The organism is Paraburkholderia silvatlantica, assembly GCF_003096715.1.
Classification (GTDB): domain Bacteria; phylum Pseudomonadota; class Gammaproteobacteria; order Burkholderiales; family Burkholderiaceae; genus Paraburkholderia; species Paraburkholderia silvatlantica.
In genome coordinates this window covers 1-57,671 of sequence record NZ_QEOL01000023.1, presented here as the reverse complement: position 1 = coordinate 57,671, position 57,671 = coordinate 1, and the positions used below count along the sequence as shown (strand labels likewise).

Genomic DNA, 57,671 nt, shown 5'->3' with positions numbered 1-57,671 from the left:
ATCTGTAGTAGTACAAATCGTGTCGCCAAAGGTCGGTCAAACCACGGTGCTTGCGCGAAGCGCAAAAAAAAGCGTCCCGAAGCGCACCCGCCACGCACGCTGTGCCGTGGAGTGCCGCTTCGGGACGCCGTTGCCCCGCACGATCGACTGATCCCGCGCATGGCGGGACGATGATGCAATTCCTCGGAGCCGTCATTGGCCCCGGTAGCGACAAAGCAATAGGTATGCCACCCGACCCGCAGGCGGCCTGCGCGCCCCGCGCAACACCCGGCCAGCGCAGGTTTCACGGTTCACGCAGCGCGCGCGGCGCGAGTGGCCAGGACCGGCTGTGCGCCACCAATCGTGTGCCTCAGGTGACTGCTGCTGGTGCACTGCAGCGAAGCCTCGCACCATCGCCGGGCACTGTCTTGCCGTTCGGCGCGGCCGCGCTACCCTGTAAACATGGATTGGTGGGCCGCGCCAGCGCACATGCGCAGCGCCGGCCTGGGAGGTGCGTCATGAAGCCAACCTCAATCGCCCTCGCGCTCGCATGGACCGCCTTCGGCCCTGGCGGCCTCGTCATCCCGGCTGCGGCGAGCGCCGCGAATGAAGCGACGATCGCCATCGTCTCCGGCACCTACGGCAGCAACTGCGGCGCACCACACGGCAATGTCACGCGCGATCTCGCCGCGCACTGTGACGGTTTGAGAACCTGCAACTATCCGGTTTCGATGATTGCCGCGCAATCTGGCGGCTGTCGCAATGACTATCTCGCCGAGTGGCGCTGCGGCGGCCACGAATTCCACAATGCTGCACTGGCTCCCGTTGCGGGCAACGGTGATCGACTCATTCTCAGCTGCGAGCCTTCGAGTGGTCCGGGGCATTGAGGCCTGCAACAAGAATCAGAATCAAACTCGCTGCCTGCCCACTACGCCATTTTCAATGCATGGTTAACCCGATTCCTCGCGGGCCCAAAACAGATCGCACGTTCGTTGTCCCTTTTCAGCGCGTGTAATAGACTCAATTCGACGGTGCGCTCCGCACAACTCGCAGGCGACTGCAAACATCGCAGAGTCGTGCTCCCTGTCACGGGGTCATGCCGGGAAGGAGCGTAGCGTCGGCGGACAGTTTCTCGTACTACCTGGGGTTCTGGCGGTCCTCGCCGGAACGAGATAGGAGCCGGGGCGCGGCTGAGTTGCACGCCCCGGTCAGCGAGGAGACACAGACGATGCTGCTGCCCACTACATCAACGCCGGCGCAGTCCCGGGATTTGCTGGATGTCCTGATCCGCGCCGCACTCATTGCCGTCCTGGCGATGTTTTGCTTTCGCATCTTCGCCCCGTTCCTCGACCTCATGGTCTGGTCCGTGATTCTCGCAGTCACGCTTTATCCGCTGCAAATGAAACTGCAGCGCCGCTTCCCTCACAAGGATGGGCTCATCGCCACGCTCATCATTCTCGTGGCGTTCGGCGTGATCCTCGCGCCCACCTGGCTGCTCGGTGTAGCCGTAGCCGATTCGATCGAGCGTGCCATGAGCGTTGCGAAGGGCGGCACGTTTCATATCCCGCCTCCCGCCGACTCGATCGCACACTGGCCAGTCGTCGGTCAGCGCGTATACGACTTCTGGATGCAGGCGTCGACCGACATCACCGGCCTCGTGCAGCGCTTCGCGCCGCAACTGAAGGCGGCCGGCCTCGCGCTGCTCGGCACGATCACCGGGCTCGGCGCCGCACTGCTGATCTTCTTCGTAGCCCTGATTATTGCCGGCATTCTCATGGCGCATGGCGAGTCGGGCCATCGCAGCGCGGTGCAGATCGCGTCGCGCGTTTCCGGCCCGGAAAACGGCCCGCAGATCGCCGACCTTTGCACCGCCACGATTCGCGCCGTCGCCCAGGGCGTGGTGGGCATCGCGTTCATCCAGATGGTGTTGATCGGCGTCGGCTTCGTCGTGATGGGCATTCCCGGCGCGGGCCTGCTCGCGCTGGCCGTGCTGCTGATCGGCATCATGCAGTTGCCCGCCACGCTCATCACCGTGCCCGTCATCATCTTCGTGATCATGACGCAGGGCGTGAGCACGGCGACCATCGTCTTCTCCGTCTACGAGTTCGTCGCCGGGCTCGCCGACAACGTGCTCAAGCCGCTGCTGCTTGGCCGCGGCGTGGCGGTGCCCATGCCCGTCGTACTGATCGGCGCGATCGGCGGTATGGTCACGGGCGGCGTGATCGGCCTTTTCATCGGCCCGGTGATGCTCGCCGTCGCCTATCAACTGTTCTGGCGCTGGGTGAAAGACCAGCCGCAACCCGAACGCTCACGAGAAGAACAGCAGGCTTGAGCCGCGAGACCGCCCTGTGATTCTCTGCGAGCGCCCTTACTGGCTCCCGCTCGGCGCCTGCTGCCTGAGCACGCTGCTGGGCGCCTGCATGCGCGTGGGCCCCGACTTTCAGCCGCAACGCGAAAGCTGGAGCGAGCACTGGAGCAGTGCATCGATCGAGCAGGTCACGTCGATCGCGACGCAGGCTGACGAGCAACCCGACGCGCGCCAATGGTGGCGCGTATTCGGAGACGAAAATCTCGAACAGCTGATTGCCGCGGCCGACGAGAATAACGGCGACCTGAAGATCGCCGCGTTGCGCGTGATCGAGGCGCGCGCCCAGCTCGGCATCGCGCTCGCGGGGCGTTACCCGCAGGTGCAGCAGGCCAACGCCGACGTGCTGGCCTCGGCGCGCAAGCGCCACGACGGCTTCGACCCGCGTTCGGGCGCGTACTTTCAGTATGGTCTTGGCCTGAGCATCGGCTGGGAACTGGACTTCTGGGGACGCTTCAGCCGCGCGATCGAATCGGCCGACGCCTCGTTCTTCGCCGCCCAGGACAACCGCGAAGACGCGCTCGTGCTCGTTCACGCGCAGGTCGCCGACACCTATTTCACGCTACGCACGACCGAAGCGCGCCTGCGCATTGCGCGCGAAAACGCGCAGCTGCAAAAGCGCAGCTACGAGATCACGCAAAAGCTCTTCAAAAGCGGCGAAACCGACGAACTCGATCTCCAGCAGGCGAAAACACAGTATCTCGGCACGCTGAGCAGCGTTCCCGTGTTCGAAAGCCAGATTGCGGTGGCGCGTCATGCGCTTGGCGTGCTGCTTGGACGCCCGCCCGGCCCGCTGCCGGAGCTCGACGTGCAGCCGGCCAAGGCAGGCGTCGTCCCGCTCATCGACCGCGCCGTGCTTCAGGATGTGCCCGCGAAGCTGTTGCTGCGCCGGCCGGACGTGCGCGCCGCGGAGCAGCAGATGGCCGCGCAGTCGGCGCTGATCGGCGTGGCGAAGGCCGATCTGTACCCATCCGTTTCGCTGGTCGGCTCGCTCGTCTGGAGCGCCAGCTCGCTCACCGGCGCGCCGAGCACGCTCGCCGTGGTGGGCGGCCCGAGCATCACATGGAACCTGTTCGACCACGGCCGCATCACGAACAACGTGCGCGTGCAGGATGCGCGCCTGCAGCAGTTGATCGTTGCGTATCAGAACACCGTGCGCGACGCGGCGCGCGAGGCCGACGACGCCGCAACGGCGCTGAGCGCGGCACTGCAGCGCGACACGATCCTGCACGACGCGCAAGGCGCAGCGCAGCGCTCGCTCACGCTCGCCAATACGATCTACCGCGAGGGGTACTCGGACTTCCAGCGCGTGCTCGACGCGCAGCGCGCACTTTCCGCGCAGCAGGACGCGTTCGTCGTCAATCGCGGCAATGCCGTGAGCAGCCTGATTGCGCTGTACAAGGCCGTGGACGGAGGCTGGGATCGGGATCAGCCGCTCATTGACCCCGCTACCCGCACCCAGATGCAGCGACGCACCGACTGGGGCGACCTGCTCGACGAACCGGCATCGCCCTCTGCCGCGCAGGGTCCCGGCTATCAACCGCAAGGGCCGACACGATGAGCAGCGTGCCCGAACCTTCGAGCCCGCCCCAGGCGCCGCCGGCTTCCGACCCCTCCGGCAAGGCGCTCAAGTGGATCGTCATCCTGATCGTCATCAGCCTGATCTGGTACCTGCTTGCGGATCGCTTCACGCCTTATACGCAGCAGGCGCGCATTGCGGCCTACGTCGTCCCCGTTGCGGCGGAAGTGCCGGGACGCGTGACGCGCGTGCTCGTGCACAACAACCAGGAGGTCAACGCCGGCGACGTGCTGTTCGAAATCGACAGCGAGCAATACCGCATTGCCGCCGACCGCGCGCGCGCCGACCTCGAATCGACGCGCCGGCAGATCGGCGCGAGCACCGCCGGGATCGATTCGGCGCAAGCCTCATTGCGCGCGGCGCTCGCCAACGAGGTCAAGGCGCGCCAGGACAGCGACCGGCTCGAACGGTTGTACCGTGAAGACGAAGGCACGGTCTCGCTGCGGCGGCTCGAAGTGGCGCGCGCCACGCACGAGCAGGCGCAAAGCCAGGTCGAAGCCGCCCGGGCCGAAGTCGAACGCGCGCGCGAACAGCAAGGCGGCAACGAAGCGGAGAACGCGCAGTTGCGCAGCGCAGCGGGCGCGCTCGAAAAGGCCGAGCTCGATCTCGCCAACACGCATATTCGCGCGCGCTCGGCCGGCGTCATCACCGACCTGCGCACCGAAGTTGGCCAGTTCGCGGCTGCGGGCAACCCGGTCATGACGCTCATCGCCATTCACGACGTCTGGGTCAGCGCGGACATGACGGAGAACAATCTGGGCCGCCTCCATGCCGGCACGCCCGTCGCCATCGCGCTGGACGCGCTGCCGGGCGAAGTGTTCGCCGGACGCATCCGCAGCATCGGCTATGGCGTGAGCGTCGGACAGAGCACGCCGCCCGGCACCCTGCCCACCGTGCAGAATAGCCGCGACTGGCTGCGTCCCGCGCAGCGCTTTCCCGTGATCGTCGAGTTCGACAGCGACGAGCGCGCACGGCTGCGCAACGTGCGCGTGGGCGGGCAGGCCGAAGTGATGGCGTTCCCGAGCGCAGGCAACCCGCTCAATCCGCTCGGCCGCGTGTTCCTGCGCGTGATGAGCTGGCTCTCCTTCCTCTACTGAGGGGCGCCCATGCAATCGAGTCCATCGCTTCCCGGCCGCCGTGCGCTACGCGTGGCCACCGGCACGGCGCTCACCCTTGCCATCAGCTTCGCGCTCGACTTTCCGATTCCCGTGATCGCGCCGGTACTCGCCGTCTTTGTGCTGGCGACGCAAACCCGGCCGCTTTCGCTCAAGGCGGCGCTCGCTCTCGCGCTGGTCGTTGCGCTCACGACGGGCAGCGGCCTGCTGCTTGTCCCCGTGCTGCGCTATTACCCGTTCGCCGGCGTGCTGCTCGTCGGCCTTTGTCTCTTCCTGACGTTTCGCGCCGGCCTGCGCGGCGGCAACAATCTGGTGTCGACGTTCCTCGCGGCGGGCCTCACGATGATTAGCGCGGCAGGCGTGGCCGATCAGCAACTCGCCGCCACCGTGGTCGGTGCGCTCGTAAAGGGACTGCTGCTCGCCGTGCTCGTCTCGGTTTTGAGTCACGCACTGTTTCCCGAGCCCGGTGCGGCGGCGGGCGCCAAACCCTCCGCGCGCGTCATGCCGCAGGGGGCGGCGTCGCGCATCGCCTTGCAGGCCGCGCTCGTGGTCATGCCCGCCTGGCTGCTGGCGATGAACGACCCCGCGAGCTACATGCCGATCATCATGAAATCCGTCAGCCTCGGCAGACAAAGCTGCACCACGTCGGCACGCGGCGCAGCGCATGAACTGCTCGGCTCCACGGCGCTCGGCGGCTTGCTCGCCGTCGCGTTCTGGTTTGCGCTCAGGCTCTTCGTGAACATCTGGATGTTCTATCTCTGGATGCTGCTGTTCGGCCTGCTCGTGGCGCGCAAGCTTTATCGCATCCACCCCACGCGTTATTCGCCCGGCTTCTGGCTGAACAGTCTCGTCACCATGATCATCCTGCTGGGCCAGTCGGTCCAGGACAGCGTGGCGGGCAAGGACGTCTACCGTGCATTCGCCGTGCGCATGGCGCTCTTTCTTGCCGTCACCGCTTACGCGTGCCTGATGCTGCAGATAGTCGAGCGCTTCGCACAGCGCAGCGCAGCCGCGCTCGAGAGGAATACGCCATGAACCATGCGCCGACAAGCGCGGACCTTGCCCCGAAGGCACGCGAAATCCTGCTGGAATCGGGCCGGGCCATCTGGTATATGCGTCTGCTTCTGGGCGGCCTGGTATTGATATTCGTTATCCTGACGATTGGCATGTTCTTTTTCGGCGGCGCCGTGGAGACGCTGAACCGCACCCCATCGACGGTGGGCGAGACCGTGTACTTCTATGCGATCACGGCGCTGACCATCGGTTACGGCGATGTGGTGCCGACCACCGTGTTCGGCCGCATCGACGCGGTGCTGCTCGGACTCGTCGGCGTCGTACTGACCGGATTGATCGTTGCAGCCGCCGTGCGCGGCGTGCAGGAGGCCTCACGCCATGCGCGCAACCGGGCGTGAGCAGGCTTAAGCAAACACAAGCAGGTGTAATCAGACCCAATCGGGCATCGGGACCCGGCAGGATCGAACATGACGAACACCATCACCGTCCGTTGGCTGCAACTTCGCATCGCGCTAGTGAGGACTGGCGCGGCGATGCTCGCAGCCGTGCTGCCGTGGCAAGCGCACGCGCAGAACGTACCGGGCCAGCTGTCGAACCAGACCGTGATAGGCGGCAACATCAAGCAGCATGCGGACGCCGTGCTGTCCATCATGACCTACACCACGGTGCCGGACGTCACCACCAGCTCGCTTTCGATCAACAACGGCACCACCGGCAACCCGGGCTTCGGGCAGACACAGCTAGGTGGCGGCTTCACACTGAGCCGGACGTTTCCGTTGTACATGGAAGGCACGATCGCGTACAGCCGCTACGACCCGACATTCGTCGCGACCGACGGCACACAGACGCGGGCGGTGCCCACGAGGTGGAATACCTTCAGCGGCACTGTGGGACTTGGCTGGGATTTTCGCATCACCAACGAACTCGTGTTTCGCCCAATCATAAACGGCACGATCGGACGTGTTTCCAGCGATCTGCGCATCGGACAAACGTTGTTCAACCATGTCACGGACAGTAATCTCCAGTTCCTCAATAACGGCTACCTGGACGCATATGGCTACGGCGGATCGCTCATGCTCGACTATGAGCACTACCGCGAGAACTACGAAATCGACGCGGAACTGCGCGCGACCGATATCTACCTGCGAAGCTTCGGCGGGAGTTCGGAAGCCGTTCAGGGGTCTGCGATGGCGCAGCAAGTGAGCCTCTGGACGCGCTGGCGCGCGCCAACGGGGTGGCACGCGCTGGACAAGCCGGTGCGCTACGTGCTCGAATTCGCCTACTCGCATTACTTCGGCGACAGCGCCGGGGTGCTCGGCTTCAACGAACTCACCTCGCTGGGCGTGGGTCTGGAACTCGACAGCAGCACGTATCCCATCATCATCACCCGTACGCGGGCCATGGTGCGCTATGTGTTTGGCCACAACGTGCACGGCGTGTCGTTTGGCCTGGCGGTCAGCTTTTAGGATGTCGAACGATGGATGCATGTGAGGAGAATGGCGATGAGTCCACGAGGTGAACGACAATTGCGCTCGACGGTGTATTCAGTCGCGCGGCGTCTCGCGCTCGCGGGCGTTTGGGCCTGCCTGCTGCCACTGGCCGGATGCCCGTACTACGCGGCGCCGCCCGGCACCGTGGTCATGACGCCCGCAAGCTACGACCGGTCATTCGCCGCCGCAGCGGGCGCCATGCGTGACGAGGGACTCGCCATCACCGTGCAGGACCCCGGCACAGGCATGATTGCGGGGACGCTCGACGGCGGCACCGTGACAGCGAACGTCTACCAGCAATCTGACGGCAGCGTAGTCGTGAAGTTCGATACCGCCGACGCGCGCGACCCCACGCTGATTCACCGGGTCGTGAGCCGCTACGACCGGCGCATGGGGCGGTAGGGGATCGTTTTACCGATCACCCGCAGGGCGCGCAAGCGCGACCCCACCAGCTTAGCCCGGGTAATAGAGCACGCCGGTGTCCGCCTCGTAACGGGCGGCGCCTTCGAAGGCATGCGCCTTGCGTCATCGATGCCGAACCGCACGTGCAGGCAACGCAGCTTGCGCTAAGCGCGCAGTGCCGTGGAAGGCGCAGTTGGCGTCATTCGCCAGCGTCGAAGTGCAACGTCTCGCGATGCCGCGTGACTGGCCTGCCGGTCGCTTCGACCTGATCGTAGGGACCGATTGCGCCTCGCATGCCGCGTCCAGGCTGGCTGGCCGCCCGCTAGCCGGGCACGAACATGCCTGCCGCCGCGATCGCCATTAACAGGGTGGCAATCCACCCCCCTGCTTTGAGGAATCCTGATATGGCGAACCTGCCCATGATCCTCTCGCTGCTTCCCATCAGCATCACGACGACCATGACCGGCACTGCAGCCAGCCCATTGATCACGGCGCTCCAGTAAAGCGCCTTGACGGGATCAAGGTGAAAGAAAGTCATGCTGACGCCGCCGATGATTGCCACCGCAATGACGGAGTAGAACTCGCGAGCGAGCGTCAGGTGAAGGGAAAGGCTGCTGCGCCACCTGAATGCGCCCGCTGCGCCATATGCAGCGGAGCCCGCCAATACAGGCAGCGCGAGCAGCCCGGTGCCTACTATGCCGGCGGCGAAGACGATCGACGCAAAGCGGCCCGCGATGGGTGCGAGTGCCCGAGCGGCATCGGCGGACGTGTGAACTTCAATATGATGGGCGTGAAGCGTGACAGCTGCGGTGAGCATGATAAAAAAACCGACGCCATTCGAAATTCCCATTCCGATCCACGTGTCTGCCGTGATCCTGTCGATCTGCCGATAAGCCCGAAATGATGAGACCCAGCGCAGCGGCCGCTCGCCAGGCTTTGAGCGAAGCTCCTCGACTTCCTGGGACGCCTGCCAGAAGAACAGATACGGACTGATCGTCGTGCCGAGGACGGCGACGACGGTAGTGACATAGGCGCTGGAAAGATTGGCGCGTGGCCAGATCACCGAAAGCGCGACTTGCCCCCAGTTCACCGGCACGACAAACGCAACAGCGACGTACGAAAACAGGACCAGGGTCAACCACTTAAGGAAGCGCGCATAGTTATCGTAAGGAATCCATATCTGAAGGATGGCAGACGACAGGCCAAGCGCGACCACATAAAGCTGCTGGGGACCGCGCACGAGCAGATGGAGCACCGCCCCCATTGCGGCCAGGTCTGCCGCGATGTTGATGGTGTTCGCGGCAGCGAGGACGAGCACCAATGCGATCACGAGCCATTTCGGCCCGTACACCCGCATGTTGGAGGCTAGCCCTTTTCCGCTCACGCGTCCGATACGCGCGCTGATCATCTGGATCGCAACCATCAGGGGATAGGACAACAGAAGCGTCCACAACAGCATGAACCCAAACTGCGCTCCCGCCTGGGAATAGGTGCCAATCCCGCTCGGGTCGTCATCTGCCGCTCCCGTGACGAGGCCGGGCCCGAGCCGGGACAGCCACGAGCGCTCTGTCTGGTCAGTCACCGAGACTTCGGGCTCGAGTCTTTCGTCGTCGTCCACGGGTACGCCCCTCGGAGATGCCGCTGGCAAAGCGCGGCACTGTACATGCGCAAGCGGCATGCCGCTGAAAGCGGCTCGCCCGGCAGCAGGTGTAGCATCACGAACGCCGACCCGGAATGCCAATTGTGGTTGAATGCTCGGCATAAGCTGCGACCGACGATGGACGCAGTGACATTGCTCACTCCGGCTCTTTACGCTGCGGCCGCTTTAGACGCAGTGGTCTGCGCTTGAGATGGCGTTACTCGAGCGCGGGCCTTGCGACTCGATTCGGACATCAGTGGGGTAAGCCGCGGGTCGCTCGAGATACTGGAAAAGATCCTGGCCCGGCAGGTCCATGCAGCGCTTCACAATCCGCGCAACGTGCACATCGCTTACGGCGACATCGTGCTCAATGCCACTCTTGCCACGAAACTTCAGGCGCAGGGTACCGGCTGAAATCTTCAGATGTCGCTTGCGAAGCGTCGTCAAACCATACGAGCGGTTTTCGCGCACATATGCCTCGCCGCCCACGCGGATCAGTGTCGTATCGAGCAAGCGCACGACTGTCGCCAACACCTTGTTGCGCGGGATGCCCTCGAGCGCGAGGTCGCGTTTGACCTGCGCGCGCAGCCTCGGCAGCACCGCGCCGAAGGCCATCATCCCGTCGTACTTGTTGGCGTCACGCGTTTCCCGCCGCGCGCTGCCGTCCCGGAGTCATGCGCTTCGGCGCACATAGGCCAGCGCCGAGTTGACTTTCAGGGGCGGGACATCGTCATGCCATGGCGGCTGGGGCACGAAGCGTTCAATGACATTCCGCCGGAACAGCAGGCAGTATGTGCTTCCGCCAAACTGGAAGAATCCCAGCTCGTCGCCTTTCCTGACGTCGTCACCCGGGCGCACGACGACCTGGCAGGACGATACTTCCGCCATCCCCACAAATACGCACGCCACTTCGCCGATCACCGGATCGGCACTGTCGATGACAATGACGGCCCTCGCCGCCACCGCGGTGGTATAGCCCTGGGAATCGTTCAGCCCGCTCGGGTCTTCGCCCTCGGATTCGGCGTCCGAGTAGTAGGTGCCGTCTACGTTATAGGCCTCGACGACCTTTCCGTCGACGGGTGCGTGCCAGCGATGATAGTTGTAAGCGCTCAGGTAGCCCTGATAAACCGTTCCGCCGACGAACCGGCGCGCGAGCGACTCGTCGCTTGATGTCAGGATTTCGCGCAGGGAATATGGCTGGGACTTGATCCAGAAACTGTCGAGGAGTTTCACGTCTTCCCGCACGTCGAAAGGCGACGCTTCGCAGGCGTTCACGATAACCGCGCTGTCGTCGGGCGACGCGACCGGACGCGCGCCCGCCCTGAGATGACGCGTAAAGAAGGCGTTCCAGGAGGCGAATCCCCAATGCTCGAGCGAGCGATCGTGTACGAAGTCCTCCATTCCGAGTTTCGCCAGAGCGGGGGCGCTGAACCAGCCTTGCGGCTCGTCTTCGACAAGCCAGGTACGGGAGCGCGGCCCGCTCAGAAAGCTGGCCCACGTGCTCAGGACGCGCCGCAGCCGGGCATTGAATGCGGGATCGCGGAACACGGCATAGCCGGTGGGCATGCACATGGGCCATTCGAGCATGGCGTTCAGCGGCGTGGCCACCGGAGCGCTCTCGCTGAATGGCGGGCTGAACGTCGTCAGGTAGTCGACCACGTTCAGCAATTCGCCGATGTTTGAATATCCCAGTTGCTTGCCCTGCTCGATCGCGTCATCGATCGCGCGGGACAGGTTCATCCTGAGCACGGGGTCGCCGTCGATGAGCTTGCCGAGGTCCTGGACAACGCTCGAAAGCGCGATGCCGGCGCGTCGCTCCCGCGCGCGGGCGGCAATCTCGATCCGAAAAGCTGCAGTGTGCTCTTCCCTGGCCGGCATCCAGTTTCCCAGGCGTCGCCGGGATGCCGACTCCTTGTTTGCGCCACTCATATTCGTATGCTCCGTCGCTCGGAAAAGAGCGTGCGAGGGTCTTGAGCATCCCGTCGGGGCGTTCTGCGCACCGAGGGAAACCGCGTATCGCATCTCCTGTACGGTAAGTGTTGCCAGGATCAGTCGGGGTCGTCAGGTTCGTCGCGGCGGAGCCTTTGTGTTTCGAATCGGTATTTGGCATGGTGGCTCCGTTGGGACTGAGTTCGCTCCGTGGATGGGTTCAGCGAGAATACGATCGCGTAGTCAAGCATGGCTGGCTCCTCTCAAAGGCCTGACGGTGCATGCGCACTGGATGTGCCCACCGGATATGCCTAAAGGGGCTGGCTTCATCGCACCGCTGCTCCGGTCGCGCAGCGCGCCGCTCTCACAGATGACCCACTCGCGACCGGCGATCGCACTATCTCGACCCAGGCAGGCCTACGGTCGGCTTTACCAGGAAGGACAAACTCGTCGAACGTCAATGGCGGATCGGTAAGGGTCGGGCGACACGTCCGGCATGTGGATTGCGCTTTCGCCGGAAGAACTGCCAGAACCGGGATAGCCTCCTGGCGCGGCGCTCTTATCAAATATTCGAAGCCGCCAGGTCAATGGGCCCGCCCCAATCGGCAGCGCTCGCCGCGGCAAAGTCCCGGTAGGATCGCAGCGGGCGCGTCGACGGCGTGACTGCGGTGCGCAACGCGCTCGCGGTGGACGAGGCGCCGCAATGACAACACGCACTCCACGTCGCCGCGAGGGCGATCTGTTCATCGCGTCGCCGGCGCACGAACGCACACCGGCGAGCGTCAGAGAGCAAGTCGATCCTGAACAGACGCCAGAATCGCTCGAAGCGTACCGGCGTTGCACGCTCTGGCACGATGCCACCCAGGCGGTGCCCGGCGCGGGCAGCACGCACGCCACGCTGATGCTGGTCGGCGAGCAGCCCGGCGATCAGGAGGACCAGGCCGGCCTTTCGTCGGTCCCGCGGGCGCCCTGCTCGACAGCGTGCTGACCGAGGCGGGCATCGAGCGCAAGGCCGTTTATGTGACCAATGCGGTCAAGCACTTCAAATGGGAGCTCCGAGGCAAGCGCCGTCTGCACAAGACGCCGGCGCAGCGCGAAGTCGAAGCCTGCTCGTACTGGCTCGAACGCGAGCTTGCGAAGGTGCGCCCCAAGGTGGTCGTAGCGCTCGGCGCGACCGCGTTGCAAGCCGTGCTACGCGACCCGAAAGCACGCCTGGCTGCGCATAGGGATCGGGTGACGCATATCGGCGATCTCACGGTCGTGGCGACCTGGCACCCATCGTACGTCCTGCGCGCACCGAGCGCGCAAGCGCGAAAAACGGCACTCGCCCAGATGATCGCCGCACTGCGCCGCGCGCATGCGCTCACGGGGCAATCATGAGGCTCCGCACCGCCGCTGGTACAACCGCTGCGCGCAGGTTGCTGGCTGCCTCGTTTACCACGAGGCTCACAGCCCGAACAGGAGGCACATATGCACACACCATGAAGATACTGGGGCCACGGCAGGAAGGTCCGCTCAATCCTGGCGATGAGGGCTCGCCCGATGCGCCTGGCGTGGGCGTTCGGGTCAAAGCGAATCCGCTGCCTCGCGTGGGTTTTCTACATCGTTGGCGGATTTGGGAGTCGAGATTACTGTCAAATTCAACGTTGTCACGCTCATTTCCAGTGGTGCCTTACCGAGCACGGTACTGATTTCCGCCGTTCGGCGCGGATCAATCTCGAGAATGTCGACTGTCATCGAGTCCACGGCCGTGCCGCGATCGGCACAGACGCTCCAGCGGACTACCTTGACACTGCTTTGTGCGAGGCAGCGCCATACCGGGATGATCTTGAGCTTGCCCGAGGCAGCGCGGATTGTGAGCCTTTGGATGACCATCTTGTTTCCCATGGAGTGACTGTCCTGGCGGAAAACGGCTTCGATATGGCTTGTAGGAGCATATTCCAGGCATGCGCGGAAAGTAAGAGTCGGCATCTGTCCGTAAACCTGGCGTTACGGACAACCGCTCCGGGCGACCCATCGGCCGCCCCGAAGGCCAGGTCCAGGCCTGTTCCTGGGGCCGGCGGGTTCGTTCGAGGACGATCGTGACTTCATGCGTGAGCCAGGCTCCACGCTGCCCGCCCATCGCGGCAGTCCTGAAGGGCGGGAACCTGCCCCGGCAACCGAGGCGGAGGCGGAGTGACGATCCTGTCCGGCGCGGTGAGCACTAACACCGGCGACGGCTCGCTAACGCGTCAGGTAAGGACTCTCACGGCCCGGTTCATAGGGCCGCGCCTTGACCTCCATGCGCGCAATGCTCTGGAGATGCACCTCGTCCGGGCCATCGGCGAACTTCAACGCACGCCCCCAGGTCCAGCTGTCCGCCAGCGGCGTGTCGGGGCTCAGCCCCATCGCGCCGAAGGTCTGGATCGCCCGCTCGCATACGGCGGTGTGCACGCCCGGCACGAGCGCCTTGATCATCGCGATCTCCTTGCGCGCTTCCTTCGCGCCCACGTTGTCGATCATCCAGGCGGCCTTCAGCACGAAGAGCCTCGCCTGATCGATCTCGATGCGCGACTTCGCGATCCACTCGCCAACCGTGCCTTGCTGATAGAGCTTCTTGCCGAACGCCGTGCGCGCCTGCGCGCGTTCGATCATCAGTTCGAGCGCCAGTTCGGCGGCGCCGATCGAGCGCATGCAGTGGTGAATGCGGCCCGGTCCGAGGCGCGCCTGGGCGAGCGCAAAGCCGCTGCCTTCCTCGCCGAGCAGATTCGAGCGCGGCACGCGTACGCCCTTGAATTCGATCTCGCAATGGCCTTCCGGCGCCGTGTGATTGACCACCGTGATATTGCGGATGATCTTCACGCCCGGCGTGTCGCGCGGCACGAGAACCATGCTTTGCTGACGGTGCGCGGGCGCTTCCGGGTCCGTCTTGCCCATGACGATGAAGATCTGGCAATTCGGGTGCGCGGCGTTCGTAATGAACCACTTGCGGCCATCGATCACATAGTCGTCGCCGTCGAGGCGAATGGACGTCGTGATGTTGGTCGCGTCCGACGAGGCGACTGCGGGCTCGGTCATCGCAAACGCCGAGCGGATCCTGCCGTCGAGCAGCGGCTCGAGCCACTTTTTGCGCTGCGCAGGCGTGGCGAACATATGGAGCAGTTCCATGTTGCCCGTGTCCGGCGCATTGCAATTGAACACCTCGGAGGCCCACGATACGCGCCCCATGATCTCGGCCAGCGGCGCGTACTCGAGATTGGTCAGCCGCGTGCCCGGCTCGTCATCGCGCAGATGCGGCAGGAACAGGTTCCAGAGGCCCTGGGCTCGCGCCTTCTCCTTCAGGTCCTCCATGAAGGAAACGGGATACTGCCCCGCGCTCACTTCTTCGTGCCATTGGCCGATGCGCGGCACGATATGCGTGTCCATAAACGCGCGCAATTGCGTGCACAGCGCTTCGACTTTCGGGCTATAGGCAAAGTCCATCTTGCTCTTCCTTGAATCCAGGTGAATGTCGGGCGGCGCGAGCATGAATGACGCGCACCGCCTTCATGGTCAGATCGTCAGGCCGCCGTCGACGACGATGCACTCGCCGTTGGTGTAGCTCGCCGCATCGGAGACGAGATAGAGCACGGTGCCGGCCATCTCGCGGGGTTCCGCGTGGCGGCGCAGCGGAACCTTCGTCATCCAGCTTTCGTACAGGGCCCGGTCTTCGAACAGCGCACCGGCGAATTTTGTTTTGGTGAGGCCCGGCAGCAAGGCGTTCACGCGGATGCCGAGCGGGCCACACTCCTTGCGAACGCCCGCGTCATGTTGGCCACCGCGGCCTTCGTGATCGAATAGATGCCCTGCTTGTCGCCGGGCTGCAGCGCATTGACGGAAGCTGTATTGACGATCGCGCCGCCGCCGTGCTCGCGCATGAGCTTGCCCGCCTCGACCGACATAAAGAAGTAGCCGCGCAGATTGACCTCCACGGTCTTCTCGAAGGACGAAAGATCGGTGTCGAGAATGTGGCCGAAATACGGATTCGCGGCCGCGTTGTTCACGAGTATGTCCAGCCGGCCATGTTTCGAGCGGATGTGCTGGAACACGCCCTGGATGTCTTCGAGACGCCCCACGTGGCACGGATACGCCTCGGCGCTGCCGCCCGCTTCCCCGATCCCGCGCGCCACGGTCTCGCAGTCGTCGAGCTTGCGGCTCGACACGATCGCGTGGGCGCCCTGTTGCGCGAGCAGCTTCGCGATCTCTTCGCCAATGCCGCGGCTCGCGCCGGTGACCAAAGCAATCTTTCCGCTCAGATCGAATAAATTAGTAGTCACTATTGTCTCCTCAATAGATCGACATGTAGACGCCGTCAGCGCGCCGTCAGATGACGTCCACACCCATCTTCGCGAGCGCACCGGCCATTTCGCCCACCTGGCGCGCCTTCTCGTTCGATGCGTTGCCGCCCAGCGCACGTTTCTTCACGCCCTGCGCGATCGACGCGAGCCGGAAGAAACTGAACGCGAGGTAAAAATTCCAGTTTCCGATCGATCCGATTCCCCGCGAACTGCAATACCGTTCCACGATCGCGGCCTCGTCCGGCACGCCGAGCGCCGCCCTGTCCAGCCCCGCGAGACCGCCGATATGGCCTTTGGGCGGCAGCCGCAGGCACATGCAGAAGTACGCGAGATCGGCGAGCGGATTGCCGAGCGTGGAGAGTTCCCAGTCGAGCACGGCGCGAACCTTTGGCGTGCCTCGGTGGAAAATCAGGTTATCGATGCGAAAGTCGCCGTGCACGAGCGCCGCCTTACCCGTTTCGGCCGGACAATGCGCGGGCAGCCAGTCGATCAGCGCTTGCATGGCGTCCAGGTCGTCGGTCTGCGCCGCGAGATATTGCCTGGTCCACACGTCGATCTGCCGTGAGAAGTAGTTGCCCGCGCGACCGTAGCCGGCGAGGCCAATGGCCTCGACATCCACATCGTGCAAGGCCGCCATCGTGCCGATCAGCGCATCGTAGACAGCACCGCGTTCTCCGGCGGACAACGCGGGCAAAGACGGGTCCCAGAAAATTTCGCCCTCTTCGAAGCTCATCACGTAGAACAGGCTGCCGATCACGTCGCGGTCCTCGCAAAGATGCAGGGCCCGTGCGACAGGAACCGGCGTGTCGCCGAGCGCGCTCAGCACGCGGAATTCGCGGTCCACGGCATGCGCGGACTTGAGCAGTTCGCCCGGCGGCTGACGCCGCAGCACATAGCGGCCGCTTTGCGCCTCGAGCAGAAACGTGGGGTTCGACTGTCCGCCGGCAAACTTCTCGACGGCCATGGGCCCCCGAAAGCCGGGTACGTGCGCGGCCAGATAACGCGCGAGTGCATCGACATCGAACTGAAGACTTGCATTCATCATGGAGCGGGAATCCGGATTCGAATCAGCCATAGGTAACGTGTTCGCGCCTCCCGGCCTGTTCGAGATGCGGCAAGGTATTGAAGGTGAGCAGCGACATGGCGCTGTCATTGAAGACGTACTGGCTCACGCTGCTGTTGCGGATCTGCAGGTTGAGCGCGATGGCCGCCGCGGCGGGCGCCTGCAGAACCTGTTGCGTGAAGACGGCGATCGGTCCGCCCGAACTCACCACCAGCACACGCTTGCCGCCCGAGCGTTGAATGGCGAGACGCGCGCGTTCCACGCGCGCCTGGAACTGCCCCCAGGTCTCGGGAATGCGCCCTGGAAGCTTGTCTTCGGACCAAAGCTGCAGGACCTGCTTGAGCCCCTTGTAAAAGTCCCTCTTCGAGCCTTGGGCGAGCAGGCCGGGCGCCAGACCGCTCTCGCCGAGCGCGGAAAAGAGCGCGTGAAAATCGTACTCGTTCAGATCCGAGTCCTGCACGATTTCCACGGGCGCGCCGCCCATCGCGGCGAGCAAAGCGTCGGCGGTCTGCGCGTGCCGCCGCATCGTGCCGGTCACGACACAATCGAACGTCAGGCCCGCCAGCGCACAGTATTCGCCCAGCCAGCGCGACTGGGCGACGCCGAGGGATGAAAGCTCGTCATAGTTTCCGGCGCCGAACGACGCCTGCCCGTGCCGTACCAGGTAAAGTTCCGCCATGCCGACCTCGTCTGAGCATGACGGAAACGATACCGGGACACAGGCTATTCAGGAAATTTATTCTGGTGATACCGCACCATAACGATTCGTGACACCTACGGCCTATGGTCTCTGCTTGCGCATGAGACGGCCGATCTGCTCGCGCAGCCAGCGATGGGCCGGATCGGCCGCGACGCTGCGGTGCCAGTAGCCATGCGTCTCGAGATCGGGAAGATCGAACGGCAGCGCCAGGATGCGTGCGTCATAGCGCTTGAGCAACATGAGCGGCGCGGTCAGGACGAGATCGGTACGCATTGCGATCGACGGCGCAACGAGATAATGCTGAACGCGGGTCTGGATGGTGCGCCTGAGCCCCAGCTTGTTGAGTTCGGTGTCGACGAGGCCGGGCCCCTGCCGGCGGCTCGACACATGAATATGGCCGAAGCGCAGGTAGTCGTCGATTGTGAGCTTCCTCTTCGCGAACGGATGGCCCTGGCGCAGCATGCACGCGTAACGGTCGCGGCCCATCGGCTCCTGCTCCAGGTACGGATCGTCGATGAGTGGCGCGTCGATCGCCAGATGGACCGCGCCGCTCGCCAGCGCTTCGGGAACGTCGCGGCGCGTCGTGAAGTAGCTCTCGATGCGGATGCCTGGCGCGAGACGTTGCAACACCTCCCCCAGCGCGGGAAGCAGCATGGTCTCGGTCAGGTCGTTCATGCTGAGCCGGAAGGTTCGCTGCGACGAGGCCGGATCGAAGCGTTCGCCGGCATGGGTGCTCGAATCGAGCAACTGCAGCGCCTCGCGCACGCGCCCAATGATGTTCTCGGAAACGGGCGTAGGCATCATGCCGGCCGGCGTGCTCACGAACAGCGGATCGTCGAACGACTTGCGCATGCGCGCGAGCGCGTTGCTCACGGCGGGCTGCGTGATGAAAAGCAACTCCGCCGCGCGTGTGAGGTTGCGCGTTCGATAGACGGCCTCGAACACGACGAAGAGATTCAGATCGACTTTGGATGGGCGCATGGCCCGAGCCTAACCGGCCCCTCGCAATGCCGTCAATCGACGGCGTGATCGGGCGCGGATTGCGTTGCCGCCACGTCAGTGCGCATACCCTCGCGGGCAAACACCTCACGCGCCGCGAAGAGGCCGTTGAGCGCTGCGGGAAAGCCCGCGTACACGGCCATCTGCATGATCGTCTCGACGATCTCCTCGCGCGTGAGGCCGACATTCAGGCCCGCAGCGATATGGACCTTGAGCTGCGGCTGCGCGTGGCCAATCGCCGTGAGCGCCGCAATGGTGGCGATCTCGCGCGAGCGCAGGTCGAGACCCGGCCGCGCATAGATGTCGCCAAACGGAAATTCGAGCAGATACTGCGCGAAATCCGGCGCGATGTCGGCAAGCGAGTCGATCACGTGCTCGCCGCCGCTGCCGTCAATCGCCGAGAGCATGCGCTTGCCTCTTGCGAGGCGGCTTTCCTGCTGGGCGTCGCTGCGTTGATTCATCGTTGTGTGCATTCTCGTTCCTTTGCATGGCGTGGGAATAACCTTCGATCTTGTTGTCGAGGACGAGAAGACACGCCTTGAGTTCCGCCACCTGCGCACGCACCGCTTCGCGATGCGCCGCCAGCAATTCGCCGCGCTCGCGCTCGGTTGCCTTGCCCGCCGCGCGCAGTTGCGCGTAGCGCAACATGCCCTGAATCGGCATGCCCGTGGTCTTCAAACGGCCCAGAAACTCGATCCATTCGAGCACCGAGCGGTCATAAGCACGCTGGCCTGTTGCGTTGCGCACGGCATAGGGAATCAGCCCGATACGTTCGTAGTAGCGGATCGTATGGGCCGAAAGGCCCGTGAGTGCGGCCAGTTCGCCAATCTTCATGCGCTTCTCCTCATCGACGTTCTGAATGGTGGGACTTCGAGTGCACTCCAGGTCAAGCTTTTTTGGAGCGGGCGCAGCGGCCCGCCTCCGGCACATTATGCGCAACCGCGCACCCACGATGGTCGTAACTTCCCCGCTCGCGATCTTGAGCGTAACGTCCCATAACATAAGCCGTTCGGCTGCACGTAACGCACCAGCAGCCTGCGGATCCATCGGGAAGGGTGAAAAAAAACCGCTGCACTCAGGCAGCGGTCACGGAGAAAACGGCTTGGCGCACCGCGCTCGCGATGCGCCATCAAACGGACGGTCTACGGTCGCGCTCAGGCCGGCGCGTTCTCCGTGTTCAGCTTCGTCACCATGCCGGTCTTTGCGTCGTAGGCATAGCCCTGCTGCTCGAGATGGGCGCTGACCGCTTCGACGACCACTTGCTGCTGGGATTCCTTGCGCAGCAGTTCATGCTCCGGCACGACCTGGCCCAGCTCGGCGGCGAGGCGGCGGCTCAGCGAGGCTTCGCCGGCGCTGCGGGCAAGCCCCACGATCGCCTTTTCGTTGGCTTGGGCCAGTTGCTGCTTCAGTCCGTTCGCGTACTCGGACCAGCGCTTGATGTTCTCGCGCGCATCGGTCATCGCGGCCGCGTGCCTGGCCGTCTCGCTGGCAAGCTGGGCCTTCAGCGCCTCGACTTCTTCCGGATCGGCGGCCCCGGGCTGTGCCTCGGCTGCGCCCTCGGCGGCTTCGCTCGACGCCGCGGCGCTGGCGTATTCGCCCAGTTCGGCGAGTTCGGTCGCGCGCTGTTGCGCGGCGTCGGCACGCTCCTGCGCCTCGGTCAGGCTCGCCGTGAGACGTGCGATTTCGGAGGCGTCGGCCGTGCGCTCGTCGCTCAGGCTGGCGAGCTGCTGCTGCGCATTTTGCAGTTCGGTTGCGGCGGCATCCCGCTCGGCCTGCGCACCGGCGGCCTGTTCACGCTGGGCCGCGTGCGCTTCCTGCTCGGCCTGCAGCGCCGCGCGGATCGCTTCCAGTTCGCCTTCGAGCTTCGCAACCGCTTCCGCGTGGGCGGCTTCCAGCGCTGCGCGCTCCGCTTCGTCGTTCCCGGTCAAGGCTGCCGACCCGGCCTGCTCGCCCGCCGCGGCCGCTGCTGCCGCCGCTTCGGCTTCGGCGGCCTGGCTCGCGTGCGCTTCGCGCTCGGCGGCCAGTTCGGCGACCGCGCGCTCCAGTTCCGCCTCGAGCGTCGCAACGCGCCCGGCCAGTTCCTCGGCGCGCTTTTCCGCAGCGTCCGCGCGCTGCATCGCGCTCGCGATGTCCTCCTCCAGACCCGACCCGGCATCGGCCTTGGTCTCGTAGGCTCGCGTCATCTTGTCGAGCTCGACTTGCAGGGCGTCGAGTTCCTGGACGGTGGTCTGCAATTCCTCGAGCGCGTTGTCGCGTTCGGCGCAGGCGTCCTCGACGCGCTCGCGCATCGACTGCAGGCGGCGCGCCACGGCGCGCTCGGCCTCGTCCTGGGCCGACGTCCACAGACGGTCGAGCGCGTCGCGCATCGTGTCGGTCACGGCTTCCGGCAATGCGGGGCGTTCGACGACCTGCTGCAGGCGCGGCGCACGCTCTTCGCGCCACTTGCGCAGCGAGGCAGCCACTGCGACCACCGAGCCGGTATGCACTTCGGACCAGATGGCCATGGGAGAAACCTTCTGGCCCTCGTCGGCCATCCGGTTCGCGATTTCAGCAACCAGTTCGTCCGTGATCGTAATGCTGCTTGACATATCTGCCTCGAGAAAGTGCGAGCCCACCCCGCGTTTCCGGAGATTGTCAGGCAACCACCCCCTGGTTAATCGCTCGAAAAGCCGGGTTTAAGGGGAGGTGTTCACAGGATTGCGCCGTCAGGAGCGGGCCGCTTCAAGCCGCTGCCGACGCGCGGACGGGCGCGGCGTTTCGCGGTGCGCAACATCGACCCGTACACGGAACGCATGCGCGAGCTATGCTTCTCGAACACCAACGCAACGCGGTCATCTGAAAAACAGGAGCCACGACCCATGAGCAACGCAGTGCATCGTGCCGGAGCCAGCGAAGCGTTATTCCACTACCCGGAAGTCGCGACGCTGCGCGCAGACCTCGCGCTCGCGCTGCGTGCCGCCGCGCATTTCGGACTGGGCGAAGGCGTCTGCAATCACTTCAGCGTCGAGCTTCCCGGCGAAAACGGCCTCTTTCTGCTGAACCCGCGCGGCCTGATGTGGAGCGAGGTGATGGCCGACGATATCGTCATCGTCGACGCACAGGGGAGCGTCATGGCCGGCCGCCACGCCGTAGAGCCGACGGCGATGTTTATTCACGCCGCGATCCATGCAATCGCAAGGAAGGCCTGCGTGCTGCATACCCACATGCCGTACGCCACCGCTCTCACCCTCACGGAGGACTGCGGGCTCGATACGACCTTGTCGCAGAACGCCATGCGCTACCACGGCCGCGTCGCGCTCGACCGCGAGTACAACGGGCTCGCGCTCGGCCCCGAGGAAGGCGAGCGCATTGCGCATGCGCTCGCCGGCAAGGATATCGGCTTCCTCGGCAACCACGGCGTGGTGGTGTGCGGCGAGCGCATCGACTACGCGTTCGACGACCTCTATTACCTGGAGCGCGCGTGCGCCGCGCAGGTGCTCGCAGGCTCCACCGGACGTGCGTTGCGGCCCGTGGCGGCCGATCTCGCGCAGCGCGTGGCCGACCAGATTCAGGGCGAGCGATTGCAGTCGGAGCTGTTCTTCGCGGCACTGCGAAGAACGCTCACGCACGCCTGACGAAGCGGCGTTTAACCTCGCACGGCGCCCAGCGCCTGTTCGTCGTCGGCGAGGAGCGACAGCTGCCCGCTCGCCACGAGATGGCTGAGCGGCGCCGGGCGGCCGAGCAGATAGCCCTGCACTTCGTCGCAGCCTTCGTCGGCGAGCAGCGTGAGCTGCGCCTCGGTTTCGATGCCTTCGGCCAGCACCGGAATGCCGAGGCTCTTGCCGAGCGCGAGCACCGCGCGAATGATCGCGGTGGCCTGGCGGCTCGATCCGGCCTCGCTGATGAAAGACTGGTCGAGCTTGATCTTGTCGAAGGGGAACGAGCGCAGCGTGTCGAGCGACGAGTAGCCGGTGCCGAAGTCGTCCAGCGCGATACTCACGCCGATCGCCTTGATCCGCTGCAGCACGTCGAGCGAGCGCTCGCGGTCCGCGAAAATGGTCGTCTCGGTGAGTTCCAGTTCCAGCCGCTCGGGCGCGAGGCCGGTCTCGACCAGCACGGTCTCGACGAGCTTCGGCAGGTCCGCGTGCGCAAACTGCACGGGCGAAAGATTCACGGCCACCTTGTAAGGCGGCGACCACGAAACGGCACGCGCGCATGCCTCGCGCAGCACCCACGCGCCGATGCCGAGAATGAGGCCATTCTCCTCGGCGAGCGGGATGAATTCGGCAGGCGAGATGAAGCCGTGCCGCGGGTGCTCCCAGCGCAGCAGCGCTTCATAGCCGCAAATTTCGCCGTTCGCGATCGAGGTCTGCACCTGGTAGTGCACGCTCAGCTGCCCGCGCGCGAGCGCCTCGCGCAAGTCGTGCGTGAGCGAGCGGCGCGCCCGCGCGATCTCGTCCATCGCCGGCTCGTAGAAGCACACCGACTGCGACAGGTCCGCCTTCGCGCGGTACATGGCGAGGTCGGCGTTGTTGATGAGCACCGTCTTGGTGGTGGCGTCGTCGGGATAGATGGCGACGCCAAGGCTCGCGCCCGAAAGCAGTTCGGCGTCGTCGTAGCGCACCGGCCGGTACAGCGCCGTTTCGAGGCGCGAGAGCAGATCGCCGAGTTCCTCGCGCGAGGCGAAGCGCGTGAGCGCCACGAACTCGTCGCCGCCCATGCGCGCAACGAACTCGCCTTCGCGCATCAGACTCGAAAGACGCCGCGCGAGAATGCGCAGCACTTCGTCGCCGGCATGATGGCCGTGCAGGTCGTTGATTTCCTTGAAGCGGTTCAGGTCGATGCCGATGAGCGCGAGCTTGCGCGTGTCCTGCGTGCGCGCCAGTTCGGCGTCGATGCGTGCGTTGAAGCTCGCGCGATTGGGCAAGCCGGTGAGCATGTCGCTCATCGCCATCGTGCGCAGATGCTCGACGGATTCGGCGCGCACGCTGTCGTCGAGCAGGAAGCTCACGCAGCCCGCGCCCGCGATCACGAGCGCCATGCACGCCACGGCGAGCGCCAGCGCATGCAGCGCGGCAGGATTCGAAAAGTGTCCGTCGATCGGCATCGGCACGACCTGGAACGCGGACATGCCGGTGAAATGCAGCGCGGCGATGGCGAGGGCGAGCACGCCCGCCACGAGACGCGCGGACGCGCCGGCGCTTGCCCGTGCGCTCGCCGCGGTCTCCTGCAGGCGCCTTGCGGCCACGCCGGCGAGATGCAGCGCAAGCGCGCTGATCGAGACCGCAAACACGATCGACAAGGCGATCCCAATGCGATTCCAGATCACGATGCCTTCGACGCGATAGGCGAGCATGCCCGCGTAATGCATGAGCGCGATCGCCAGCCCGACGATCGCGCCACCCAGCGCGGGCGCGGCGCGCGTGAGACGGTTCGCGGCATGGCTCGTGGCGAGCAGAAACCCGGCGAAACTGCCCACGAGCGCGATGAGCAGCGACATGATGGTCAGCACGGGATCGAAGGCGATCGGCACGCCCGGTTCGAAGCCGAGCATGGCGACGAAATGCGTGCACCAGATATCGGCGGCGGCGACGACGGCCGCGATGAACGACCAGCCCATGCGCTGCAGCGAATGCGTGGCGAACGCGCGCAGGACGAGCCGCGCGGCGACCCACGAGCCCGCGGCGCAGATCAGCAACGCGATTACGACGAGCCACAGATTGTGCTTGTAGACGATGCAGCCCACCACGCTCATCATGGGAGGATTTCCTTGTTCACCACTTGTTCATCACTCGTTCACCCCGGGCGGCGCACGACATTATCACGACAATGCGACGAGGCCGGGCACCTCCTGTATGGCGCGCGCGATCTGGCGAATCTGCCAGCATGAACGACATTTGGATGAGAAAAAAAGTTGCCGGTAGGCGTTAATGCGGCGGCGGCTGGTGGACCTTGATGCGCCTGATTGAATTCGGCTGCAAAAAGAGCCGCCGTCATGGCGTCGGCGCGACTCGTTGGCGAGCTCGACAGGAAAATCGGGACCCGCGCACACGTTTACGGCAGCACATGGAGAAACTTCAGGAAATCCTTTACGGAACAAGTATTTTGCAAACCCTTTCAGCGCCATGGGCCAGATTTTTTCCCTTTTGCGGCACGAACCCCATTTATCTGGGCATGGGGACCGTGGCGCCGCTGGAGCCACTACCAATGGCACGATCGTTCTATTTTAGGTACGCTAGGCGCCTTCTCCTCTCATGATGCGAGACCGTTCCGCCATGTCGCTGATCCTTTCCCGCCGCGATCTGAACTTCCTGCTCTACGAATGGCTCGATGTCGAAAGCCTCACGCGTATTCCGCGCTACGCCGATCACACGCGCGAGACCTTCGACGCCGCGCTCGACACCTGCGAAAAAATCGCCACTGACCTCTTCGCGCCGCACAACAAGAAGAACGATCAGCACGAGCCGCACTTCGACGGCGAAGCGGTCACGATCATCCCCGAGGTGAAGACGGCGTTAAAGGCGTTCAGCGACGCAGGCTTGATGGCCGCGGGCCAGGACTACGAATACGGCGGCATGCAGTTGCCGCTCGTCGTCGAGAAGGCGGGCTTCGCGTGGTTCAAGGGGGCGAACGTCGGCACGAGCGCCTATCCGTTGCTCACCATCGGCAACGCGAACCTGCTGCTCGCGCATGGCAGCGCAAAGCAGATCGACACCTTCGTGCGCCCCGAACTGGAAGGCCGCTACTTCGGCACGATGTGCCTTTCCGAGCCGCAAGCGGGTTCGTCGCTTTCGGATATCGCCACGCGCGCCGACTTCGAATGCGATTCCCCGCTCGGCGCGCAATATCGTCTGCGCGGCAACAAGATGTGGATCTCGGGCGGCGAGCACGAGCTTGCCGAGAACATCGTGCACCTCGTGCTCGCCAAGATTCCCGGCCCCGACGGCAAGCTCATTGCGGGTGTCAAAGGCATCTCGCTGTTCGTCGTGCCCAGGTTCCTCGTGAACGAGGACGGCTCGCGCGGCGAGCGCAACGACGTCGTGCTCGCGGGCCTCAATCACAAGATGGGCTATCGCGGCACGACGAACTGCCTGCTGAATTTCGGCGAAGGCACGCGGCACACACCGGGCGGCCGCGCGGGCGCAATCGGCTATCTCGTGGGCGAGCCGCATCACGGACTCGCGTACATGTTCCACATGATGAACGAGGCGCGCATCGGCGTGGGGCTCGGCGCGACGATGCTCGGCTATACCGGCTATCTGCATGCGCTCGATTACGCGCGCAGCCGTCCGCAAGGGCGTCCTGTGGGCGCGGCGGGTAAAGATCCGGCTTCGCCGCAGGTGAGGCTCGTGGAGCACGCCGACGTGCGCCGCATGCTGCTCGCGCAAAAGAGCTATGTGGAAGGCGCGCTCGCGCTCAACCTCTGGTGCGCCAAACTCGTGGATGAAGCGGGTGCCGCCGGCGGCACGGCACGCGAGCCGCTCTCGCTGCTGCTGGACCTGCTCACGCCGATCGCGAAGAGCTGGCCTTCGCAATGGTGTCTCGCGGCCAACGATCTCGCCATCCAGGTGCACGGCGGTTATGGCTACACGCGCGAGTACAACGTCGAACAGTTCTATCGCGACAACCGTCTCAATCCGATCCACGAAGGCACGCACGGCATTCAGGGGCTCGACCTGCTTGGCCGCAAGGTCGTCATCAAGGACGGCGCGGCGCTCAGGATCTTCGGGGAGCGCGTGCAAGCCACGCTCGAACGCGCACACGCCTCGGGCACAGTAGACGAGGCCGCCCACGCCAGTGCGCTCGCAGCCGCATTCGAGCGGCTCACGCAAGTCACGCGGCAGTTGTGGGCAGCAGGGGACCCGGCGGTGACACTCGCCAATGCTTCGGTGTACCTGGAAGCGTTCGGCCACGTGGTCATTGCCTGGGTGTGGCTCGAACAGGCGCTCGTGGCACGCGCGGCGCTCGACAGGACGCACGGCGACGAGGCGGACTTCTATCGCGGCAAGCTCGCGGCCGCCGCCTACTTCTTCGCATGGGAGTTGCCGAAAACCGGCGCGCAATTCGATCTGCTCGCCTCGCTCGACCGCACCACGCTCGACATGCAGGACGCGTGGTTCTAACGCCGCGACCACCGAGCGTAAGGCAGGCGCCCCAAAAGACCGGACTGGCGTCGGCCTTTTGGGGCGCTGCCCGACGCCTCGCCCGAGGCACCGGATCACTTCACGTGCGTTGGACCGTCAGTTCGCCGCCTGCTGCTCGAAGCGCCTGAGCAGGTCGTTGCCGCGCGAGTTGGCCGAATCGAGCGCCTGCTGCGGGGTCTTCGCGCCCGTCCACACCTGTTCGAGCTCTTCGTCGACAATCGTGCGGATCTGCGGCATGTTACCAAGGCGCAGGCCCTTGGTCCATGGCAGCGGCGGCTTGTTGAGCATCTGCTTCGTGGCCGTGTCGGCGCCCGGATGCGACGCGTAGAAGCCCTGTTGCTGCGTGAGTTCGTACGCGGCCTTCGTCACCGGCAGATAGCCCGTGTCCTGATGCCACTTCGCGGCGACAGCCGGCGAGCTCAGATAGGCGAGGAACTTCGCCACGCCCTTGTAGACCTCGGGGTTCTTGCCGCCCAGCACCCACAGGCTCGCCCCGCCGATGACGGCGTTCTGCGGCGCGCCCTTGACGCTCGGGTCGTACGGCATCATGCCGGTGCCGAACCTGAATTTCGCGTACTGCTGCACGTTCGCCAGCGCGCCCGACGAGCCCATCATGATGCCGCAGTCGCCGCTATAGAACTTGGCGGTGGCCTCGTCCTTGCGGCCCACATAGGTGAAGGTGCCCTGCTTTGCCATGTTCTGCAGGAAGGCGATGTGCGCGACCTGCAGCGGCTTGTTGATCTCGAGCTGCGCGTCGAGCCCGTCAAAGCCGTTGTTGCGTGTCGCAATCGGTGCGCCGTGCCACGCGCTGTAGTTCTCGATCTGGATCCAGCCCTGCCAGCCGGTGGTGAAGCCGCAGTTCATGCCCGAAGCCTTGAGCTTCGCGGCGGCTTCGGCGACTTCGGGCCAGGTTTTCGGCGGCGCGTCGGGCAGGCCGGCCTTCCTGAAGGCGTCGCGATTGTAGTAGAGCACCGGGGTCGAGCTGTTGAACGGCATCGACACCAGATGGCCCGTCTTCGCGTCGCTGTAATAGCTCGCAATGGTCGGCACGAAGGCCTTTTCGTCGAGCGGCACGCCGGCGGTCTTCATCACGTCGTACACGGGCAGCACGGCCTTCTTCGCGTTCATCATCGTGGCGGTGCCGACTTCGTACACCTGCAGGATGGCGGGCGCGTCGCCGCTGCGATAGGCCGCGATGCCGGCGGCAAGCGTCTGGTCGTAGGTGCCCTTGAAGACGGGCACGATCCTGTATTCGCTCTGCGACGCGTTGAATTGCTGCGCGATCGCGTTCACGCGCTCGCCGAGTTCGGACTCCATGGCATGCCAGAACTGGATTTCCGTGGCCGCATGCGCGGCTTGTGCGCCGCCCGCCAGCACCACGGCGGCAATCAGTGCGCGCAAGCGGCCGCGCGCACCTGCGCGTTGTATCTCGTGCTTTTTCATCTGGGTCTTCTTCCTGTTATTGGTCGTTGTCACGGCGCATGCGCGCGATGAGGCGCGGCTCGTGACTCTGGTTCAGGACTTCGATTGGCGACTTCGATTTTCGACTTCGATTTTCGACTTCGATACATCGGGCCGTCCGCCGGCGGACGTTCGCACGCGCGCACGGCACCCTCGGCCCAAGGCGAGGCAAGGGTAGCACAGCGAATGGGACGCCCGTGTGATGACTTGCCGCGGCGGGTCAATGGTCCGCGGGATCGTGGCAACAGACGCAAAGCTTGTTGCCTTCGGGGTCGCGAAAGTACGCGCCGTAGTAGTTCGGGTGATAGTGCGGGCGCAGGCCGGGCGCGCCCTCGTCGGCGCCGCCGTGCGCGAGCGCGGCGGCGTAGGCGGCGTCGACTGCCGCGCGCGAAGGCGCGAGCAGCGCGACCATCTGGCCGTTGCCGGATTGCGCGGCCTTACCGTCCCACGGCCGGCCAACGAGGAAGAGCGGACGCGGCACGCCCGGTTCCATCCAGCCCGCCCAGGGGTAGTCGGGCTCGCGGAACTTCAGCACGAAGCCCAGTGCCTGCATGAGTGGGGAATAGAACGTCAATGCCTGCTCGAAATCGTTCACGCCGATATACACGTGAGAAATCATTGCCATTGTCGCCGTCTCCTCGTTTGCAGCGGCACGCGGGGCGGAGTCAAGCGCGCCGTTGCGCCATGAATAATACGGAAGCCGGCTTGCCGCTGCGCGGGTCGAGCGGCTCGCGCAGCGAGCGCAAATCGAAACCGCTCATGTCGAGCAACGCGGTCCAGCTTTCGAGCGTACGAAAGTACCACGGCGGCGCGTCGCGAAACGCACGGCTGAATCCGGCCCACGATCCGGCGCGCCAGCCGTCGATATAAGATTCGTCGCCGCATGCCATGAGCGGATGCAGCGTCTGCACGACGAGTGTGCCTTGCGGCTCCAGCAACGCGGGCACCGCGTGCAGCAAATCATCGACGCAGGTCGCGCCGATGAGCGAAAAATTGCACACCACCGCATCGGCGCGGCAGGGTAATGCGCCCTGCGCGACCTGCTCGTAGGTTAGCAGGCGGCAGTCCGCGAGTCCCGCCGCACGCGCGGCCTCCACGAGTTCGGGCACCGCGTCCACGCCCGTGACAGCGACGCCGCGGCGCGCGAGCGCGAGCGCCAGCCAGCCTTCGCCGCAGCCGAGATCGATCACGCTGCGCGGTGCGCACGCGAGCACGGCGTCGAGCACCGCTGCGTCGGTCACGAGCCGGCGGCTCGCGATCTCGCCGCCGCGCACCGCGGCGATCCAGGGCGCCGCGTTACGCTGCCACGATGCGAGGACTTCGGCGTCGGTGCGGATATCGCGACTCATGGGTCTCCTCGTAGACGCGGATCGTGAATGTGCCGTCGAAACGCGTATTATGCGCGCCGCCGGACACCCGCAGCGGCACGCGAACACGGCGGCAGGAAGACCGGCCTCGCAAATTACGAACCGAAAAACGGCACACAGAAGCCCGCCGGCCCGACGCAGTCGCCGGGACCGTTGGGCTGCGGATGCAGGTTCGCGCATCCGGAGAAGGCGGCGGCGACCGTAACGCACAGCGCGGCGCGCAACACGTAGGAAAGAATGCGTGATTTCATGAATGGGATGGATTGAGCCGATGTTGTGAGTGGCCGCGATGCGAGGTTCCGTCACGGCGCGCGGCCTGCTTCGCCGCGACGGAAACGCTGCGGCTTCAGTGATGCGCGTACAGCGTTCGATCGAGCGTCTGGATCTGCCCGTCGCGCTCGGCGTGCACCAGTTCGCGGCGCACCTGTGCACGTGTGACCGGCGCTTCGGCCTGCGGGACTTGCGCGCTCGCCAGTTGCTGCACGCTCGCCTGCGGTGCGCTCGCCGCCTGTGCGTGCGCGAGCGCCGATATCGACAGCATGATTGCGGTGCACGCGCCGCTCTTGAATATCCTCACCTCGTTTCTCCTGTGCGGCCTCGCGGGCCGGGGCTATCGGTCATGGCCGGAAGCGTTGCCCGTTCCGGCATCGAATCGCGTTGCGACTCGTGAGGCAAGGATAGAGGCGCGGCTTTCGCCAAACATCCGCATGAAAATGAAGAAATATTTAATCGCATACGGACAAATTCTGGCCTCGATATTCATTTAGTCATTCTTATCAACCGGGGAAATTCACCGCAAAAAAACAACGCCTGCGCAGGTCGGATCCTTGTGAAGCCGCACTGGCGGCGCGTTCGCGCTCATGCGATTTCTGAAACGCAGTCTTTCCGTTTTTTCGAATTCGTCCACGGAAGGCGTTACGCATAATCGCCGCTGAATTCCGGCCGTCGGCAAAACCATGCCTTGGCGTGCCTTCGCGCCGCGATTCCACTCTCATACATGCCGCTCACCAACGAAGACCATTCAATGAAAAGAACCGCTCTCGCCGCCGCCTTCACACTGACATCGTTTGCCTCCATCGCCCACGCGCAAAGCAGCGTGACGCTCTACGGCTCGCTCGACACCGCAGTTGCCTGGTTCGGCAACCAGCAGGGCAAGAACGGTTCGGGCGGTACATTCCAGATGATGTCCGGCAATCTGTCGCCGAACCTCTGGGGCCTGCGCGGCACCGAGGACCTCGGCAACGGCCTTTCGGCGATCTTCAAGCTCGAAAGCGGCTTCAACATCGACAACGGCAAGCAGGGCCAGGGCGGACGCCTCTTCGGCCGCACGGCCATGGTCGGCCTGAATTCGAGCAGCGCGGGCGCCGTCACGCTCGGCCGCCAGTACGATCCGCTCATCGACCTGCTGCAGCCGCTCACCAACGACGGCGCATTCGGCTCCGCGTTCGCCACGCCGGGCGACATGGACAACTACGACAACAGCTACCGCACCAGCAACTCGATCAAGTATGCGAGCCCGAACTTCGGCGGCCTGCAGATGAGCGCGATGTACGCGTTCGGCGGCCAGCCGGGCAGCACCGGTGCGGGCCAGACGTGGGCCGTGGCGGCGGCGTACAACCATGGTCCGTTCGGCTTCGGCGCGGGCTATTTCAAGGCCAACAGCAACAGCGGCACGGCTGCGACGTTCGACGGCCTGAACCCGAACACCGACGTCAACGTGGATTCCGCCGCCATCACGGGCGGCTTCGTCTCCGCGAATTCGCTGCAGATCATTCGCGCAGCCGGCGACTACACGTATGGGCCGGTGACGGCCGGCCTCGCGTACAGCAATGTCGAGTATGCGAACTATCAGAGCGCCGCCGGCGCGAACAGCAACACGAAGTTCAACACGGGCCAGGCCTTCATCAACTATCAGGTCACGCCGGTCGCGCTCGCGGGCTTCGGCTACAACTACACGAAGGGTCACGGCAACGGCGTGGACGCGAGCTACAACCAGTTCAGCCTTGGCGGCGACTACTTCCTTTCGAAGCGCACCGATATCTACGCACTCGCGGGCTACCAGAAGGCGTCGGGCAAGACCATCGATGCGCAGACGGGCGAGCTCGTCAACGCAGTCGCCTCGTTCGGCGACTTCGGCAACGACGCGGCCAACGACAAGCAGGCGATGGTGATGGTCGGGTTGCGTCACAAGTTCTGATTCGCCTCGCGCGAGATGCATGCGGCGGGCGCGCCGATAATCGCTCGCCGCCATGAACTTCGGCTATAATCACCCCCTGTCTTAGGGGAGTAGTCTGCAACGCCTGCCTTGGCGTTGCGCCGCCGTCAACATAATTGGTGCCCCTGCACCATGGCGCCGGCAGCCGTATTGCGAATGACTGCAGCGAATCGCTGCAGTTGCGCGGCCTGACGAGACCTATGACGTTTTCCCTTTCACCCGGGCCGGGCGAAGGGAAACGTCATGGTTTCGGTGCCCGGCTCGCACAACACGGCAAAAACAATGACTCGTCTCGCCCCGCATCCACTCCTCGTTTGCGCCATGGAGCGTTCGTCATGATCTTGACGTTCGCCCTGCTCATTGCCGCGGCCGGCATCATCTACCTGTCCTGCGAGACCTTCGTCAATAGCGTCGAGTGGCTCGGCTACAAGCTCAAGGTCACGCAAACCGCCACCGGAACGATCCTCGCGGCGTTCGGCACGGCGCTGCCCGAGAGCGTGGTCACGCTCGTTGCGGTCGCTTTCGGCGGCGATCCCGCGCACAAGGAAATCGGCGTAGGCGCCGCGATTGGCGGGCCGCTCGCGCTCAGCACGATCGCCTATGCCGTCGTGGGCGTCGCGTTGCTTGCAACCGCAAAGCGGGTGGGCCGCGAGCGCGCGGCCACCGTCGACGTGAATACGCGCCGTCTGCGGCGCGACCAGCTCTGGTTCCTCGCGATCTTCGTGGCGAAGATCGCGCTCGGGCTCGTCGTGTTCAGCTTCAAGCCGGTACTGGGAATCGCCTTTCTCGCGGCCTACGCGTTCTATTGCTGGAAGGAGCTTTCCGCCGAAGACAGCGGCGAAGTGGAAGGCGATCTCGAGCCGCTGAAGCTGCGCCCGCACGACGACAATCCAGCCATGGTGTGGATTCTGCTGCAGACGCTGGGCGCGCTCGCGGTAATCTTCGCGGCCTCGCACCTGTTCGTGCAGCAGATCGGCGCCGTGGGGCCGTTCCTCGGCCTCAGCCCGCAGTTGACTGCCGTGTTGTTCAGCCCGATCGCCACCGAGCTGCCCGAGATCATGAACGCGATCATCTGGGTACGTCAGGGCAAGGAGCGGCTGGCGCTGGCGAACATCAGCGGCGCGATGATGATTCAGGCCACCATTCCGACGGCGTTCGGCCTCTTCTTCACGCCGTGGCGTCTCGGCACACCCTCGATTCTCGCGGCCGTGACGACCATGGTCGCGATTCTGTTCCTGCAATGGGCGTTTCGCGCGCCGAAGGTGCGCAGCCGTCAGCTCACGCATGTCGGCTGGCTCTATGCGGTGTTCGCGGCGATGCTGTTCGTGATGTGACGTGGCCCGGCGCCAGGCTCAGGCTGCCGCCGCGGCCGCCTGGGCAGCGCCTGCGTGGTGATGGAGCCAGCGGATCATGTCCGAATGCCTGACCACGCCAACCAGCCGCCGCGCATCGTCCATCACCGGAATGTCGTGGCAGGCATGCTCGATGAAGATCGGCACCAGATGCGCGAGCGGCGTGGCCCGATGGACCGCGTGCACGCCGGCCGCCATCACGGCTTCCACTGTTTCTTCCACGCGCGCCGACTCGCGCAGCACCGCACGGCGCAGCGCATTCCAGGCGCGCCGGAGGCCTGCCTCCGGCGCAAGGTCGCCGAGCGCGTGATGCGTGACGACGCCGACCACGCGGTCCATCGCATCGACCACCGGCAGCGTCGAAGCACCGTGGCGGCGGAACATCTCGTGCGCCGCCCGCGCGCCCATTGTCGCGGGCACGGCGGGACAGCCAATCGACATGATTTCCTCGCACGTTAGTTGTTCGAACGATTTTTGCGGAAAACCCCGCGGCTCCGGCGGATGGTGTGAGAGCGCGGCAAGCGGCGCGGCAGCGGCCTGGCGCGTAGTGCGAAACACAGCGCGCGGATATCGGTGCCCGGTCAGCGCGTGGAACGCGAGCGACGCGCTGAGCAACGCGACGGACTGGAACGCAATCGGCGCGAGTACGAAGTGAAAGCCGAGCGCATGAACAGCGGGGCCGCCGAGCACGGCAGTCAGCGCGACCGCGCCTGAAGGCGGATGCACGCAGCGGCACAGGAACATCGCGCAGATGGCAAGCGCCACCGCCACGGAAGCCGCCGCGACCGGCGACGCGATCCATTGCGCGCACGCCACGCCCACCAGCGCGGAGACGAAGTTACCGCCGAGAATCGACCATGGCTGCGCAAGCGGGCTGTCCGAGGCGCCAAAGAGCAGCACGGCAGAAGCGCCCATGGGCGCCACGAGCAGCGGGATACCGCCTGCCGCGCCGAACACCCAATGCGTTGCGAGTCCCGTGAACGCGATGCCGAGCAGCGCTCCACCACAGCGCCGCACCCGCTCGCGCCACTGCGGGGCGGCCGGGTTGGGCACGAAACTCGTCAACCATTCGATGAGCGCGATGCGGGACATAGCTGGGGCGTGCTGGTCGGTATGTCGGCCAGATTACCGACGCTCGCCGAATATCAACAATTGATATTTCTGTGCGTACATATAATTCATTCTGTATGCATGTTTATCTGCGCCGCGCGGTTTCCCCTGAAATTCGGAATCGTTTGGTCTAGAATAGTGGCATGAAATCCGATACCCGTTCTGGCCCCGGCCGTCCACGCGAATTCGACAAGCAGGAGGCCGTGCAGAACGCGCTCGAGGTATTCCGCGCGCGCGGCTATGCCGCAACGTCGCTGCCCGACCTGATCGAAGGCACGCAGCTCTCCCGCGGCAGCCTCTACAAGGCGTTCGGCGACAAGCACCAGCTCTTTCTCGCGTCGCTCGACTTCTACACCGAGCGCGGTATCGCACGGCTCACACGCAACCTGCGGCACGCCTCTGCGCGCACCGCGCTGCGCGAGGCGCTGCATCATTACGTGCGGCTTTCTGCCGGCCTCGAAGGGCTTGCGGGCTGCCTGGTGACGGCTGCGGCCACCGAGTGCCTGCCCTTCGACGCCGAGGTGAAAGCCCGCGTCACGGACATGTTCGCGCGCATGCAGGCGCTGCTCGCTGGCGCGATCCGGCGCGGCCAGGCGGCGGGCGAACTGGCCGCCGGCCAGAATGCCGACGATCTCGCGCGCTTCCTGCTCTGTACGATCGAAGGCATGCGCGTGCTGGGCAAGACCGACGCCGGCGAGAATGCGATGGACGCAATCGCTGAAATCGCGCTGGGCGCCATCCGCTAGTTTTTTTGCTCAATTAGGAACTGAATAGTTCCATATGGAGGCCGCATGACGAACCTTTCGACTGTGGAATTGCCGCCCACGCGAGCGGGCGCGCGCACCTGGTGGGCGTTGACCGTGCTGCTGATGGGCACGCTATTGCCGCCGCTCGACTTCTTCATCGTCAACGTGGCGCTGCCGTCGATGCAGGCCGACCTGCATGCCAGCGCCGCCATCGCGCAGTGGGTGATTTCGGCCTATGCGGCGACCTACGCGATCTTTCTCATTACAGGCGGCCGGCTAGGCGACCTGTACGGGCGGCGGCGCATCTTTCTCGTGGGGATCCTCGCGTTCGCGGCGGCTTCGGCCGTTTGCGGGTTCGCCAGTTCGCCCGCTGCCCTGGTGACGGGGCGCATCCTTCAGGGCGGCGCCGCGGCCGTCATGGCGCCCCAGGCGCTTGCGTCGATCCACGCGCTCTTTCCGGCACCTCAGAAGGGGCTTGCGCTCAGCCTCTTTGGCGCGGCCTATGGGATTGCTGCAGTCGCCGGCCAGGCGCTCGGCGGCGTGCTCGTGTCGGCCAACGTCTTCGAACTTGGCTGGCGCAGCATTTTCCTGATCAACCTGCCTGTCGTGATGATGGCCGCACCCGCGGCATACTGGCTCGTGCGTGAAAGCCGCTCGGACCACCCCGCGAAGCTCGATCCCGGCGGCATGGTCTTGCTTGCCCTGGCGCTGGCCGCGCTTGTCCTGCCGCTCATCGAAGGCCGCGAGCACGGCTGGCCGGTCTGGACGTGGGCGTTGCTCATTGCCGCCGCGCCCCTGTTCGCGATCTTCTGGCGCTACGAGGCGCGCGTCGCGAACGCCGGTCGCGACGCACTCGTTCCGCCCGTCATCTTCACCGCGCCTGGTCTCGTGCGCGGGCTCGTCGCCACGCTCTTCTTCTATTCGCTCGCACCGTTCTTCATGATGTTCGCGATTTACGTTCAGCGTACACTCGGGCTCGCGCCGCTCGAAGCCGGATTGCGTATTCTGCCCCTGGGCGTCGGCTTTCTGATCGGGCCGCTACTCAATCCCCTGATTGCACGCCGGCTCGGGCACCGTGCGGCGGCGGCAGGCATGGCAATCGAGGGCTGCGGATTACTTTGGACTGCCATACTTGTTCACGATGGCCGTCTTCACGCGCTGGGCGCGTCGCTCTTTCTGATCGGCTTCGGCCAGGGCGTGGCGCTTCCCGCACTCGTGAGGCGCAATGTCGAATGTGTCGATCGACGCTGGTCCGGTCTTGCCGCCGGGCTCGTCAGCTCGATGTTGCAGGTGAGCGCCGCGCTCGCCGTGGCGCTGCTCGGTGGCCTGTTTTTCGCGCTCGCCGGGCCGGATGCGAGCAGCGCGCACGTCGCTCGCGCGTTTGCGACGACGATTGCGATGATCGGCATGCTGCTTTTCGTTGCCGCGTTTCTCGCCGGTGGCCGCAATAATCGCGTGCCGCAATTGCACAAACAGCACGTATGAGATTAACGGCTTCCATCGCGCCTGCATAAAACGACGGCCATGCGCCGGGCCGCGTTATTAACACGGCCCGCGCGCCATGCCGCGACGAGGGGCAAGCGAATCGTCGCTTTCTAAATTTGTTTTCATCTGGAGTGCGCCGCAACTTAAAGCATGCGTTCCGATTGGGCACCGATAATACCTTCCAGTTTCAGCACTGCGAGGAACGCATTATGCAAAAGCCGATGTCGATCGAACTCGTCAACGAATACGGCCAGCACGCGGTTTGCGTGAAAGTGGGCGGTCAGGTTGCGCTGCTCGACACGCCCGATGTGGACGGCCTGATCGAAGAACTCAGCAAGCTGCGCGCGCACATGCAGCCGGCAGTGCCCGAGCAGCCCCTGCGGTCCCATCAATATGTGCTCGAGATCGATCCGTGCTGGTACACGGAACGCAATCCGCTCTTCGACGGCACCGTGGTATTTCTGCGCCATACCGGCCTGGGCTGGGCAGGTTTCGCCATTCCCACCGAAAGCATGCATCGGCTCAAGGCCGCGCTCTCGGCGCACGAAGCCGCCGCGCAGCGCGAAGCGCATGCCTATGCGCAGGCGCTGCCCAACTAGGCGCGCTGCCGGGCCGCTCATTCTTCCCGTCTGATCACGCACGAAGCGTGAACGAAACGTCGCCGCCTTGCGCGGCGTCGATGCCCGCGCTCGCCCTCGTGGCGGCGCGTCTTCCCAGGACCATCGCCCATGAACCAGCTCCAAGCCATGCGTGTCTTTACGCGCGTCGTCGATCTGAGCAGCTTTAACCTGGCCGGCAAGCAGCTCGGCATGTCGGCCGCGGCCGTCACGCGCAGCGTCGGCATGCTCGAAGCCCATCTGAACATGCGCCTCCTGAACCGCTCCACGCGCAGCCTTTCGCTCACCGAAGCCGGACGCCTCTATCTGGATGGCTGTCGCGCCGTGATCGAAAAGCTCGATCAAGTGGAATCGGAACTCGTGCGCGCCACACGCGACCCTGGCGGCGTACTGCGCATCGCTGCGCCCGCCGTGTTCGCAAGCTCGGGACTGCCCACGATGCTCGGCGCGTATCGCGCGGTCAATCCGCGCGTGGAATTCGACGTGACGGCGTACGACACGCACATTGACCTGATCGAAGGCGGCTTCGACGTGTGCTTCGCGACCGACCGGCAGAACGTGAACGCCTCGCTTGTGAGCCGCAAGCTCACCTCGATCAAGGAGATGCTCGTGGCCACGCCCGCCTGGCTCGCGCGGCACGGCATGCCGCGCGAGCCCGCCGAACTGGCCGAGCACGGCCTGCTCGCGGTTTCCAATGCACCGCGCCACTGGGAGTTCTCGAACGCCGAGGGCGTGCAGCGCATCAACGTGAACGGCCCGATGACGGCCAACGGCTATGCAACCGTGCGCGCCGCCGCGCTCGCGGACATGGGCATCGCGCTGCTGCCGCTGCCCCTCGTCGCCGACGACCTCGCGCGCGGCGCGCTCTTGCCCGTGCTCAATGCGTTCGACGTAAACGGCGGCGTGCAGCACATCTCGATCGTCTATTCCGGCCGCAATTACCTCACGATGAAGATCCGCAGTTTCATCGACTTCGCCGTGGAGCAGTTCCGCACGAACGTAGCGCAGACGCGGTCTGCGCCGGCGCCGCTGCGCGCGGTTGCCTGATGCGGCTTTCCGTTTTTTTCGTCACTACGCGTGCAAAGCCATGCCCAGAATACTAACCATTGAAGACGACGCCGTTACCGAGCGCAGCGTCGTGCCCACGCTCGCCTCGACCGGCTTCACCGTCGACGTTGCCCGCTCGGGCCGCGAAGGCATTGCGATGGTGATGGCGGGCGACTATGACGTCGTCGCGCTCGAGCGGCGCCTGCCCGACCTCGACGGTCTCACGATCGTCACCACCATGCGCGGCGTGGGTATCGAAACACCCGTGATCGTGATGAGTTCGACGACCAGTGTGGAGGAGCGCATCCAGGGGCTGCGGGCCGGCTGCGACGACTACCTCACCCGGCCGTTTTCGATCGACGAGATGTCCGCCCGTGTCGAAGCGCTCGTGCGCCGGCGCACGCGCCCTGCCACGACGGAAACCGTACTGCGCGTGGGCCCGCTCGAACTCGATCTCGTCAAGCGCCGGCTCAGCTGCCGCGACAAGGTGCTGCGCCTGCGCCCCACCGAGTTGCGCGTGCTCGAATTCATGATGCGCCATGCGGGTCAGGTCCTCACGCGCACCATGATCTTCGAAGGCGTGTGGGGCGGCCGCTTCGACCCCGGCACCAATCTCGTGGACGTTCACGTGGGACGCCTGCGCAATCGCGTGGACACACCCGGTCAACCCTCGCTCATCCGCACGATACGCGGCTCGGGCTATCTGCTCGGCTGACGCCATCTTCAATATTGCCGCCGGTGTCACCGCTTCGTTTCATTTCGTATTCCTGCAAGTGTCATGAGACCGGCGCGCAGCTAAATCTTTTTTCATTTGCCTGGCTCCCGCGTGTTAGGACGCGCCCGACACAATACCGGCGTCGGCTGCGCCCACGCGTGGCGCGCAGTCTTGCGCATGAACGGAGCCCCATCTGATGCTGAAAATCGTCCGGCTAGCCTTGAACCGTCCGTATACGTTCATCGTGCTGGCTCTCCTGATCCTGATCGCGGGCCCGCTCGCGGCCGTGCGCACACCTACCGACATCTTTCCCGACATCCGCATTCCCGTGATCAGTGTCGTGTGGAACTACGCGGGCCTGCAGCCCGACGACATGGCGGGCCGCCTCGTCAGCTATTACGAGCGCACGCTCGGCACCACCGTCAACGACGTGGCGCATATCGAGTCGCAGTCGTTTCGCGGCTACGGCGTGGTGAAGATCTTCTTTCAGCCGACAGTGGATATCCGCACGGCCACCGCGCAGGTCACCTCGGTTTCGCAAACCGTGCTCAAGCAGATGCCGCCCGGCACCACGCCGCCGCAGATCCTCAACTACAACGCGTCCACAGTGCCGGTGCTGCAACTCGCGCTCACGAGCAATACGCTCGACGAGCAGAAGCTCGCGGACTACGCGACCAACTTCATCCGTCCGCAACTGCTTTCCGTGGCGGGCGTCGCCATTCCCACGCCTTACGGCGGCAAGGTGCGCGAGGTGCAGATCGACCTCGACCCGCAAGCGCTGCAGGCGAAGCAGCTGTCGGCGCAGGATGTGGCGACCGCGCTCGCACAGCAGAACCAGATCATTCCGGCCGGCACGCAGAAAATCGGCCGCCATGAATACAACGTACGCCTGAACAACAGTCCGCTGACGATCGATCAGCTCAACGCGCTGCCCATCAAGACCGTGGACGGCACGGTGATCTATATGCGCGACGTGGCCCACGTGCGCGACGGCTATCCGCCGCAAAGCAACATCGTGCGCGTGGACGGCCACCGTGCCGTGCTCATGAGCATCATGAAGAACGGCTCGGCTTCGACACTCGATATCATCGCCGGCGTGAAAGCAAAGCTGCCGCTCATCGAGCAGTCGTTGCCGCCGGGGCTCAAGCTCGTTGCCCTCTCCGACCAGTCGGTGTTCGTGAAGGGCGCGGTCAGCGGCGTGGCGCGCGAAGGCCTGATTGCGGCCGCGCTGACCTCGGCGATGATCCTGCTCTTTCTCGGCAGCTGGCGCTCGACGCTCATCATCGCCGCCTCAATTCCGCTCGCCGTGCTGGCCGCGATCGCAGGGCTCGCCGCGTGCGGCGAAACACTCAACGTGATGACGCTCGGTGGCCTCGCGCTCGCAGTCGGCATACTCGTGGACGACGCCACCGTCACGATCGAAAACATCAACTGGCACCTCGAGCAGGGCAAGGACGTGCGCAGCGCGATTCTCGACGGCGCGGCGCAGATCGTCATGCCGGCGCTCGTCTCGCTGCTTTGCATCTGTATCGTCTTCGTGCCGATGCTGCTGCTCGACGGCATTGCGCGCTTCCTTTTCGTACCGATGGCCGAAGCCGTGATCTTCGCGATGATCGCCTCGTTCGTGCTCTCGCGCACCTTCGTGCCCATGATGGCGCGCTACCTGCTCAAGCCGCACGCTTCGCAGGGCCACGCCTCGGGCGAACTGGCCGCCGTCATGGCGCCACATGGTGCGCACGACCACGTGCCGCCCACGCGTAATCCGCTCGTGCTGTTTCAACGCGCGTTCGAGCGTCGCTTCGAACAAGTGCGCGCGCGCTATCGCGTCGTGCTCGGTCTCGCACTCACGAACCGGCGACGTTTTGTCGTGGCCTTTCTCGCGATCGTCGCGTTTTCTTTCGCGCTCACACCGTTCCTTGGCCGCAACTTCTTTCCCGATATCGATTCCGGCGAGATCGCACTGCACGTGCGTGCGCCGATCGGCACGCGCGTCGAGGAGACCGCCGATCTGTTCGACCATATCGAAGACACTGTTCGCGAAGCCATTCCGCCTGACCAGCTCACGAGTGTGATCGACAATATCGGACTGCCAAACAGCGGCATCAACCTGACCTACAACAACAGCGGCACGATCGGGCCGCAGGATGGCGACATCCTCATCTCGCTCGCCAGGTCGCACGCGCCCACCGCGCAGTACGTGCGAGAGCTGCGCACAGAACTGCCGCGCCGCTTCCCGGGCACGACGTTCTCGTTCCTGCCCGCCGATATCGTGAGCCAGATCCTCAATTTCGGTTCGCCCGCGCCGATCGACGTGCAGGTGAGTGGACCGAACCAGGCCGCAAACAAGGTCTACGCGAACGCGCTACTGCACAGGATCGCCAGGATTCCCGGCATTGCCGACCCACGCATCCAGCAGGCATCGACTTATCCGCAGCTCACGGTTGCCGTCGACCGCTCGCGCGCCGACGAACTCGGCATTACCGAGCAGGACGTGACCAATTCCGTGGTGGCGAGCCTCTCCGGCACGAGCCAGGTGTCCCCCACTTACTGGCTCAATCCGAAGAATGGGGTGTCCTACCCGATCGTCGCGCAAACGCCGCAATACCGCATGACCACGCTTTCCGACTTGCAGAACCTGCCGGTGACGGGCAGGAGCGGCGGCTCGCAGATTCTCGGTGGCATTGCCACGATCACGCGCGGCGTGAGCGACGCGGTCGTGTCCCACTACAACATCGAACCGCTCTACGACATCTATGCGACCACGCAGGGCCTCGATCTCGGCGCCGTCTCCTCGCAGATCGAAAAGGTGATTCACGCGAGCGCGAAGGACTTGCCGAAGGGTTCGACGGTCACGATGCGCGGCCAGGTGCAGACCATGAACAGCGCGTTTGCGGGTCTTCTGCTCGGTCTCGTCGGTGCGGTGGGACTCATCTACCTGCTGATCGTCGTGAACTTCCACTCGTGGAGCGATGCGTTCGTGATCGTAAGCGCCCTGCCCGCCGCGCTTGCGGGCATCGTCTGGATGCTCTTCACCACGCACACGCCGCTGTCCGTGCCGGCGCTCACAGGCGCGATTCTCTGCATGGGCGTGGCGACCGCGAACAGCATTCTCGTGGTGTCGTTCGCCCGTGAGCGTCTCGCCGTCACCGGCGACGCCATGCGCGCCGCGCTCGAAGCGGGCTTCACGCGCTTTCGCCCCGTGCTCATGACCGCGCTCGCCATGATCATCGGCATGGCACCAATGGCGTTCGGCATGGGCGACGGCGGCGAGCAGAACGCGCCGCTCGGACGCGCCGTGATCGGCGGCCTGCTCTGCGCGACCTGCGCGACGCTGCTGTTCGTGCCCGTGGTGTTCAGCCTCGTGCACAAAAGCAATCGGTACCGCAGCGAAGATAACAAGCATAACGAATCATCCACGGATCAACCTGCCCTCGAATCGGGAGAAGCCCATGTCTACTGAAATCGACATCGCCTCGCCGCAGCCGCTGCGTCACCTGAAATCCGTTGCCGCCATCGCGTTGATGGTAGCGGCCGGCATCGTGTCCGGCGGCATCTTCAGCCGTGTTCACGCACATCAGGAACTCGCCACGTGGACCGACGCGCAGGCCATTCCCACCGTCGCGACCGTGCAGCCGCAAGCGAGCCCGGCATCGGAGCCGCTCGTGCTCCCGGGGCGCCTCGCCGCCTATATCAACGCGCCGATCTATGCGCGTGTGTCCGGCTATCTGCACGCGTGGTACGCCGATATCGGCACGCACGTCAAGGCGGGCCAACTGCTCGGCGTGATCGACACGCCCGACCTCGACCAGCAACTTCAGCAGGCCCGCGCCGATCTGCAGAACTCCGTCGCCAACGAGAAGCTTGCCGCCACCACGGCGAGGCGCTGGACCGAGATGCTCAAGCAAGACTCGGTCTCGCAGCAGGAGGCCGACGAGAAATCCTCCGACCTGATCGCCAAGCAAGCCACCGTGGAGGCGAACGAGGCCAACGTGCGGCGGCTCGAGGCGCTCGAATCGTTCAAGCGCATCACGGCCCCTTTTGAGGGCATCGTCACCGCACGCAAGACGGACGTAGGCGCGCTGATCGACGCCGGCAGCGGCAGCGGCCCCGACCTCTTCACCGTCTCCGATGCGAGCCAGTTGCGCGTGTACGTAAGCGTGCCGCAAAGCGACGCCGCCTCGATCAAGCCGGGCATGCACGCCACGCTCACCGTGCCCGAGCGCCCCGGCGTAAAGTTCGACGCGAAGCTCGTGGACACCGACCAGTCGATCTCGCCCGCCTCGGGCACGATGCTCGTGCAGCTCGCCGTGGACAACAAGCAAGGCCTGCTCTTCCCCGGCGAGTACACCGAAGTCCACCTCGCGATGCCGGGCGACGCGCATGCGCTCTTCGTGCCCGCAAGCGCGCTGATCTTCCGCGCGCACGGCATGCAGATCGCTGTCGCCGATGCGCGTCAGCACGTGCAGTTGCGCGACGTGACGATCGGCACGGACCTCGGCACGCGCGTGGAGATTACTTCCGGCCTGCATGCGGGCGAGCGCGTGATCGACAATCCGCCGGATTCGCTCGCGAGCGGCGACCTCGTGCGCCTCGCGTCCGCCAATGCGCCAGGCGCGCAATCGACGCAAACCGCCACCATGCACGACCCGGAGCGTGCGCATGGCTAAGCCGTTCGTGCCTGCGCACCCGTTGCGCGCCGCGGCGCTTGCGGCGGCCCTGCTGCTCTCGGCGTGCTCGTTCGCGCCCGCGTATCGCGCGCCCGTCACGGCCATTCCCACGCACTTCAAGGAAGCGGGCGGCTGGCAGACAGCGCGCCCCGCCGACCAGCTCCCGCGTGACGGATGGTGGCGCGCGTTCGACGATCCTGTGTTGAATCAGCTCGAGCCGCAGGTTGCGAAGGCGAATCCGAACGTCGCCGCAGCGCTCGCGCGTCACGACGAAGCCGATGCGCTCGTCGCCCAGGCGCGCTCGGCACTGCTGCCGAGTGTCGGCGCAGAGGCGAACGTGTCGCGCGAGCGCCAGTCGGCGCTGCGCCCGCTACGTGGCTCGGATCAGCCGAACGTGTACAACTCGAACACGCTCGACGTGGGCATCGGCTACGACATCGACCTGTGGGGCAAGGTGCGCAACGAGGTGAAGGCAGACGAGGCCTCGAGCGTAGCCAGCGAGGCCGATATCGCGTCGCTGCAACTGAGCCTGCAGGCAAGGCTCGCCACGACGTGGTTCGATCTGCTCGGACTCGACCAGCAGTCGAAGCTGCTCGACGAGACCATCGCCGCCTATCGTCACGCGCTGGATCTGACCGAGAGCCGCCATCGCGGCGGCATTGCTTCTTCGCTCGACGTCTCGCGCGCGAAAACGCAGCTCGCCTCCGCGCAGGCCGCAGCCGATGACGTGAGCGCGCGCCGCGCGCTTTACGAGCACGCCATCGCCACGCTCATCGGCGTGCCGGCCTCGCAGTTCAACGTCGCACCGGACACGATCCGCCCGCACCTGCCGAATCTGCCCGCGGGCCTGCCGTCGGCGCTGCTGCAGCGGCGGCCCGATATTGCTGCCGCGGAGCGGCGCGTCGCCGCCGCCAACGCGCGAATTGGCGTGGCGAAGGCCGCGTTCTTCCCCGATCTCTCGCTTGGCCTGGACGGCGGCTTCCAGAGCGACACATTCTCGCCGTGGATCGTCGCGCCCAACGAGATGTGGTCGATCGGGCCCACGCTCATGATGACGATCTTCGACGGCGGGCGCCGCGCGGCGGTTGTGCGCGGCGCGCGGGCGTTGCTCGCCGAAAACGGCGCGCAGTACAAGGCGACGGTGCTGGGCGCGTTCCAGCAGGTCGAGGACAACCTCGCCCTGCTGCACCATCTCGGCGACGAAGCACAGCGCGAAGACGAGGCGCTTACGGCGGCGCAGCGCACCCTTACGCTCTCGATGTCGCGCTACCGCGACGGCGTGGTGAGCTACCTCGACGTCGTGACGGCGCAAACCACCGAACTCTCCACGCAGATCGCCTCGCTGGAACTGGACACGCGGCGCCTCGATGCCACCGTGGGCCTCATACAGGCGATAGGAGGCGGGTGGAGTCTTGCGCCGATAAACATTTCTTCATGATGCTGCATCCGGTTCGATATGGTGAACTAACTATTCTACTCATACCGGGATGCGATCTATCGCATTCGCTGACCGGCTAACCGATCTCACTTCTGGAGGAATAGTCACATGAAGACGCTCATGATCATCGCTGCGCTCGCCGGTGTCGTCACCACCACGTCAGCTTTTGCACAAACCTCGGCGCCTGCCGGCACGCAAACCAGCCAGCCCGCGGCAACCACCCAGGTCGCGGCGAACGACACCGCCCCCACGGTTGCGCCCGGCACATGGGTACCGCCTTATGGGCAACCGGTCCATGAAAAGACGCGCGCCGAGGTGTACCACGAGCTTGTTCAGGCGGAGCAGGATGGTCAGCTCGCGTACCTGAACTCCACGCTCTATGAGCACTGAGCACGACAGGCAGGGCTTTTCAGGCACGAATGAACGGCACGCTATCCGCGTGCCGTTTGCTTTTCGATGTTAACAAACTCATGCATTCACGCCCGGACAGGTAACCGGTTCCCACAAACGGTTACCTCAGCGCGCATCAGTCAACCGTCGGCCAGGTCAGTTGATAGCCGTAGCGGCTGATGGTATCGATGCGCACATCGATGCCCTCGCGCGCGAGCTTGCGGCGCAAGCGCGAAACGACGAGGTTGACGGTCGAAGCGTCGATGTCGTCCTTCTCGGGCCACGCGTAGCGGATCATCTGGTCGCGCGGCACGGGCACGTTGGTTTGACGCATCAGGCACTCGACGAGCAGGTACTCGCGGCGCGTGAGTTCCGCGCGGCGCGAACCCTCCACGATCTCGCGCGTACCCGCATCGAGCTGCGGCGCGTTCTGGACGGGCTGTGCGCCGCTTGCGGCCTGCACGGCCTGCGCGGGCTGTCCGCCCTGCACGCCACCGCCGCACGCCGCCGTGGTGCGCAACAGCGCGTGCATGCGCTCGTGCATTTCGATGAAGGAGAACGGGTAGCGAAAGCACGCGTCGGCGCCCGCGCGCAGCACCTTCGAGCGCTCGGTCGCGCTCGCTTCGATGCCGAGCACGGCGATGATCGTCGCGCCGGCCGCGAGCTTCGAGAACCCGGGAAGGATCCCGTGCAGCGCAGGCAGCAGCGCGCTGTCGAGCGCCATGACGATCACTGCATCGAATGGCTCCTCTCCAGCGACGAAAAGGCCGTCGCGCAGGTCTTCCGCGCGTTGCAGGCTATGCGCGCTTTCCTGCAGGGCCTTCTGCAGCCAGGCGCCTTCGGCGTGATTCGGCGAGATGAGGAGTATGCGCATGACGGCAAGTGCCCGGCGGCTGGACGGAAGAGGTCAGGCGAGGGAGCGCGGCCAGCATTCCACGCTCATGCGCGTACCCGGGCCGCCCGGCGTCCCGCCGGCCAGTTCGCGTGCGTCGTCGATGCGCAGCGTGAAATCGTGGACGCGCATCACGGCGGCGACGACCGACAGCCCCAGGCCCGAGCCGGCGATATGACGCACCGCCTCGCCGCGATAGAAGCGCTGCAGGACCGCCGCGCGCTCGCCAGGCGCAATGCCGGGACCGTTATCCGCCACTTCGAGCAAGGGACCGGGCGGCGTTGAGCGCAGCGTCACGCTCACCACGCCGCCTTGTGGCGCAAACTTGATGGCGTTGTCGATGAGATTGTTGAACGCCTCGAACAGCAGCGCGCGGTCGCCGTGAATCTCGGCGACGGGCTCGGCCGCGATGCGCCATTCGAGTTCGCGGCTCTCGGCGAGCGGCTCGTAGAGGTCGGCGAGTTCCTGCACCAGTTCGTGCAGGTCGACGGCTGCGAAGCCGCCGCGCCTTTGCAGTGTGCCGATCTCGGAGATGCGCAGCATGGCGCGGAAGCGTTCGAGCAGTTGGCCCGTCTCGGTGCGGGCCTGATCGAGCAGCACCGCACCGGCGGAGTCGCCGCGCACGCTGTCGCGCTCGGCCACGCGTGCGAGCAGCGTGTGCAGATGCACGAGCGGCGTGCGCAGGTCGTGTGCAATGCCATCGCAGGCGCCCTTCACTTCACCCATCAGCCGCTCCACTTCGTCGAGCATGTGGTTCACGAGATGCGCGAGCATGTCGAGCTCGTCGTCGCCGCCCACGGGCAGGCGCCGATCCAGGTCGCCGCGCGCGATGCATTCGGTCACACGGCGGATTTCGCGTACGCGCCGGATCTGGCGCATGCCGAGCACGAGGCCGCCCGCCGCCGCCGCAAGCAATGCGAGCACGGCACCCGCCGCGAGCGTGCGCACCATGATCTTGCGAATGCGCAGCACGCTCGTCATGTCGCGCGCGACGACGAGGCGCAAGCCGCTCGGCCGCACCTCACCCATGGCCCGGACCACGGGCGAGACGTCGCGGCCGAGCAGCTTCACCGTATGCGCGTGGGTGCTGCCTTCGCGCGTATAGGTCAGGTTCAGCGGGGGCGCGAGCAGGTCTCCCGCGACGTAGCGGCCGTCACTCGTAAAGAGTCCACAATAATTGACGTGCATGCGCTCGTGTTCGAGCCGCTGATGTATCGCCTCGGGTAACTGCGCATCGGGAATCGAATCGAAATAGATGAGTTGCCAGCCCATGATCGAATCGGCGTCGCGCTCGATCGTCGTGCTCGCGGTCCACGCAATGAAGCCGACCAGCAGCGTGAGAAAGACGCCGAACAGCGCGGTGTAGGCGCACAGCCAGCGGAACGTCGTGGTGGGCCAGCGCCGGCGCAAAGGCGCGGACGCGGCGGGAGAAGAAAGGCTCGACAAAGCGGTTTATCCGAGAATGTAGCCGGAGCCTCGCACGGTCTGAATGAGCGGCGGCACGCCCGGAGGATCGATTTTCTTGCGCAGGCGGCCCATGTGCACGTCGATCAGGTTGGTACCCGGATCGAAGTGGTAGCCCCATACGGCTTCGAACAGCATGGTGCGGGTGATGGTCTTGCCTGCATGGCGCATCATGAATTCGAGCACGCGATACTCGGTCGGCAGCAGCACGACTTCTTCGCCGTCGCGGCGCACCTTGCGCGAAATGAGGTCGAGTTCGAGCGGTCCCACGCGCAACGCGGTTTCGCGAGCGACGCTCGCGGCCTGGCGGCGGCGCAGCAGCACCTCGAGGCGCGCGGTCAGTTCTTCGGGGTCGAAAGGCTTGGTGAGGTAGTCGTCGCCGCCCGCGCGCAGGCCGCGTACGCGTTCATCGACGTCGCCGAGCGCGCTCAGCATCAGCACCGGCGTCTGAATGCCGACCGTGCGCATGGCCGTGAGGATCGATAGACCGTCCACGCCCGGCAGCATGCGGTCGAGCGTAATGGCGTCGTATTCGTCGCTCATCGCGCGGGCCATGCCGTCGCGACCGTTATCGACCCATTCGACCGCAAAGCCGCGCCGCGTCAGCTCGCTGACGATTTCGTTGGCTGTGACGGCATCGTCCTCCACCGTCAAAACGCGCACCTGACTCATCTTTCTCGCACTCCGTCGTGCCGGCGGCACGACTATTCGGGAGCCTCGAGTTTACCGTTGCGCCCGCGCCGCGCCGCGATTCCTTTCATGAAATTAAATTTAAGGTTGCAACGGCAATACGGTCGCGCGCGCTGTGCCTGAGTGCTTACGTATCGTTTACGCCGATGGTTGTTTTCCGCGCGTGCAGATCGAGTTGATAGCCGTAGCGGCTCACTGTCTCGACGTTCGCCTGCGCGCCGTGCGACGCGAGTTTGCGCCGCAAACGCGACACGACGAGGTTCACGCTCGACGGCTCGACGTCGGCCTTGTCGGGCCACGCATAGCGAATCAGCTGCTCGCGCGCGACGGGCGCGCCCGCATGGCGCAGCAGGCATTCGACGAGCAGATACTCGCGCGTGGTGAGCGGTATGCGCCGGATGCCCTCCACGAGGTCCCGCGTGGAGGGGTCGAGGTGCACGCGCGGTGCGCTCGCGTGAACGAGCGCGCCGCGGCGCAGCGCCAGCATACGCTCCTGAATTTCGATAATGGACCAGGGCTGCACGAAGCACGCATCGGCACCCGCGCGCAGCAGGCGCGCGCAGTCCGCGGGTGTCGCGTGTGCGAGCGCAACGACGATCGCCGGTGCGTCGGGCAAGCGCGTAAAGGCCGCGAGCGCGGCCGCGATACCGTCGTGCGCCTCAGGCGAGGCAGCGCAGAGGAACACCGTGTCGAACGGCTCCTGCGATGCGAGATAGACGGCGTACTCGACGTTATCGGCAACCTCGACGCTGTTCAGGCTCTCGCTCAGCGCCTTGTAGAGGTAACCTCGTTCGGCAGCCGAGGACGAGCACAGCAGGAGCCTCATCGATCATTGGCCCAATCATTGGCCCGCTTGGCCGTGGCGCGCCCGATGCGTCCAGCAGTCGATCGTGACGATCGTCCCCGGATTCGCCGCGCCGATGGCAAGGCGAAAATCGTGCAGCCGCACGATGGCCGAGACGATACCGAGCCCGAGGCCGGTGCCCGGAAGGTGGCGCGTGCGCTCGCTGCGATAGAAGCGCCCGAGCACCGCGTCGCGTTCTCCGGGCGCGATGCCGGGTCCGTTGTCGGAGATGGCAAGCTGCGGTCCGCGCGAGAGTGCGCGCAACTCGACCTGCACCGCGCCGCCGCGCGGCACGAATTTGATGGCGTTGTCGAGCAGATTGCTCAACGCTTCGAAGAGCAGCGCGCGGTCGGCGTGAATGGGTTCGACCGGCGCTACGGTGGCGTGCATGTCGATGGCTTTTTCCTCGGCAAGCGGGGCGTAGAGTTCGCATAGCTCGTGCACGAGATCGGACAGAACCACACTCGCAAAGCCGCGGCGGCGATCGATGGCGCCGATCTCCGAAATACGCAGGAGTGCGGAGAAACGCTCGAGCACGGCATCGGCCTCCCCTCGCGCGCCGACCAGCACGCCGGCGAGCACCGCCTCGCCGCGCTGCTCCATCGCAACGGCCGCGTGTGAGAGGCGCAGGCGCAATCGCGTGAGCGGCGTGCGCAGATCGTGGGCGATGCCGTCACATGCACTCTTCACCTCGCCCATCAGGCGCTCGACTTCGTCGAGCATGCGGTTCACGAGGTGCGCGAGCATGTCGAGTTCGTCGCGCCCGGCGACCGGCAGCCGCATCGCGAGGTCGCCGTTCGCGATGCGTCGCGTGGCGCGCCTGATCTGGGCGACGCGCCGGATCTGCCGCATGCTCAGCACGAGTCCGGCGCACAGGCTAGCGGTAAGACACAGGAGACCGCCGCCGATCAACGCCTTCATCAGTTCGTCATGAACGTGGCGCACGTCGGAGAGCGTGCGCGCGACGACAAGGCACGCGCCATCGGGTCGAATCTCTCCCATGGCGCGCAAGAACGATCGCACGGAGCCGGGATCGAGCACGAACGTCTGGCCGCGCGTGTGCTCGTGCGACTGGCCATAGCGTCCCGGCACAAGACCCTTGGGCATCGCGCGGATATCGCCGGCAAGCCAGTGCCCGTCCGGCGCGAACAGGCCGTAGAAGTTATCGCGCCGGTCGGGACGGCTCAGGCGCGCGTCGATGGCGCCGGCGAGGCTCGTATCGCTGCGCGAATCGAAGTAGCGCAGTTGCCAGCGCAGGCCGCTGTCGGTTTCGCGCATCATGGCGCGCGTCACGGAGTATTCGATCACGCCGAGCAGCGCCATGAACGCGAGCGAGAAGATCGTCGCGTAAGCGGTGAACCAGCGGAACGTGGTCGTCTGCCAGTGGTCGCGGCCAATTTCCCGTACGTCCGGCGCTGCCCGCGACGACGCCGGAACGAACAAGCCACGCCCGAACGCCACCCAGTCGGGCAAGTTCATCGCGCGCCTCGCATGCGGGGCTCCGAGTCGTGCAAGGCCGGCACGCGTGCGGCCGCGCGCCGTGCGCGCGGTGCTCTCTCGCTGACTGACATGGCTGCCCCCCGATGGCAATGAATGGTTGGCTCGACGACTCACTGGCGAACCCACGAATGCGGATGCGCTCGTACCCGGCAATCATAGTTGCACGCCCTCGACACAACGGCATCACGGCAATGAAGAGCGCGTCATCTTCTTACTGGCGCTTGACGCACACCTGTCATTTTGTCAATTCGTGCGTACGCGAAGTCTCGTGTCATGCGCGCGTGGGGCAGATGAACCTTCTGTCATCCGGCTGAGCCCGATCCAGCGTCGGCACCTCCTTATCCTCGAATCCGTTTGTTCGCGCGTTCGCGCGTAGCCATTTCGTAGCGGGTTCATCAAAAGGAGGATCATCATGCAGTCATGGCTGAAGTTCGTGTGGGTGCCGTTTGTGGGAGCGGTGAGCGTAGGCGCGGTCGCCGCGCCGGACCTGACGCAACAGGAATGTCACAGCTACCCGTTCGTCAAACCGGCCCACGAGGTCACGCATGCGGACCTGATGCGGGAACTCAGGGAACTCGAGGCGGCGGGTTACCAACCGAACGCGAACGACAACGTTTATCCCGCCGATATCGAAGCCGCCCAGCAGCGTCTCGCCGACATGTACCGCAGCGATTGCCTGCCGCAGCACACCGCGGCCGCGGCTACCTTTCCCGCGAAGTCAGACTGAGATCGGGCGTGCAGCGGGCCATAGGTCACCGATGGAATTTGTGCAGTGCACCTTGCCCGGTTTGCGCCTGGTTTTTCGTGATTGCTTCGGGTTGCTGCCCAAATGGACCTTCGGTGGCTCCCATATCTGGTGACCTGAGTGGGGTAACCGGAAATGGGAGGAACGGTTGGTCCCCGTGTGAGTTCTCCAGGTTGCCCGTTCCCGTGATCTGGAGTGAGCGGGTGTCCTGGGCTGGCACAGCGCTCCGCGGCCATGCTCCCCAGGGTTTCGTGGCTATTCAGCCGATCCCATAGGCCGTTACCTTTGGAAGAAGAACCGCACCATAGCCGGTAACCATCCGGGTAGTTTCTCCAATAAATCAATGATCTGGTTCTTGATCTAAATGTCGATTCTCAAGAAGAGGGGACTTAGGTAATGACCTATGGTGCCCGCAAAGCGTTGTAGATGGGCCAGGTAACCGGGAATGGGGCCACGGAGGTTGGTGACCACTCACATGTGTTCAGGTCCCCGGTTTTGGGAGACGTCTTTCTCATCGAACGCGTGTTTCAGTGTTTACCCTTTACGCTTTAACAGCTTTAGTAAACCTTTAGACGCCGCAAACCCTTACCTGGCAAGGCTTTGCGGCCGATTTGGTGGCGCGTTATGGGATTTGCGGTGCCGGGTATGGGAGTTTTGGGTTGTGGATATGGGACTTTGGTAGCCGGGCATGGGGTTTACGGGTTGTGGATATGGGGGGAAGGTTGCCCGTTATGGGAAACGGCCCGGATTTGCCTTCAGGTCACTGTCTATGGGAATCAACGAAGGTCGCCGGTTATGGGATGGATGCCTTTTCTGATGGCGTTTCCGGAGCCTGCTCCCCTGAGTTCAGGTCACCGTTTTTGGGAATCTGCAAAGGTAACCAGATATGGTGGCTTTTCGGGGGAGGAATATCGGCGTCACCGAGCGCCGAGTCGGCGCCCCCGCATGAATCCTTGCGTGCAAGGAAGGTAGCTGCACCAAGGTAACAGCCTATGGGAAGTGCTATGGGTCACAGGTTATGGGGGCGAGCGCTCATTTGCAGATCTGCGAAGCCGTATTTTTGCCTTCGCATGGGTAACCATTCATGGGAGCCGGTTCAGGTCACCATTTATGGGCGCCATGAGCGTGCCCAGGCTTGGCCGACCCATTCCGGGTGACAACCGGGATAGCGGCGTGAATAATCCCATGGACGGCTACCTGTCGAGCACGAATTGACAGAGTAAGCACTCACATTCAGCCTGAAGGTCACTGGCTATGGGATAGTTTTCAAGGCGCGGCGATCCGAAGGTCGCCGGTTATGGGCTCGTGGGCGGGCTCCGCCTTGAGTGCCCCGGACGGGTTTCCAGTGGCCGTCGAGGTACGGAATCGCCGGCTGTCAATGCTCTTCGCCCTTGGGTGTCGTGCCGCGTCACGATTGCGTTTGCGGCCTTGAGTCACCTGGTCGGTTGGTATACAGTTACCAACCGACCAGGTTCCCTTTCAACGTGGGTCATATGGCAAGAAAAAAGGCCGAAGCCGGCGACGCCGACAAACAAGGTGCACTCGTATTCCAGCAAGGCCAGCCGCCTGATTTGTTCCGCAAGGCTGTTCCGGCGATTCATATCGCGCCGAAATCCGGATCGATCAGCCTGCAGCAGCGCAAGATGTTCAGTTCGCTGATCAAGAATGCCATTCGCCAGGATTCCCTCGACCGCGGCCGCTCGTCGTTCGAGATTACGATCTCCGCCCTCTCGCAGGACGTCGATCTGAACAGCAACAACACTGAGTACGTCAAAGAAACGATCAACTCGCTCATCAGCACGGTCGTCAACTGGGACTACCTCACGCAGGACAAGCGCAGCATCTGGAAAGCGTCTGGTTTGCTTGCCGGCGCCGAGCTCGAGCGATCGGTATTGCGTTATACCTTCTCCGAGCAGATTCGCGGCGAACTGCTCAATCCCGAGATCTACGCGATGATCGACATGCGCATCACGCGTCAGTTCAGGAAGGCGCATTCGCTTGCGCTGTGGGAGAACGTCGTTCGCTACGAGGCCGTGGGCGTGACGGCGCGCTTTCCGCTCGCGACGCTGCGCGACCTGATCCTTGGGCAAGATACTTCGGCGCAATCGTACAAGCTCTACAAGCAGTTCAAGAGCCGTGTGCTGGTGCCCTGCATCAAGGAAGTCAACGAGATTTCGGATCACCTGTTCGAGCTCATCGAGCACAAGGTGGGACGTTCGGTTGTCGCCCTGCAGTTCCGTGTAACCCGCAAGCCGGAGACCGATCCGTCCCAGGAACTGCGTGCCAACGAAACGCTGCTGATTGGCGAGATGTCGAAGTTCAGCATCCCGGTTTCCGAGGCGCGGCGCCTGCTCAAGCAGTACGGCGAGGACAAGATTCGCACAGCCGTGGCCTATACCGCGGCACGCGTGGCGCAGAAAAACGCAGCGCCGCTCGCTAACGTTGCGGCGTATTTCCGCAAGGCGCTGACCGAGGGCTACGAGTTGCCTGGCGCGAATGCCGCCTCGCCCGCCGCCGACGCCGGCCGCGCACGCGAGAGTCAGGATCAGGTGAAGGACCGCTATATCGCTGCGAAGATCAATGAGGCGCGCGCCTACTTCAACGAGCTCGAGTACGACGACCAGACTGCGCTGATCAAGCGCTACAACGAGACGGTCGGTATGGACAAGCTCAAGGTGTCGACGGCGAAAGTGCCGAGCAAGATGGCATCGACGAACTTCTTCCGTTGGGTGGTGCTGGACACCTGGGGTCAACCGACTGCTGCCGATCTGCTTGAATTCCTGTTGAGCGGACAACAGGCGCCGGCTGGGGGCGAAGGCATGCAGGCTGCGGAAATCGATCTTGCGTTGAAAACGCGGGACGGGTGAAAATAATCGAAGCAACAGGACGGCGGCTTCGGCCGCCGTTTTTTTTGCGCGATTCGCTGTGAGTCCATGTGAGTTGCGCGCAAGGCGATTTGATTAAATATAACGACGTAGAAATCGTAGCTAAATATATACATTTGAGATGTCTGCGCGTCAGAGGGGCTGGCTTTCCTGATGGTGCGCCAGTTCCGACTGCTTGAGTGCGTCAGAGTGATGTTCGTGTTTCATCTCAGCGTGTCGCAGGTGCTGATGCCACCTGGTTAGGCTAGCATCCACTTACTGTTCCAACGCATTCTGCCATTCTGGATAACGCAGCTCACGCGTAAACATCCTTTCTGAATCCCGACGGATGAATCTCCACGTGGAGATTCGCTGGTCACCCGTACTGGCCGGATTATTTCCATCTCGTCCACGTCACAGTCGCAGCACTGGGTTGCTCAAGGTCAAGTCGATGAATCTTCACGTGGAGATTTGCGCGATGCGCCCTCAACACCCTCCCGCCCTCCATCGGGACAGACAGATCCAGTACATTCATCCAACTCAAACCTTCCCCTCCCCGTCATATCTGCATTACGTGGCTGTGCAAAGATATTGCGACTCATCGATCTGCGAGCAGTCCGGAACTCTGTATCCTGGATGGCCTTCTGCGATCTCCACGTGGAGATCGCTCCCACCGTTGTTGAGACATCGCAATCTAGCCAATGTGCCCGCCCGCCAATCTTCCGAATTGCGTCTAATCCTTATCCGTTCGGCCAATGGGTTGTGAACTGACAACGTCTGAGTCAGAAATCCTAGAATTTACTTTAAGTTGCTATTAGACTCTCAACTGATCTGCCGGAGTCTCCACGTGGAGAGTGCGCCTGGGAGGCTCATCTGCTGTTGAACAATTGCATGGAGAAACGAATGGGTCTCGTGATAGCCGTAGCGAACCAAAAAGGTGGGGTTGGCAAAACTACCACCAGCATGAATCTGGCTGGGGCATTTCAGGCTGAAGGCTACAAGGTCTATGTCGCCGATGCCGATGGTCAGCAATCTTGCATGAGTTGGTGTGCCGCGGCGGGTCCTGAAACACCTCTGCCGTTCCGCGTCGGCAGCATTCACAAGCTGGAAAAGATGATTGGGCCGGAAATCGCCGCGCTGGCGAACGACTACGACGTCGTGATCGTCGACTGTCCGCCCAATATCAACGACCTGACTACTGCGCGAGTTCTTGCCGTCGCCGACGCCACCGTCATTCCGACGGATGCATCACCGATCGACATCTGGAGTAGCGAAGGGATGATGGAGTTGGTCGAACGAACCCGCGTTGCCAACCCGGCAGGAAAATTTGCAATTTTGCTGAATAAATCTAATTCGAAGACACTGCTGCATACGCAGATGAGCGCCATCCTCGCCGAGAGCAACGTCCGCGTATTTTCCGCAACCATCAAACAGCGCGAGCTCTATCGCCAGACGGCAGCGCTTGGCCGCACCGTCTTCGATGTGCGCGGCGTGCGTGGGACGAAAGTCGCGAAAGACGAGATCAGCGCCGTCTACAACGAGATCATTACGCTGGTTCAGGAAGAAGAGGAAGAGGTGATCGATGGCCGCTAAGCTGAATTTCACCAGCAAGGTCCGCGCGGGCATGGCTGCCGAGCGCGTTTCGGCTGGCGAGCGGCTCGCCGAAGCCGATGTCGTCAATATCGCGCAACGCGACGCGGGTGCACCCGTCGCCGTAGACACGCCGTCCGCCCAGCCAGCCGAAGCCATCGAGGCGCCGCTTTCGCTGCACGCGGTCCGGAAGATTTCGGTCGAAGATGTCGTCTCCAATCCGTACAATCCGCGCGCGTTCTACAGCGCCGAGACGATCGACGAGCTGGCCGAAAGCTTTGCGACGCAAGGGCAGATCACGCCGATCCTGGTCACGAAACTCTCGGCGTTTCCCGGCAAATATGTGATCGTCGACGGCGAGCGGCGTATTCGCGCTGCGCGTTCGCGCGGCGACAAGTTCATCGACGCCGACGTGCGCGAGGGTCTCGACAACCAGAACCTGTACCTGCGCGCCTATCACGCCAACAAGGAGCGCGAGGAACAGACGGTATTCGACGATGCCCTTGCGTGGAAGAAACTGCTCGACGATCGCGTCTACGTCGACCAGGTCGAGCTGGGGGTGGCCGTAGGCGAAGATCCGAAGCACATCAGCAAGGTGATTGCGCTTACGTCACTGCCGCCTTATCTGCTGCAGAGGATGGCGCAGAATCGCAAGGATGTCGGACTCGGTCACGCCTACAACATCAAGCTGATCTTCGACCGTGCGGGCCCAACGGTCGCCGAGCATTGGCTTGCGCAGGTGATCGAAGGGAAGGCGAGCGTGCGCAAGCTCGAGGCGGCGGCTTCGGCTGAAGCGGGCGCGCGCAGCGTGGGACCGCGCCGTACGCATTACCAGTCCCGCGTCCAGTTCAATCGACCGGACGGCGTCGCGCTGGGCGAACTGAAGCTGTTCGGCGATGGGCGCGCGGAGTTGAGCCTGAAGGGCATCGCGCCTTCCGATCAGCAACGACTGGCCGAGCGCGTGAAGGCGGTCATCGAGCAGTGGGCTTCGGAAATGGACATCACCGGGACGGCCTGAGCGTCACGGGCGTCTCGGCTAACGGTAGCAGGGGAGGGCGTCGTCAGGCGCCCTTTTTCGTTGTAGCTACGATATGAGCCGAACGGGGTCACCACCGGGGTCGAATCCGTGAAACAGCCGGGAAAAAATGACGATTCAATCTTAATCCTTAAAAATCAATTGGTTAGGTTAAGTTTTCTAGAATGTTTCACGAAACATGTCAGCTGGGCACGGTTAAATCCCGCTTATTTGCGTTCCCAGTCATGGCGATATTCACCTCGAATCGAAACCGTAGCAAAAAATACGTAATTTGTAGTACATCACTGGTGGCAAAATTGTGGGCAATTGACAATACCTTTCCCCCAGGTCATCCTCCACAAAATGAACTGCCGCCTTTTCACGATCGCGCTGATTATTAGCACCATTCAACGAATGGTGGGTTAGCGTACGTCTGGCAGCAGTGACAACAACCCGCCCCAAGAGGCGGGTTTTTTGTTTCCGCCTCCTGGCCAAAACGAAAGTGAGTACAGGAGCCGTCATGCAGGTGCATCAAAGCCGCCCCACCGCCAAAGCAAACGAAGCCACCGAAGTCGCGGGAGCCTCTGATTCCGCCCAGTCTCGTCGCGACGGAAACGACTATCTCCGCAAGATTCTCACGGCGCGTGTGTACGACGCCGCCCGCGAGACCGAACTCGAGCGCGCCCCGAACCTCTCGGCGCGTCTGCGCAACGCCGTGTTCCTCAAGCGCGAGGACAACCAGCC

48 protein-coding genes, 4 pseudogenes and 1 riboswitch are annotated in these 57,671 nt (G+C 64.3%); of the genes and pseudogenes, 27 read left to right on the top strand and 25 right to left on the bottom strand.

The features are described from left to right. The first annotated feature begins 497 nt into the window (after window positions 1-497). The 8 genes from C7411_RS26695 (at window position 498) to C7411_RS26660 (ending at window position 7,944) form a co-directional block, all read left to right on the top strand. Window positions 498-866, top strand: a complete 369-nt coding sequence (locus C7411_RS26695) for a hypothetical protein (RefSeq protein ID WP_221207116.1) — start codon at window positions 498-500, stop codon at window positions 864-866. Window positions 867-1,207: 341 nt separating this feature from the next. After that, complete coding sequence (locus tag C7411_RS26690; protein WP_110387017.1) at window positions 1,208-2,311, top strand: AI-2E family transporter; 1,104 nt, start codon at window positions 1,208-1,210, stop codon at window positions 2,309-2,311. A gap of 16 nt (window positions 2,312-2,327) precedes the next feature. Then, complete coding sequence (locus tag C7411_RS26685; protein WP_373682660.1) at window positions 2,328-3,905, top strand: TolC family protein; 1,578 nt, start codon at window positions 2,328-2,330, stop codon at window positions 3,903-3,905. Then, window positions 3,902-5,020, top strand: coding sequence for an HlyD family secretion protein (locus tag C7411_RS26680; protein ID WP_110387016.1), 1,119 nt, complete (start codon window positions 3,902-3,904; stop codon window positions 5,018-5,020). The genes C7411_RS26685 and C7411_RS26680 overlap by 4 nt, the downstream gene beginning before the upstream one ends. A 9-nt stretch (window positions 5,021-5,029) precedes the next feature. Beyond that, entirely contained in the window at window positions 5,030-6,073 is a 1,044-nt protein-coding gene (locus C7411_RS26675; RefSeq protein WP_110387015.1) for a DUF2955 domain-containing protein, read from the top strand. Beyond that, window positions 6,070-6,450, top strand: a complete 381-nt coding sequence (locus C7411_RS26670; protein WP_110387014.1) for a potassium channel family protein — start codon at window positions 6,070-6,072, stop codon at window positions 6,448-6,450. Before C7411_RS26675 ends, C7411_RS26670 begins: the two co-directional genes overlap by 4 nt. Before the next feature lie 135 nt (window positions 6,451-6,585). Continuing rightward, window positions 6,586-7,518, top strand: coding sequence for a hypothetical protein (locus tag C7411_RS26665; protein ID WP_110387098.1), 933 nt, complete (start codon window positions 6,586-6,588; stop codon window positions 7,516-7,518). 36 nt (window positions 7,519-7,554) lie between these two features. Further along, window positions 7,555-7,944: a hypothetical protein gene (locus tag C7411_RS26660; protein WP_243413362.1), complete on the top strand. Its 390-nt coding sequence runs from the start codon at window positions 7,555-7,557 to the stop codon at window positions 7,942-7,944. Window positions 7,945-8,266: 322 nt separating this feature from the next. Here the strand turns inward: C7411_RS26660 and C7411_RS26655 are convergent, their stop codons facing one another. The 3 genes and pseudogenes from C7411_RS26655 to C7411_RS26645 all read right to left on the bottom strand — a co-directional run bounded on the left by C7411_RS26655 (window position 8,267) and on the right by C7411_RS26645 (window position 11,512). After that, window positions 8,267-9,562 carry an NRAMP family divalent metal transporter gene (locus C7411_RS26655; RefSeq protein ID WP_110387013.1) on the bottom strand — a complete coding sequence of 432 codons (1,296 nt, stop codon included), beginning with the start codon at window positions 9,560-9,562 and terminating at the stop codon, window positions 8,267-8,269. Window positions 9,563-9,859: 297 nt separating this feature from the next. Further along, a pseudogene (locus C7411_RS26650) lies at window positions 9,860-10,234 on the bottom strand (DNA topoisomerase IB); the annotation flags it as partial. Window positions 10,235-10,255: 21 nt separating this feature from the next. Next, the gene (locus C7411_RS26645; RefSeq protein WP_110387012.1) at window positions 10,256-11,512 is read right to left on the bottom strand and encodes a phosphatidylserine decarboxylase family protein; all 1,257 of its coding nucleotides are present in this window, start codon (window positions 11,510-11,512) and stop codon (window positions 10,256-10,258) included. 703 nt (window positions 11,513-12,215) lie between these two features. On the opposite strand from C7411_RS26645, the pseudogene C7411_RS26640 reads away from it, so the two are divergent. Further along, window positions 12,216-12,892, top strand: a pseudogene (locus C7411_RS26640) (UdgX family uracil-DNA binding protein). A 186-nt stretch (window positions 12,893-13,078) separates the two neighbouring features. On the opposite strand, the gene C7411_RS26635 reads toward C7411_RS26640, so the two are convergent. From C7411_RS26635 to C7411_RS26595, 9 genes and pseudogenes are all read right to left on the bottom strand, one after another. Beyond that, complete coding sequence (locus C7411_RS26635) at window positions 13,079-13,399, bottom strand: hypothetical protein (protein WP_110387011.1); 321 nt, start codon at window positions 13,397-13,399, stop codon at window positions 13,079-13,081. A gap of 336 nt (window positions 13,400-13,735) precedes the next feature. Next, window positions 13,736-14,974 carry an acyl-CoA dehydrogenase family protein gene (locus C7411_RS26630; RefSeq protein ID WP_110387010.1) on the bottom strand — a complete coding sequence of 413 codons (1,239 nt, stop codon included), beginning with the start codon at window positions 14,972-14,974 and terminating at the stop codon, window positions 13,736-13,738. 69 nt (window positions 14,975-15,043) lie between these two features. Next, window positions 15,044-15,807 (bottom strand): annotated as a pseudogene (locus tag C7411_RS26625) (SDR family oxidoreductase). Between the two features lie 46 nt (window positions 15,808-15,853). Next, window positions 15,854-16,873, bottom strand: coding sequence for a phosphotransferase (locus C7411_RS26620; protein ID WP_110387096.1), 1,020 nt, complete (start codon window positions 16,871-16,873; stop codon window positions 15,854-15,856). A 22-nt stretch (window positions 16,874-16,895) separates the two neighbouring features. Beyond that, window positions 16,896-17,570 (bottom strand): histidine phosphatase family protein, encoded by a 675-nt coding sequence (locus tag C7411_RS26615; RefSeq protein ID WP_110387009.1) that lies wholly within the window; start codon window positions 17,568-17,570, stop codon window positions 16,896-16,898. Window positions 17,571-17,672: 102 nt separating this feature from the next. Next, window positions 17,673-18,572: a LysR family transcriptional regulator gene (locus tag C7411_RS26610; RefSeq protein WP_110387008.1), complete on the bottom strand. Its 900-nt coding sequence runs from the start codon at window positions 18,570-18,572 to the stop codon at window positions 17,673-17,675. A gap of 32 nt (window positions 18,573-18,604) precedes the next feature. Next, on the bottom strand, window positions 18,605-18,997 hold the full coding sequence (locus C7411_RS26605) for a carboxymuconolactone decarboxylase family protein (RefSeq protein WP_243413361.1): 393 nt from the start codon (window positions 18,995-18,997) through the stop codon (window positions 18,605-18,607). Continuing rightward, entirely contained in the window at window positions 18,981-19,637 is a 657-nt protein-coding gene (locus C7411_RS26600) for a MerR family transcriptional regulator (protein WP_207786568.1), read from the bottom strand. The genes C7411_RS26605 and C7411_RS26600 overlap by 17 nt, the downstream gene beginning before the upstream one ends. Before the next feature lie 107 nt (window positions 19,638-19,744). Then, the gene (locus C7411_RS26595; protein ID WP_110387006.1) at window positions 19,745-21,178 is read right to left on the bottom strand and encodes a DNA-binding protein; all 1,434 of its coding nucleotides are present in this window, start codon (window positions 21,176-21,178) and stop codon (window positions 19,745-19,747) included. 270 nt (window positions 21,179-21,448) lie between these two features. On the opposite strand from C7411_RS26595, the gene C7411_RS26590 reads away from it, so the two are divergent. Continuing rightward, the gene (locus C7411_RS26590; RefSeq protein ID WP_110387005.1) at window positions 21,449-22,204 is read left to right on the top strand and encodes an aldolase; all 756 of its coding nucleotides are present in this window, start codon (window positions 21,449-21,451) and stop codon (window positions 22,202-22,204) included. An 11-nt stretch (window positions 22,205-22,215) separates the two neighbouring features. On the opposite strand, the gene C7411_RS26585 is transcribed toward C7411_RS26590, so the two are convergent. Both C7411_RS26585 and C7411_RS37135 read right to left on the bottom strand, forming a co-directional pair. Then, window positions 22,216-24,327, bottom strand: a complete 2,112-nt coding sequence (locus C7411_RS26585; protein ID WP_110387004.1) for a putative bifunctional diguanylate cyclase/phosphodiesterase — start codon at window positions 24,325-24,327, stop codon at window positions 22,216-22,218. A gap of 63 nt (window positions 24,328-24,390) precedes the next feature. Next, window positions 24,391-24,696, bottom strand: coding sequence for a hypothetical protein (locus tag C7411_RS37135; protein WP_133253707.1), 306 nt, complete (start codon window positions 24,694-24,696; stop codon window positions 24,391-24,393). A 148-nt stretch (window positions 24,697-24,844) separates the two neighbouring features. Between C7411_RS37135 and C7411_RS26580 the strand changes: the two genes are divergently transcribed. After that, complete coding sequence (locus C7411_RS26580) at window positions 24,845-26,692, top strand: acyl-CoA dehydrogenase (protein ID WP_110387003.1); 1,848 nt, start codon at window positions 24,845-24,847, stop codon at window positions 26,690-26,692. Window positions 26,693-26,809: 117 nt separating this feature from the next. Here C7411_RS26580 and ugpB read toward each other — a convergent pair whose 3' ends face one another. From ugpB to C7411_RS26560, 5 genes are all read right to left on the bottom strand, one after another. After that, window positions 26,810-28,156, bottom strand: coding sequence for a sn-glycerol-3-phosphate ABC transporter substrate-binding protein UgpB (gene ugpB, locus C7411_RS26575; RefSeq protein WP_110387002.1), 1,347 nt, complete (start codon window positions 28,154-28,156; stop codon window positions 26,810-26,812). A gap of 238 nt (window positions 28,157-28,394) precedes the next feature. Further along, window positions 28,395-28,793, bottom strand: a complete 399-nt coding sequence (locus C7411_RS26570; protein WP_110387001.1) for a VOC family protein — start codon at window positions 28,791-28,793, stop codon at window positions 28,395-28,397. Between the two features lie 46 nt (window positions 28,794-28,839). Then, entirely contained in the window at window positions 28,840-29,523 is a 684-nt protein-coding gene (locus C7411_RS26565; protein WP_110387000.1) for a class I SAM-dependent methyltransferase, read from the bottom strand. Between the two features lie 113 nt (window positions 29,524-29,636). After that, window positions 29,637-29,792: a hypothetical protein gene (locus C7411_RS37640; protein ID WP_165822896.1), complete on the bottom strand. Its 156-nt coding sequence runs from the start codon at window positions 29,790-29,792 to the stop codon at window positions 29,637-29,639. 95 nt (window positions 29,793-29,887) lie between these two features. Further along, window positions 29,888-30,118 carry a DUF4148 domain-containing protein gene (locus C7411_RS26560; protein ID WP_243413360.1) on the bottom strand — a complete coding sequence of 77 codons (231 nt, stop codon included), beginning with the start codon at window positions 30,116-30,118 and terminating at the stop codon, window positions 29,888-29,890. 447 nt (window positions 30,119-30,565) lie between these two features. On the opposite strand from C7411_RS26560, the gene C7411_RS26555 reads away from it, so the two are divergent. Both C7411_RS26555 and C7411_RS26550 read left to right on the top strand, forming a co-directional pair. Continuing rightward, entirely contained in the window at window positions 30,566-31,738 is a 1,173-nt protein-coding gene (locus tag C7411_RS26555) for a porin (RefSeq protein WP_110386999.1), read from the top strand. 72 nt (window positions 31,739-31,810) lie between these two features. After that, a riboswitch (yybP-ykoY riboswitch) is annotated at window positions 31,811-31,986 on the top strand. A 105-nt stretch (window positions 31,987-32,091) separates the two neighbouring features. Beyond that, window positions 32,092-33,090, top strand: coding sequence for a sodium:calcium antiporter (locus tag C7411_RS26550; RefSeq protein WP_110386998.1), 999 nt, complete (start codon window positions 32,092-32,094; stop codon window positions 33,088-33,090). An 18-nt stretch (window positions 33,091-33,108) separates the two neighbouring features. Here C7411_RS26550 and C7411_RS26545 read toward each other — a convergent pair whose 3' ends face one another. Next, window positions 33,109-34,200 (bottom strand): HPP family protein, encoded by a 1,092-nt coding sequence (locus C7411_RS26545; protein ID WP_110386997.1) that lies wholly within the window; start codon window positions 34,198-34,200, stop codon window positions 33,109-33,111. 161 nt (window positions 34,201-34,361) lie between these two features. Between C7411_RS26545 and C7411_RS26540 the strand changes: the two genes are divergently transcribed. From C7411_RS26540 to C7411_RS26500, 9 genes are all read left to right on the top strand, one after another. After that, complete coding sequence (locus tag C7411_RS26540) at window positions 34,362-34,964, top strand: TetR/AcrR family transcriptional regulator (protein ID WP_110386996.1); 603 nt, start codon at window positions 34,362-34,364, stop codon at window positions 34,962-34,964. Between the two features lie 45 nt (window positions 34,965-35,009). Beyond that, window positions 35,010-36,449 carry an MFS transporter gene (locus C7411_RS26535; protein WP_110386995.1) on the top strand — a complete coding sequence of 480 codons (1,440 nt, stop codon included), beginning with the start codon at window positions 35,010-35,012 and terminating at the stop codon, window positions 36,447-36,449. A gap of 209 nt (window positions 36,450-36,658) precedes the next feature. Then, window positions 36,659-37,048, top strand: coding sequence for a hypothetical protein (locus tag C7411_RS26530; RefSeq protein ID WP_110386994.1), 390 nt, complete (start codon window positions 36,659-36,661; stop codon window positions 37,046-37,048). 129 nt (window positions 37,049-37,177) lie between these two features. Next, on the top strand, window positions 37,178-38,113 hold the full coding sequence (locus C7411_RS26525) for a LysR family transcriptional regulator (RefSeq protein WP_110386993.1): 936 nt from the start codon (window positions 37,178-37,180) through the stop codon (window positions 38,111-38,113). Window positions 38,114-38,153: 40 nt separating this feature from the next. Further along, window positions 38,154-38,828 (top strand): response regulator transcription factor, encoded by a 675-nt coding sequence (locus C7411_RS26520; RefSeq protein WP_028208346.1) that lies wholly within the window; start codon window positions 38,154-38,156, stop codon window positions 38,826-38,828. Window positions 38,829-39,024: 196 nt separating this feature from the next. Continuing rightward, entirely contained in the window at window positions 39,025-42,288 is a 3,264-nt protein-coding gene (locus C7411_RS26515; protein ID WP_110386992.1) for an efflux RND transporter permease subunit, read from the top strand. Beyond that, window positions 42,278-43,495, top strand: a complete 1,218-nt coding sequence (locus C7411_RS26510; protein ID WP_110386991.1) for an efflux RND transporter periplasmic adaptor subunit — start codon at window positions 42,278-42,280, stop codon at window positions 43,493-43,495. The genes C7411_RS26515 and C7411_RS26510 overlap by 11 nt, the downstream gene beginning before the upstream one ends. Continuing rightward, window positions 43,488-44,933: an efflux transporter outer membrane subunit gene (locus C7411_RS26505; protein WP_110386990.1), complete on the top strand. Its 1,446-nt coding sequence runs from the start codon at window positions 43,488-43,490 to the stop codon at window positions 44,931-44,933. The genes C7411_RS26510 and C7411_RS26505 overlap by 8 nt, the downstream gene beginning before the upstream one ends. 108 nt (window positions 44,934-45,041) lie before the next feature. Further along, window positions 45,042-45,323, top strand: coding sequence for a DUF4148 domain-containing protein (locus tag C7411_RS26500; RefSeq protein WP_181431379.1), 282 nt, complete (start codon window positions 45,042-45,044; stop codon window positions 45,321-45,323). Window positions 45,324-45,459: 136 nt separating this feature from the next. Here C7411_RS26500 and C7411_RS26495 read toward each other — a convergent pair whose 3' ends face one another. The 5 genes from C7411_RS26495 to C7411_RS26475 form a co-directional block, all read right to left on the bottom strand. Continuing rightward, window positions 45,460-46,197, bottom strand: coding sequence for a response regulator transcription factor (locus C7411_RS26495; protein ID WP_110386989.1), 738 nt, complete (start codon window positions 46,195-46,197; stop codon window positions 45,460-45,462). A 33-nt stretch (window positions 46,198-46,230) separates the two neighbouring features. Next, window positions 46,231-47,661 carry a sensor histidine kinase gene (locus C7411_RS26490; protein ID WP_243413359.1) on the bottom strand — a complete coding sequence of 477 codons (1,431 nt, stop codon included), beginning with the start codon at window positions 47,659-47,661 and terminating at the stop codon, window positions 46,231-46,233. Between the two features lie 6 nt (window positions 47,662-47,667). Beyond that, window positions 47,668-48,342: a response regulator transcription factor gene (locus C7411_RS26485; RefSeq protein ID WP_181431381.1), complete on the bottom strand. Its 675-nt coding sequence runs from the start codon at window positions 48,340-48,342 to the stop codon at window positions 47,668-47,670. A gap of 154 nt (window positions 48,343-48,496) precedes the next feature. Further along, entirely contained in the window at window positions 48,497-49,195 is a 699-nt protein-coding gene (locus tag C7411_RS26480) for a response regulator transcription factor (RefSeq protein ID WP_110386986.1), read from the bottom strand. A gap of 15 nt (window positions 49,196-49,210) precedes the next feature. Continuing rightward, the gene (locus tag C7411_RS26475) at window positions 49,211-50,692 is read right to left on the bottom strand and encodes a sensor histidine kinase (RefSeq protein WP_110386985.1); all 1,482 of its coding nucleotides are present in this window, start codon (window positions 50,690-50,692) and stop codon (window positions 49,211-49,213) included. 433 nt (window positions 50,693-51,125) lie between these two features. Here C7411_RS26475 and C7411_RS26470 point away from each other — a divergent pair, with 433 nt between their 5' ends. From C7411_RS26470 to C7411_RS37130, 5 genes and pseudogenes are all read left to right on the top strand, one after another. Beyond that, a complete protein-coding gene (locus tag C7411_RS26470) occupies window positions 51,126-51,440 on the top strand; it encodes a DUF4148 domain-containing protein (RefSeq protein WP_110386984.1) in 315 nt (104 codons plus the stop codon). Window positions 51,441-52,951: 1,511 nt separating this feature from the next. Continuing rightward, window positions 52,952-54,325 carry a replication initiation protein gene (locus tag C7411_RS26465; protein WP_110386983.1) on the top strand — a complete coding sequence of 458 codons (1,374 nt, stop codon included), beginning with the start codon at window positions 52,952-52,954 and terminating at the stop codon, window positions 54,323-54,325. A gap of 900 nt (window positions 54,326-55,225) precedes the next feature. Beyond that, window positions 55,226-55,915, top strand: coding sequence for a ParA family partition ATPase (parA, locus tag C7411_RS26460; protein WP_110386982.1), 690 nt, complete (start codon window positions 55,226-55,228; stop codon window positions 55,913-55,915). Then, the gene (locus tag C7411_RS26455) at window positions 55,905-56,930 is read left to right on the top strand and encodes a ParB/RepB/Spo0J family partition protein (RefSeq protein WP_110386981.1); all 1,026 of its coding nucleotides are present in this window, start codon (window positions 55,905-55,907) and stop codon (window positions 56,928-56,930) included. Before parA ends, C7411_RS26455 begins: the two co-directional genes overlap by 11 nt. Window positions 56,931-57,447: 517 nt before the next feature. After that, window positions 57,448-57,671: pseudogene (locus tag C7411_RS37130) on the top strand (hypothetical protein); the annotation flags it as partial.

Excerpts from the sequence above, each read along its gene's own strand:
- C7411_RS26695 (WP_221207116.1), top strand. The coding sequence starts at position 498 with ATGAAGCCAACCTCAATCGCCCTCGCGCTCGCATGGACCGCCTTCGGC.
- C7411_RS26690 (WP_110387017.1), top strand. The coding sequence starts at position 1,208 with ATGCTGCTGCCCACTACATCAACGCCGGCGCAGTCCCGGGATTTGCTG.
- C7411_RS26680 (WP_110387016.1), top strand. The coding sequence starts at position 3,902 with ATGAGCAGCGTGCCCGAACCTTCGAGCCCGCCCCAGGCGCCGCCGGCT.
- C7411_RS26675 (WP_110387015.1), top strand. The coding sequence starts at position 5,030 with ATGCAATCGAGTCCATCGCTTCCCGGCCGCCGTGCGCTACGCGTGGCC.
- C7411_RS26670 (WP_110387014.1), top strand. The coding sequence starts at position 6,070 with ATGAACCATGCGCCGACAAGCGCGGACCTTGCCCCGAAGGCACGCGAA.
- C7411_RS26665 (WP_110387098.1), top strand. The coding sequence starts at position 6,586 with ATGCTCGCAGCCGTGCTGCCGTGGCAAGCGCACGCGCAGAACGTACCG.
- C7411_RS26660 (WP_243413362.1), top strand. The coding sequence starts at position 7,555 with ATGAGTCCACGAGGTGAACGACAATTGCGCTCGACGGTGTATTCAGTC.
- C7411_RS26645 (WP_110387012.1), bottom strand. The coding sequence starts at position 11,512 with ATGAGTGGCGCAAACAAGGAGTCGGCATCCCGGCGACGCCTGGGAAAC.
- C7411_RS26635 (WP_110387011.1), bottom strand. The coding sequence starts at position 13,399 with ATGGGAAACAAGATGGTCATCCAAAGGCTCACAATCCGCGCTGCCTCG.
- C7411_RS26630 (WP_110387010.1), bottom strand. The coding sequence starts at position 14,974 with ATGGACTTTGCCTATAGCCCGAAAGTCGAAGCGCTGTGCACGCAATTG.
- C7411_RS26620 (WP_110387096.1), bottom strand. The coding sequence starts at position 16,873 with ATGATGAATGCAAGTCTTCAGTTCGATGTCGATGCACTCGCGCGTTAT.
- C7411_RS26615 (WP_110387009.1), bottom strand. The coding sequence starts at position 17,570 with ATGGCGGAACTTTACCTGGTACGGCACGGGCAGGCGTCGTTCGGCGCC.
- C7411_RS26610 (WP_110387008.1), bottom strand. The coding sequence starts at position 18,572 with ATGCGCCCATCCAAAGTCGATCTGAATCTCTTCGTCGTGTTCGAGGCC.
- C7411_RS26605 (WP_243413361.1), bottom strand. The coding sequence starts at position 18,997 with ATGCTCTCGGCGATTGACGGCAGCGGCGGCGAGCACGTGATCGACTCG.
- C7411_RS26600 (WP_207786568.1), bottom strand. The coding sequence starts at position 19,637 with ATGGATCCGCAGGCTGCTGGTGCGTTACGTGCAGCCGAACGGCTTATG.
- C7411_RS26595 (WP_110387006.1), bottom strand. The coding sequence starts at position 21,178 with ATGTCAAGCAGCATTACGATCACGGACGAACTGGTTGCTGAAATCGCG.
- C7411_RS26590 (WP_110387005.1), top strand. The coding sequence starts at position 21,449 with ATGAGCAACGCAGTGCATCGTGCCGGAGCCAGCGAAGCGTTATTCCAC.
- C7411_RS26585 (WP_110387004.1), bottom strand. The coding sequence starts at position 24,327 with ATGATGAGCGTGGTGGGCTGCATCGTCTACAAGCACAATCTGTGGCTC.
- C7411_RS37135 (WP_133253707.1), bottom strand. The coding sequence starts at position 24,696 with ATGGCGCTGAAAGGGTTTGCAAAATACTTGTTCCGTAAAGGATTTCCT.
- C7411_RS26580 (WP_110387003.1), top strand. The coding sequence starts at position 24,845 with ATGTCGCTGATCCTTTCCCGCCGCGATCTGAACTTCCTGCTCTACGAA.
- ugpB (WP_110387002.1), bottom strand. The coding sequence starts at position 28,156 with ATGAAAAAGCACGAGATACAACGCGCAGGTGCGCGCGGCCGCTTGCGC.
- C7411_RS26570 (WP_110387001.1), bottom strand. The coding sequence starts at position 28,793 with ATGATTTCTCACGTGTATATCGGCGTGAACGATTTCGAGCAGGCATTG.
- C7411_RS26565 (WP_110387000.1), bottom strand. The coding sequence starts at position 29,523 with ATGAGTCGCGATATCCGCACCGACGCCGAAGTCCTCGCATCGTGGCAG.
- C7411_RS37640 (WP_165822896.1), bottom strand. The coding sequence starts at position 29,792 with ATGAAATCACGCATTCTTTCCTACGTGTTGCGCGCCGCGCTGTGCGTT.
- C7411_RS26555 (WP_110386999.1), top strand. The coding sequence starts at position 30,566 with ATGAAAAGAACCGCTCTCGCCGCCGCCTTCACACTGACATCGTTTGCC.
- C7411_RS26550 (WP_110386998.1), top strand. The coding sequence starts at position 32,092 with ATGATCTTGACGTTCGCCCTGCTCATTGCCGCGGCCGGCATCATCTAC.
- C7411_RS26545 (WP_110386997.1), bottom strand. The coding sequence starts at position 34,200 with ATGTCCCGCATCGCGCTCATCGAATGGTTGACGAGTTTCGTGCCCAAC.
- C7411_RS26540 (WP_110386996.1), top strand. The coding sequence starts at position 34,362 with ATGAAATCCGATACCCGTTCTGGCCCCGGCCGTCCACGCGAATTCGAC.
- C7411_RS26535 (WP_110386995.1), top strand. The coding sequence starts at position 35,010 with ATGACGAACCTTTCGACTGTGGAATTGCCGCCCACGCGAGCGGGCGCG.
- C7411_RS26530 (WP_110386994.1), top strand. The coding sequence starts at position 36,659 with ATGCAAAAGCCGATGTCGATCGAACTCGTCAACGAATACGGCCAGCAC.
- C7411_RS26525 (WP_110386993.1), top strand. The coding sequence starts at position 37,178 with ATGAACCAGCTCCAAGCCATGCGTGTCTTTACGCGCGTCGTCGATCTG.
- C7411_RS26520 (WP_028208346.1), top strand. The coding sequence starts at position 38,154 with ATGCCCAGAATACTAACCATTGAAGACGACGCCGTTACCGAGCGCAGC.
- C7411_RS26515 (WP_110386992.1), top strand. The coding sequence starts at position 39,025 with ATGCTGAAAATCGTCCGGCTAGCCTTGAACCGTCCGTATACGTTCATC.
- C7411_RS26510 (WP_110386991.1), top strand. The coding sequence starts at position 42,278 with ATGTCTACTGAAATCGACATCGCCTCGCCGCAGCCGCTGCGTCACCTG.
- C7411_RS26505 (WP_110386990.1), top strand. The coding sequence starts at position 43,488 with ATGGCTAAGCCGTTCGTGCCTGCGCACCCGTTGCGCGCCGCGGCGCTT.
- C7411_RS26500 (WP_181431379.1), top strand. The coding sequence starts at position 45,042 with ATGAAGACGCTCATGATCATCGCTGCGCTCGCCGGTGTCGTCACCACC.
- C7411_RS26495 (WP_110386989.1), bottom strand. The coding sequence starts at position 46,197 with ATGCGCATACTCCTCATCTCGCCGAATCACGCCGAAGGCGCCTGGCTG.
- C7411_RS26480 (WP_110386986.1), bottom strand. The coding sequence starts at position 49,195 with ATGAGGCTCCTGCTGTGCTCGTCCTCGGCTGCCGAACGAGGTTACCTC.
- C7411_RS26475 (WP_110386985.1), bottom strand. The coding sequence starts at position 50,692 with ATGAACTTGCCCGACTGGGTGGCGTTCGGGCGTGGCTTGTTCGTTCCG.
- C7411_RS26470 (WP_110386984.1), top strand. The coding sequence starts at position 51,126 with ATGCAGTCATGGCTGAAGTTCGTGTGGGTGCCGTTTGTGGGAGCGGTG.
- C7411_RS26465 (WP_110386983.1), top strand. The coding sequence starts at position 52,952 with ATGGCAAGAAAAAAGGCCGAAGCCGGCGACGCCGACAAACAAGGTGCA.
- parA (WP_110386982.1), top strand. The coding sequence starts at position 55,226 with ATGGGTCTCGTGATAGCCGTAGCGAACCAAAAAGGTGGGGTTGGCAAA.
- C7411_RS26455 (WP_110386981.1), top strand. The coding sequence starts at position 55,905 with ATGGCCGCTAAGCTGAATTTCACCAGCAAGGTCCGCGCGGGCATGGCT.